General features: G+C 74.7%; 55 protein-coding genes (2 of these 55 cut by a window edge). 28 read left to right on the top strand and 27 right to left on the bottom strand.

Annotation, left to right across the window (positions count from 1 at the left end; genetic code table 11):
- Positions 1-281 carry the 3' end of an O-acetylhomoserine aminocarboxypropyltransferase/cysteine synthase family protein gene (locus ACQPY0_RS29270; RefSeq protein ID WP_432994876.1) on the top strand. It extends 1,018 nt beyond the left edge of the window, so the window shows 281 of its 1,299 coding nt (coding positions 1,019-1,299); the start codon falls outside the window, past its left edge; its stop codon occupies positions 279-281.
- Positions 278-760, top strand: coding sequence for a CoA-binding protein (locus ACQPY0_RS29265; protein ID WP_432994874.1), 483 nt, complete (start codon positions 278-280; stop codon positions 758-760). The genes ACQPY0_RS29270 and ACQPY0_RS29265 overlap by 4 nt, the downstream gene beginning before the upstream one ends.
- A gap of 84 nt (positions 761-844) precedes the next feature.
- Here ACQPY0_RS29265 and ACQPY0_RS29260 read toward each other — a convergent pair whose 3' ends face one another.
- Positions 845-1,579 (bottom strand): AAA family ATPase, encoded by a 735-nt coding sequence (locus ACQPY0_RS29260; protein ID WP_432994872.1) that lies wholly within the window; start codon positions 1,577-1,579, stop codon positions 845-847.
- Positions 1,580-1,622: 43 nt separating this feature from the next.
- Complete coding sequence (locus ACQPY0_RS29255; RefSeq protein WP_432994870.1) at positions 1,623-2,066, bottom strand: hypothetical protein; 444 nt, start codon at positions 2,064-2,066, stop codon at positions 1,623-1,625.
- Between the two features lie 9 nt (positions 2,067-2,075).
- Here ACQPY0_RS29255 and ACQPY0_RS29250 point away from each other — a divergent pair, with 9 nt between their 5' ends.
- Together ACQPY0_RS29250 and ACQPY0_RS29245 are read left to right on the top strand one after the other, a co-directional pair.
- Positions 2,076-2,603: a hypothetical protein gene (locus ACQPY0_RS29250; RefSeq protein ID WP_432994868.1), complete on the top strand. Its 528-nt coding sequence runs from the start codon at positions 2,076-2,078 to the stop codon at positions 2,601-2,603.
- A 103-nt stretch (positions 2,604-2,706) separates the two neighbouring features.
- Positions 2,707-4,026 carry a DNA polymerase IV gene (locus ACQPY0_RS29245; protein WP_432994866.1) on the top strand — a complete coding sequence of 440 codons (1,320 nt, stop codon included), beginning with the start codon at positions 2,707-2,709 and terminating at the stop codon, positions 4,024-4,026.
- Between the two features lie 95 nt (positions 4,027-4,121).
- Here the strand turns inward: ACQPY0_RS29245 and ACQPY0_RS29240 are convergent, their stop codons facing one another.
- The 10 genes from ACQPY0_RS29240 to ACQPY0_RS29195 form a co-directional block, all read right to left on the bottom strand.
- On the bottom strand, positions 4,122-6,443 hold the full coding sequence (locus ACQPY0_RS29240; RefSeq protein ID WP_432994864.1) for a WD40 repeat domain-containing protein: 2,322 nt from the start codon (positions 6,441-6,443) through the stop codon (positions 4,122-4,124).
- Positions 6,444-6,522: 79 nt separating this feature from the next.
- Positions 6,523-7,377 (bottom strand): alpha/beta fold hydrolase, encoded by an 855-nt coding sequence (locus ACQPY0_RS29235; protein WP_432994862.1) that lies wholly within the window; start codon positions 7,375-7,377, stop codon positions 6,523-6,525.
- Between the two features lie 77 nt (positions 7,378-7,454).
- Entirely contained in the window at positions 7,455-8,402 is a 948-nt protein-coding gene (locus ACQPY0_RS29230; RefSeq protein ID WP_432994860.1) for a zinc-binding dehydrogenase, read from the bottom strand.
- 66 nt (positions 8,403-8,468) lie between these two features.
- Entirely contained in the window at positions 8,469-9,557 is a 1,089-nt protein-coding gene (locus ACQPY0_RS29225) for a sulfite oxidase (RefSeq protein WP_432994858.1), read from the bottom strand.
- Between the two features lie 53 nt (positions 9,558-9,610).
- Positions 9,611-11,026 carry an MBL fold metallo-hydrolase gene (locus ACQPY0_RS29220; protein WP_432994856.1) on the bottom strand — a complete coding sequence of 472 codons (1,416 nt, stop codon included), beginning with the start codon at positions 11,024-11,026 and terminating at the stop codon, positions 9,611-9,613.
- Entirely contained in the window at positions 11,026-12,849 is a 1,824-nt protein-coding gene (locus tag ACQPY0_RS29215) for an anthranilate synthase family protein (RefSeq protein WP_432994854.1), read from the bottom strand. The genes ACQPY0_RS29220 and ACQPY0_RS29215 overlap by 1 nt, the downstream gene beginning before the upstream one ends.
- Positions 12,849-13,472, bottom strand: a complete 624-nt coding sequence (locus tag ACQPY0_RS29210) for an isochorismatase family protein (protein WP_432994852.1) — start codon at positions 13,470-13,472, stop codon at positions 12,849-12,851. The genes ACQPY0_RS29215 and ACQPY0_RS29210 overlap by 1 nt, the downstream gene beginning before the upstream one ends.
- A 12-nt stretch (positions 13,473-13,484) precedes the next feature.
- Positions 13,485-14,255, bottom strand: a complete 771-nt coding sequence (locus ACQPY0_RS29205) for a 2,3-dihydro-2,3-dihydroxybenzoate dehydrogenase (protein WP_432994850.1) — start codon at positions 14,253-14,255, stop codon at positions 13,485-13,487.
- A 10-nt stretch (positions 14,256-14,265) separates the two neighbouring features.
- The gene (locus ACQPY0_RS29200) at positions 14,266-15,399 is read right to left on the bottom strand and encodes a 3-deoxy-7-phosphoheptulonate synthase (protein WP_432994848.1); all 1,134 of its coding nucleotides are present in this window, start codon (positions 15,397-15,399) and stop codon (positions 14,266-14,268) included.
- On the bottom strand, positions 15,392-15,997 hold the full coding sequence (locus ACQPY0_RS29195; RefSeq protein ID WP_432994846.1) for an NAD(P)H-dependent oxidoreductase: 606 nt from the start codon (positions 15,995-15,997) through the stop codon (positions 15,392-15,394). The genes ACQPY0_RS29200 and ACQPY0_RS29195 overlap by 8 nt, the downstream gene beginning before the upstream one ends.
- 157 nt (positions 15,998-16,154) lie before the next feature.
- Between ACQPY0_RS29195 and ACQPY0_RS29190 the strand changes: the two genes are divergently transcribed.
- From ACQPY0_RS29190 to ACQPY0_RS29170, 5 genes are read left to right on the top strand one after another with little or no spacing between them, the layout of a single operon-like run.
- Positions 16,155-17,096: an IS701 family transposase gene (locus ACQPY0_RS29190; RefSeq protein WP_432994844.1), complete on the top strand. Its 942-nt coding sequence runs from the start codon at positions 16,155-16,157 to the stop codon at positions 17,094-17,096.
- Positions 17,080-18,087 (top strand): 3-oxoacyl-ACP synthase III family protein, encoded by a 1,008-nt coding sequence (locus ACQPY0_RS29185; protein WP_432994842.1) that lies wholly within the window; start codon positions 17,080-17,082, stop codon positions 18,085-18,087. Before ACQPY0_RS29190 ends, ACQPY0_RS29185 begins: the two co-directional genes overlap by 17 nt.
- The gene (locus tag ACQPY0_RS29180) at positions 18,074-18,853 is read left to right on the top strand and encodes an arylamine N-acetyltransferase family protein (protein WP_432994840.1); all 780 of its coding nucleotides are present in this window, start codon (positions 18,074-18,076) and stop codon (positions 18,851-18,853) included. The genes ACQPY0_RS29185 and ACQPY0_RS29180 overlap by 14 nt, the downstream gene beginning before the upstream one ends.
- Positions 18,850-19,905, top strand: a complete 1,056-nt coding sequence (locus ACQPY0_RS29175) for a hypothetical protein (protein ID WP_432994838.1) — start codon at positions 18,850-18,852, stop codon at positions 19,903-19,905. The genes ACQPY0_RS29180 and ACQPY0_RS29175 overlap by 4 nt, the downstream gene beginning before the upstream one ends.
- Positions 19,905-21,263 carry an aldehyde dehydrogenase family protein gene (locus ACQPY0_RS29170; protein ID WP_432994836.1) on the top strand — a complete coding sequence of 453 codons (1,359 nt, stop codon included), beginning with the start codon at positions 19,905-19,907 and terminating at the stop codon, positions 21,261-21,263. Before ACQPY0_RS29175 ends, ACQPY0_RS29170 begins: the two co-directional genes overlap by 1 nt.
- Here ACQPY0_RS29170 and ACQPY0_RS29165 read toward each other — a convergent pair.
- Genes ACQPY0_RS29165 through ACQPY0_RS29150 form a run of 4 tightly spaced genes read right to left on the bottom strand, consistent with a single transcriptional unit; the run spans position 21,253 to position 24,967 of the window.
- Positions 21,253-22,665 carry an MFS transporter gene (locus tag ACQPY0_RS29165; protein ID WP_432994834.1) on the bottom strand — a complete coding sequence of 471 codons (1,413 nt, stop codon included), beginning with the start codon at positions 22,663-22,665 and terminating at the stop codon, positions 21,253-21,255. The genes ACQPY0_RS29170 and ACQPY0_RS29165 overlap by 11 nt on opposite strands.
- Complete coding sequence (locus ACQPY0_RS29160; protein ID WP_432994832.1) at positions 22,662-23,405, bottom strand: DUF4440 domain-containing protein; 744 nt, start codon at positions 23,403-23,405, stop codon at positions 22,662-22,664. Before ACQPY0_RS29160 ends, ACQPY0_RS29165 begins: the two co-directional genes overlap by 4 nt.
- An 8-nt stretch (positions 23,406-23,413) precedes the next feature.
- Positions 23,414-24,064 carry a hemerythrin domain-containing protein gene (locus tag ACQPY0_RS29155; RefSeq protein WP_432994830.1) on the bottom strand — a complete coding sequence of 217 codons (651 nt, stop codon included), beginning with the start codon at positions 24,062-24,064 and terminating at the stop codon, positions 23,414-23,416.
- Between the two features lie 12 nt (positions 24,065-24,076).
- Positions 24,077-24,967: an NADP-dependent oxidoreductase gene (locus ACQPY0_RS29150; protein ID WP_432994828.1), complete on the bottom strand. Its 891-nt coding sequence runs from the start codon at positions 24,965-24,967 to the stop codon at positions 24,077-24,079.
- 171 nt (positions 24,968-25,138) lie between these two features.
- On the opposite strand from ACQPY0_RS29150, the gene ACQPY0_RS29145 reads away from it, so the two are divergent.
- Entirely contained in the window at positions 25,139-26,095 is a 957-nt protein-coding gene (locus ACQPY0_RS29145; protein ID WP_432994826.1) for an NADPH:quinone reductase, read from the top strand.
- A 1-nt stretch (position 26,096) separates the two neighbouring features.
- On the opposite strand, the gene ACQPY0_RS29140 is transcribed toward ACQPY0_RS29145, so the two are convergent.
- Positions 26,097-27,809 (bottom strand): helix-turn-helix domain-containing protein, encoded by a 1,713-nt coding sequence (locus tag ACQPY0_RS29140; protein ID WP_432994824.1) that lies wholly within the window; start codon positions 27,807-27,809, stop codon positions 26,097-26,099.
- Between the two features lie 130 nt (positions 27,810-27,939).
- Here ACQPY0_RS29140 and ACQPY0_RS29135 point away from each other — a divergent pair, with 130 nt between their 5' ends.
- The 13 genes from ACQPY0_RS29135 to ACQPY0_RS29075 all read left to right on the top strand — a co-directional run bounded on the left by ACQPY0_RS29135 (position 27,940) and on the right by ACQPY0_RS29075 (position 41,982).
- Positions 27,940-28,782: a helix-turn-helix transcriptional regulator gene (locus tag ACQPY0_RS29135; RefSeq protein WP_432994822.1), complete on the top strand. Its 843-nt coding sequence runs from the start codon at positions 27,940-27,942 to the stop codon at positions 28,780-28,782.
- Positions 28,783-28,872: 90 nt separating this feature from the next.
- Positions 28,873-29,832, top strand: a complete 960-nt coding sequence (locus ACQPY0_RS29130) for an isopenicillin N synthase family dioxygenase (protein WP_432994820.1) — start codon at positions 28,873-28,875, stop codon at positions 29,830-29,832.
- An 11-nt stretch (positions 29,833-29,843) separates the two neighbouring features.
- Positions 29,844-30,893, top strand: coding sequence for an LLM class flavin-dependent oxidoreductase (locus ACQPY0_RS29125; protein ID WP_432994818.1), 1,050 nt, complete (start codon positions 29,844-29,846; stop codon positions 30,891-30,893).
- 20 nt (positions 30,894-30,913) lie between these two features.
- Positions 30,914-31,411 (top strand): LLM class flavin-dependent oxidoreductase, encoded by a 498-nt coding sequence (locus tag ACQPY0_RS29120; protein ID WP_432994816.1) that lies wholly within the window; start codon positions 30,914-30,916, stop codon positions 31,409-31,411.
- Entirely contained in the window at positions 31,408-32,556 is a 1,149-nt protein-coding gene (locus ACQPY0_RS29115) for an acyltransferase family protein (RefSeq protein WP_432994814.1), read from the top strand. The genes ACQPY0_RS29120 and ACQPY0_RS29115 overlap by 4 nt, the downstream gene beginning before the upstream one ends.
- A gap of 11 nt (positions 32,557-32,567) precedes the next feature.
- Positions 32,568-33,437: an NAD(P)H-binding protein gene (locus tag ACQPY0_RS29110; protein ID WP_432994812.1), complete on the top strand. Its 870-nt coding sequence runs from the start codon at positions 32,568-32,570 to the stop codon at positions 33,435-33,437.
- Between the two features lie 55 nt (positions 33,438-33,492).
- Positions 33,493-34,035, top strand: a complete 543-nt coding sequence (locus ACQPY0_RS29105) for an SRPBCC family protein (RefSeq protein ID WP_432994810.1) — start codon at positions 33,493-33,495, stop codon at positions 34,033-34,035.
- A gap of 9 nt (positions 34,036-34,044) precedes the next feature.
- Complete coding sequence (locus ACQPY0_RS29100) at positions 34,045-35,607, top strand: class I adenylate-forming enzyme family protein (RefSeq protein ID WP_432994808.1); 1,563 nt, start codon at positions 34,045-34,047, stop codon at positions 35,605-35,607.
- Entirely contained in the window at positions 35,604-36,770 is a 1,167-nt protein-coding gene (locus ACQPY0_RS29095; RefSeq protein WP_432994805.1) for an FAD-dependent monooxygenase, read from the top strand. The genes ACQPY0_RS29100 and ACQPY0_RS29095 overlap by 4 nt, the downstream gene beginning before the upstream one ends.
- The gene (locus ACQPY0_RS29090) at positions 36,767-38,689 is read left to right on the top strand and encodes an FAD/NAD(P)-binding protein (protein ID WP_432994803.1); all 1,923 of its coding nucleotides are present in this window, start codon (positions 36,767-36,769) and stop codon (positions 38,687-38,689) included. The genes ACQPY0_RS29095 and ACQPY0_RS29090 overlap by 4 nt, the downstream gene beginning before the upstream one ends.
- Entirely contained in the window at positions 38,686-40,008 is a 1,323-nt protein-coding gene (pcaB, locus tag ACQPY0_RS29085; protein WP_432994801.1) for a 3-carboxy-cis,cis-muconate cycloisomerase, read from the top strand. Before ACQPY0_RS29090 ends, pcaB begins: the two co-directional genes overlap by 4 nt.
- Positions 40,009-40,117: 109 nt before the next feature.
- A complete protein-coding gene (locus ACQPY0_RS29080; RefSeq protein WP_432994799.1) occupies positions 40,118-41,614 on the top strand; it encodes an MFS transporter in 1,497 nt (498 codons plus the stop codon).
- Entirely contained in the window at positions 41,506-41,982 is a 477-nt protein-coding gene (locus tag ACQPY0_RS29075; RefSeq protein ID WP_432995425.1) for a YcxB family protein, read from the top strand. Before ACQPY0_RS29080 ends, ACQPY0_RS29075 begins: the two co-directional genes overlap by 109 nt.
- Here ACQPY0_RS29075 and ACQPY0_RS29070 read toward each other — a convergent pair.
- The 3 genes from ACQPY0_RS29070 to ACQPY0_RS29060 form a co-directional block, all read right to left on the bottom strand.
- Positions 41,951-42,151 (bottom strand): hypothetical protein, encoded by a 201-nt coding sequence (locus ACQPY0_RS29070; protein ID WP_432995423.1) that lies wholly within the window; start codon positions 42,149-42,151, stop codon positions 41,951-41,953. The genes ACQPY0_RS29075 and ACQPY0_RS29070 overlap by 32 nt on opposite strands.
- A 156-nt stretch (positions 42,152-42,307) precedes the next feature.
- A complete protein-coding gene (locus ACQPY0_RS29065; protein WP_432994797.1) occupies positions 42,308-43,789 on the bottom strand; it encodes an alpha/beta hydrolase in 1,482 nt (493 codons plus the stop codon).
- A 60-nt stretch (positions 43,790-43,849) separates the two neighbouring features.
- The gene (locus ACQPY0_RS29060; protein WP_432994795.1) at positions 43,850-44,182 is read right to left on the bottom strand and encodes a hypothetical protein; all 333 of its coding nucleotides are present in this window, start codon (positions 44,180-44,182) and stop codon (positions 43,850-43,852) included.
- A 133-nt stretch (positions 44,183-44,315) separates the two neighbouring features.
- Between ACQPY0_RS29060 and ACQPY0_RS29055 the strand changes: the two genes are divergently transcribed.
- The 4 genes from ACQPY0_RS29055 to ACQPY0_RS29040 all read left to right on the top strand — a co-directional run bounded on the left by ACQPY0_RS29055 (position 44,316) and on the right by ACQPY0_RS29040 (position 48,798).
- On the top strand, positions 44,316-44,948 hold the full coding sequence (locus tag ACQPY0_RS29055; RefSeq protein ID WP_432994793.1) for a response regulator: 633 nt from the start codon (positions 44,316-44,318) through the stop codon (positions 44,946-44,948).
- Positions 44,945-46,015, top strand: a complete 1,071-nt coding sequence (locus tag ACQPY0_RS29050) for a sensor histidine kinase (protein WP_432994791.1) — start codon at positions 44,945-44,947, stop codon at positions 46,013-46,015. The genes ACQPY0_RS29055 and ACQPY0_RS29050 overlap by 4 nt, the downstream gene beginning before the upstream one ends.
- Positions 46,016-46,108: 93 nt before the next feature.
- A complete protein-coding gene (locus tag ACQPY0_RS29045; RefSeq protein WP_432994789.1) occupies positions 46,109-47,059 on the top strand; it encodes an NAD(+)/NADH kinase in 951 nt (316 codons plus the stop codon).
- Positions 47,060-47,310: 251 nt separating this feature from the next.
- The gene (locus ACQPY0_RS29040) at positions 47,311-48,798 is read left to right on the top strand and encodes a DUF7402 domain-containing protein (protein WP_432994788.1); all 1,488 of its coding nucleotides are present in this window, start codon (positions 47,311-47,313) and stop codon (positions 48,796-48,798) included.
- Between the two features lie 307 nt (positions 48,799-49,105).
- On the opposite strand, the gene ACQPY0_RS29035 is transcribed toward ACQPY0_RS29040, so the two are convergent.
- Genes ACQPY0_RS29035 through ACQPY0_RS29015 form a run of 5 tightly spaced genes read right to left on the bottom strand, consistent with a single transcriptional unit; the run spans position 49,106 to position 54,305 of the window.
- Positions 49,106-49,288 carry a hypothetical protein gene (locus ACQPY0_RS29035; protein WP_432994786.1) on the bottom strand — a complete coding sequence of 61 codons (183 nt, stop codon included), beginning with the start codon at positions 49,286-49,288 and terminating at the stop codon, positions 49,106-49,108.
- Between the two features lie 16 nt (positions 49,289-49,304).
- The gene (locus ACQPY0_RS29030; RefSeq protein WP_432994784.1) at positions 49,305-51,290 is read right to left on the bottom strand and encodes a DUF4118 domain-containing protein; all 1,986 of its coding nucleotides are present in this window, start codon (positions 51,288-51,290) and stop codon (positions 49,305-49,307) included.
- Positions 51,291-51,302: 12 nt separating this feature from the next.
- Positions 51,303-51,608: a hypothetical protein gene (locus ACQPY0_RS29025; protein ID WP_432994782.1), complete on the bottom strand. Its 306-nt coding sequence runs from the start codon at positions 51,606-51,608 to the stop codon at positions 51,303-51,305.
- A gap of 32 nt (positions 51,609-51,640) precedes the next feature.
- Positions 51,641-53,791, bottom strand: a complete 2,151-nt coding sequence (locus ACQPY0_RS29020) for an Hsp70 family protein (protein WP_432994780.1) — start codon at positions 53,789-53,791, stop codon at positions 51,641-51,643.
- A gap of 7 nt (positions 53,792-53,798) precedes the next feature.
- Positions 53,799-54,305, bottom strand: coding sequence for a hypothetical protein (locus ACQPY0_RS29015; RefSeq protein ID WP_432994778.1), 507 nt, complete (start codon positions 54,303-54,305; stop codon positions 53,799-53,801).
- Positions 54,306-54,390: 85 nt separating this feature from the next.
- On the opposite strand from ACQPY0_RS29015, the gene ACQPY0_RS29010 reads away from it, so the two are divergent.
- A complete protein-coding gene (locus tag ACQPY0_RS29010) occupies positions 54,391-54,750 on the top strand; it encodes a response regulator (protein ID WP_432994776.1) in 360 nt (119 codons plus the stop codon).
- Here the strand turns inward: ACQPY0_RS29010 and ACQPY0_RS29005 are convergent.
- Complete coding sequence (locus tag ACQPY0_RS29005; RefSeq protein WP_432994774.1) at positions 54,731-55,405, bottom strand: response regulator transcription factor; 675 nt, start codon at positions 55,403-55,405, stop codon at positions 54,731-54,733. The genes ACQPY0_RS29010 and ACQPY0_RS29005 overlap by 20 nt on opposite strands.
- Positions 55,392-55,902, bottom strand: partial view of a histidine kinase gene (locus ACQPY0_RS29000; protein ID WP_432994772.1) — the end only. It continues 1,277 nt past the right edge of the window; only the last 511 of its 1,788 coding nucleotides appear in the window; its start codon lies beyond the right edge, outside the window; it ends in the stop codon at positions 55,392-55,394. Before ACQPY0_RS29000 ends, ACQPY0_RS29005 begins: the two co-directional genes overlap by 14 nt.

Here is a 55,902-nt window from a genome sequence, read left to right as displayed (position 1 = left end):
GCGCCGGGGCGGTATTCTCGTTCGACTGCGCCGGCGGGCGCGAGGGCGGCCAGAACCTCATCCGCGGCGTGTCGCTGTGGTCCCACCTGGCCAACGTCGGCGACGCGAAGAGCCTGATCATCCACCCCGCGAGCACGACCCACCGTCAGCTCAGCGACGCCGAGCTCGCGGCCTCGGGCGTCGGCCCCGGCACCGTGCGCCTGTCGGTCGGCACCGAATCGGTCGAGGACCTGATCTGGGACCTCGAGCAGGCCTTCAACTACGTCAGCAAGGCGGCATGATGGATCTGCAGCGGTACCAGAACCCGTCCACGATCCAGCGGGTCCTGCACAGCGCGGGCACGATCGCGATCGTGGGCCTGTCCGGCAACGAGCTGCGGGCCAGCAACTTCGTCGGCTACTACCTGAAGCGCCACGGCTACCGGGTGGTCCCCGTCAACCCGCGCGAGTCGCGGATCCTGGGCGAGACGTCGTATCCGAGCCTGCGCGAGGTGCCCGTGCCGGTCGACGTCGTCAACGTGTTCCGGGCGCCGGACGCGCTGCCCGGGATCGCCCGCGAGACGGTGGAGATCGGCGCGTCGACGCTGTGGTGCCAGTTCGGCGTCATCAACGAGGAGGGCACGCGGATCGCCGAGGAGGCGGGTGTCACGGTGGTGATCGACCGCTGCCTGAAGATCGAGCATGCGCGTTACGTGGGCCGCATGCACTGGCTCGGCTTCAACACCCACCAGATCACCGCGGTCCGCGGCGGCCTGCAGTAGATCCGCTGTACGTTGTCGAGCTGACGCCGGGCGAACCCGTTCAGATATCGACGGACGCCACCTGCTCCACGACGTTCGTCCCCGTCAGCCGAGCAGGTGGCGCAGGTATCGGTCGGGCTGGTCGAGGAACGCCCGGAAGTGCTCGACGACGGCGAGTTCGGACCACGCCGTCGCTCGGATGCCATGCTCGCCGAGTTCCAGCACGGTGGCCGCCGGGAGCGCGGTGAGGACCGGAGAGTGGGTGGCCACCACGATCTGGGCCCCGGCTTCGGCCAGGTCGGCCAGGCGGGACAGGAGGCTGAGGGTGGAGGTGAACGACAGGGCCGCCTCCGGCTCGTCGAGCAGGTAGAAGCCCGGCCGGACGAACTTTCGCTCCAGCAGGGCCAGGAATCCCTCACCGTGGCTACGCTCGTGCAGGTCCGCGTCGGGCGAGTCGTGCAGCGTCTCCAGGTACGTGTAGAGGCCGTGCGTGGTCTCGGTGCGCAGGAAGTACGCATCGCCGCGCCCTCCCGTGGCCCGCACCAGCCGCAGCACCGCGCCCAGCGGGGACTCGGTGGGCCGGCTGCGGTGCATCGCGCCCCGCGAGCCGCCCTCCGGATTCAGCCCGTACGCCTGCGCCAGCGCCTCGATCAGCGTGGACTTCCCCGACCCGTTCTCGCCGACGAGGAACGTCACGCCGGCCGGAAGGTCAAGCCCGCTGTCCAGCACGGTGCGCACGGCGGGAATCTGGGCCCACCACGCGTCCGCGTCCCACTCGGCACCCGGATCGCGCTCGACCCGCCGGACCGGCCGGGCGAGCCCCCTGTCGCGCGCCTGCATACCACGGACACTACCGGCCCTCCGGCGCAGGCGACGCCGGTCATCACGGCATGCCCTGCCCACGGCGTGGCGCACCGCCCGCCAGCACCCTGACACTCACACGGCGACACGACCTGCGGCGTGTCGACCAGGAAGCAGGCGCATCCGAGGATCTCGGAAGCGCGGCCCGCACCTGCTCCAGCGTGTCATCGTCCACGTCGAGGCGCAGCCGGAGCAGACGCGGGGCGCCGAGGATCACGGCGGCTCCTCCGTCGAATTCGAGGGACAGGTCCGGGCCGACCAGGGTCCATGCGTTGACCGCCCACGTGGCGACCGCGCCGGCACTGTTGATCACCTCGTCGACCCAGCCGGCGTAGCGGAGCCGGATCAGCAGAACGTGCACGCCCGCAGCGGCCAGGATCAGCGTGTGCTCGTCGCCGGTCTGCCGGATGTCGGCCCGCTCGACGCACAGCAAGGTGCTGCTGGAGGCCTTGCTCGGGATCGTCACACTTCAATCATGAACCTTCTCGCGGCGCTGGCCGGCCCGATCAGTGCATTGTTGGGCGTGTGGCTCGGGACGAGAATGAGCACCCGGGCGCAGCAGCAGGCCTGGGAGCAGGAGCGAGTCCGGCATGCCTCGGAGTCCAGAAGGGCGGCGTTCTCCAGACACCTGATCGCGATCCGCGCGTACATCACGTATGCCACCTCCCATCCGCAGGAGATCTCGGTAGTCCGCAACCCGGACGGCACCGCGCCCAGGCCGGCGTTCAACGACAGCGGCGAAGCCTTCCGCGAGGCCATCGAGACGACGTACACCGAGCTTCAACTTGTCGCGCTGGGCCAGGAGACGGTGAACCAGGCGCACGCGGTGTCCCGAGCCGCCCGAAGAATCGCGATCGCCGCCGCCGAGCACGATCCTGAGCTCAGGGCGAAGTTGCTGGTCTTCTGGGAACTGGAACGCAAGCTCGTGAACCAACTACGGCACGAACTGGGCGAGGAAATGCAACTCGCTTCGGCGTACGACCCCGAAGCCGTCCTGCCGTAGCGCCCCCTCGAACGGATCCGGTTCCTCCTCGGGAGGGCGAGGCGGTTGCTGACTACGTCGCGTTGCGTGCTGGCGAGCCGCGCTGCGGTAGCACAATGGCGGGGTGAGGCGCGAGGCGAGCATCATGCACCTGGACCTCGACGCCGCGTTCGCGAGCATCGAGCAGCGGGACAAGCCGTCGCTGCGCGGGAAGCCGGTCGTTGTCGGGGGCATTGCCGGGCGTGGGGTGGTCGCCACGGCGTCGTACGAGGCGCGAGCCTACGGTGTCCGCTCGGCCATGCCGATGGCGGAGGCGCGGCGGCGCCTGCCCGCCGGCGCAGCCTACCTGTCGCCGCGCTTCGAGGCGTACCGGCGCACGAGCACGGTCGTCATGGACCTGCTGCGGGAGGTCTCCCCCGTCGTCGAGCAGGTCTCCATCGACGAGGCGTTCGTCGACCTGTCCGCCGGCGACTGCGCCGTTTCCGCCGTCACCGCCCTGGCCCGTGACATCAAGGCCCGCATCGCCGCCGCGACCGGCGGCGTCACCGGGTCGGTCGGCATCGGCACCTCGAAGCTCGTCGCGAAGATCGCCTCCGACCTGCACAAGCCCGACGGCCTGACGGTCGTCGGGCCCGGCGAGGAGCTGGCGACCCTGCACCCGCTGCCGGTCACCAAGCTCTGGGGCGTCGGCCCGGCCACCGCGGAGCGCCTGCGCCAGGCCGGCGTGCGCACCATCGGCGAGCTGGCCACCCGCGACCTCGACGACCTGCTGGCGTGGTTCGGCCAGGCGCACGGCACGGCGCTGCACCGCCTGGCGCGGGCCGACGACGACCGCCCGCTGACCCCGGAGCGCGACACCAAGTCCATCTCGGCCGAGGAGACGTTCGGCACCGACGTCGCCGATCGGGGCCGCCTGCAGCACGAGCTCGACCTGCTCGCCGCCCGGGTCGCCCAGCGCCTGCGCGCCGCCGGCCTGTCCGGCCGCACGGTCACGGTGAAGGCGCGCTACTTCGACTTCACGACGATCACCCGCGCCACGACCCGGACCCAGCCGACCGACGAGCCGGGGCCCATCACCGAGGCGGCACGCCGCCTGCTGGCCGACATCGACGTGTCGGCGGGCCTGCGCCTGCTGGGCGTCGGCGTCTCGGCATTGTCGGAGTTCGCCCAGGACAGCCTCTTTCCCGTCAGTACCGCAGAAGCCTCCCCGACCCCCGAAGCCCCCGCCGAGCCGGACACCCCGCCACCGCCACCGCCCGACACCGAGTGGCGCACCGGCCAGGACGTCCGCCACGACGTGCACGGCCCCGGCTGGGTATGGGGCGCCGGCCTGAACCGCGTGACGGTCCGCTTCGAGGGCCCCAGGACGCCCCCGGGCCCGGTCCACACCTTCCGATCCGACGACCCGGCCCTGCACCGGAGCGACCCACCCGACTGGCGCTGACGAACGATGCCGCTGCCGCCGCGACGGCTCATGGCCGTCTCCGCGGCACTGCGCGCCATCCTCTGGTCCTCACCGCGCCGCGCCGGCCTACCGGCTCACCGGTGCCTGACCCGCCACCGCATGACGGCGACCTGGTTGCCGTAGCCGACAGCGAAGTGGCCGCCCGGTAGCGCAGCCAACGCACGCACCGCTGCCGGCAGCTCAGTGCGGCCCACCAGCTCCCCGGTGGCCGGGTCCCAGAACCGTACCGTCTTGTCGGTGCTGCCGGAGGCCACCAGCATCCGGCCGTCGGGCAGCGGGAGTGCCACCACGTTCCGTACCGCGTCGGTGTGGCCGGTCAGCGGCGCACCCACCGGCTCCCCGGTGCTCGGGTCCCACAACCGCACCGTCCTGTCATCCCCGGCGGAGGCCAGCAGCGTGCGGCCGTCCGGCAGCGGGACCGCCGCCAGCGCCCGGACCCAGTGGGTATGGCCGGTCAACGGCGCCCCTACGGTTGCACGGGTGGCCGGGTCCCACAAGCGCACCGTCCTGTCATCGCTGCCGGAAGCCAGCAGCGTGCGACCGTCCGGCAGCGACACCGCCACCACCGTCTGCACCACGTTGGTATGGCCGGTCAGCGGCGCACCCACCGGCGCGCCCGTGATCGGATCCCACAACCGCACCGTCTCGTCATCGCCCGACGCCAGCAGCGTACGGCCGTCCGGCAGCGGCACCGCCGCCACCGCGAGCACCATGTTGGTATGGCCGGTCAACGGCGTACCCACCGGCGCGCCCGTGGCCGGATCCCACAACCGCACCGTCTGGTCACCGCCCGACGCCAGCAGCGTGCGGCCGTCCGGCAACGGCACCACCGCCACCGCGAGCACCCAGTCGGTGTGACCGGTCAGCGGCGCACCCACCGGCGCGCCGGTAGCCGGATCCCACAACCGCACCGTCTGGTCACCGCCCGACGCCAGCAGCGTACGACCGTCCGGCAACGGCACCACCGCCACCGCGAGCACCCAGTCGCTGTGCCCGGTCAGCGGCGCGCCGGTCGTCCGGTCCCACAACCGCACCGTGCAGTCGCCGCTGCCGGAAGCCAGCAGCGTGCGACCGTCCGGCAGCGACACCGCCACCACCGTCTGGACCGCGTTGCTGTGGCCGCTCAGCGGTCCGCCCACGGGCGCGCCGGTGCTCGGATCCCACAACCGGACCGTCCTGTCGTCCCCGGCGGAGGCCAGCAGCGTGCGGCCGTCCGGCAACGGCACCGCCGCCACCGCCCGTACCGCGTCGGTGTGGCCCGTCAACGGAACTCCAACCGATGCGCCGGTGCTCGGATCCCACAACCGCACCGTCCTGTCGTCGCTGCCGGAGGCCAGCAACACGCGCCCGTCCCGCAACGGCACCGCCGAGAGCGCCTGGACCCAGTCGGTATGGCCGGTCAGCGGCGCACCGGCGGGTGCGCCGGTGGTGGGGTCCCACAACCGGATCGTCTCGTCGTCGCCGGCCGAGGCCAGCAGCGTGCGCCCGTCCGCCAGCGGCACCGCCGCCAGCGCCTGCACGACGTCGGTGTGACCGGTCAACGCGACGCCGACCGGTGCGCCGGTGCTCGGGTCCCACAACCGGATCGTGCAGTCGCCGCTTCCGGAGGCCAGCAGCGTGCGACCGTCCGGCAGCGGCACGGCGGCCAGCGTCCGGATCCAGTCGGTGTGGCCGGTCAGTGGTGCGCCCACGGGTGCGCCGGTCGCCGGGTCCCACAACCGCACCGTGCCGTCGGAGCCGGCGGAGGCCAGCAGTGTACGACCATCCGGCAGCGGCACCGCCGCCACCGTGTGGACCAGGTCGATGTGGCCGGTCAGCGGCGCACCCACCGGCTCCCCGGTGTTCGGGTCCCACAACCGCACCGTCGTGTCGCCGGCGGAGGCCAGCAACGTACGCCCGTCCGGCAGCGACACCGCCGCCACCGTCTTCGCCGTGTCCGTGTGGCCGGTCAGCGCGACACTCAGCGCCGTCGGTGCCGTGCTCCATACGGGATCCACCAGCGACCTGCCGCCCCAGCCGGCCACCCGGGCACGCACCGCGGCATCGAGACCCGCGAAGCCCGACGCCGCCACTCGCAACCGCTCACCCTGCCCCGCCATCGACGACCCCGCCGCCGGCAACCCCGCCGCCGACACCACCGCGGCCCACGCCCGGCCCCGCTCACCAGCGGCACGCAACGCCAGCACCAACCCGGCCGGATTCACCTCGGACAGGACTCCTGCGGCCGCCAGCAGATCACCCAGCCGGTCCGACGCCGCGCCCAGCGCCACCAATCGCCGCAAGTCGTCAACCTGTACCGCCGACCACCCCGACAACGCCGCAAACGCCAACTCATGCTGAAATATCACAACAACCTGTTCCTCGCGGGTTTCGGGTTCCAGTGCGGACCCCCACATTCCCCCGAAGCGCGGGATACCGGAGGATGCGGGCGGGGCCAGCTGGGCTGCGAGGCTCGCGTGGCGAGGCCGCAACCGATTACGGACACCTCCCCGGCGCGACCCGAGGCACGCATGCGGACCTGATCAGGCCGCGGAGCAGGCGCTGCAGCTGGGCGGGGCGCTCCCGCCAGGGCTGATGGCCGGCCCCGGCGATGGTGTGCATCCGCGCGTCCGGGACCACCGCGGCGAGAGCGGCGACGGTCCGGCTCGGGCGCGGATCCTCGCGTCCGTGGATGAACCGGCACGGCATGTCCAGTGACCGCGCCCTCGCCAGCACGTCGGCATCGGACCACCGGGCTGCCTCGGCGCCGAGCATGGCGTTGGCCGCGTAGTTGATCTGCTTCTCGGTTCGCGCGTCGGTCAGTGCCCACCGCCACCCGGCGACCGGATCGGCGTGGTCGGTGAACCAGGCCAGGGTCCGGAATTCGGTCTCCTGCGCGCGGGAGCGGTCCGGCGTCGCCTCCAACTCGGCCAGCCGGCGCCGCCGCTGGCCGGTCATGCGCCGGTCGCGCTCCCGACCGTACGGGCCGCGCCAGTCGCCGACCCCGACGCCGCTGAGGTAGCCGAGGCCGGCGGTCCGCTCAGGATGGGCGAAGCCGTAGGCGAGAGCCAGGCTCGCCCCGAACGAGTGCCCGACGACGATCCAGCGCTCATGGCCCCAATGGCGACGCAGCGCCTCCAGATCCGCCACGGACCGGGCGATCGAGTGCGAGTGCTGCGGCGACGGGTCCGAGCCGCCGCAGCCGCGCTGGTCGAAGCGGTGGACGCGGGTTAGCGGATCGAGCATCCGGGCCACCGGGCGCAGGTAGTCCCACAGGCCCGGGCCGCCGTGCAGGAGGACGACCGGCGGGCGGCCCGACGGGGTTCCGCTCGTCCATGTCCGCAGCCTCACCGGGCAACTGTATGCGAGACGACGCACAGGCAAGGCGCGAGGCGATGCACCCCGCGCTGGTCGCCGGGTGCCGCAGGTCAGCGCAGCACGATGCGGCCGAAGACCTCGCCGGCGTCCATCATCCGGTGGGCCAGGGCGGCCTGGTCCAGGGGCAGGACCTCGTGGACCACCGCTCGCAGGTCGCCGCGCGCCGCGGCGGCGAAGTGCTCGCAGCGCACGGCCTGGCGGGCGGGTGGTGGTACCGTCGCCGCGCTGAACGTCGCGAACGTCAGCGATCGCTGGAACGCCGCCATCAACGCGGTGCCGAGGTCCGCCGGGGGCTGGCCGCCCACCGCGCCGACCGCGACCAGGCGGCCGTTGGGGTTCAGCCGGGCGAGGAACGACGGCAGGTCCGGGCCGGCGACGACGTCGACGATGACGTCGTACGCGCCGGGGGCGCCCTGCCCCGAGCGGTCCAGCACGTGCGTCGCGCCCAGGCGGCGCAGGCGTTCGCCGCGCTCCGGGGACGACGTCGTGACCGCCACCGCCGCGGCGCCGCCGCGGGCCGCGAGCTGGACCGTCAGGATGCCGAGGCTGCCCGCCGCGCCGCGCACCAGGACCGACTCGCCCGCGGCGAAGCGGGCGTGGGCCAGGCCGAAGTGGGCTACCACGCCGGCGCTGCCCAGCGTGACCGCGTCGACGGCGGACAGGCCGGGCGGCAACGGGACCAGCTCGCCGGCCGGGGCGACCGCCTGCTCGGCGTAGCCGCCGGTGCCGGTGAAGGCCCACACGCGGCGGCCGATCCACGCGGGGTCGACGCCGTCGCCGGCCGCGGTGACGGTGCCGGCCACCTCGCCGCCCGGGATGTGGCCCTCCTTGAAGCCGTACGCGGCCAGGGCGCCGCGGCGGATCAGCGCGTCGACGCCGCCGACGCCGATCGCCTCCACGGCGATGAGGGCCTGGCCGGCCGCCGGGGCCGGGGACGGGAGGTCGATGACGGCCAGGCCCTCGGGGCCGCCGAAGGAACGGATCGCGACTGCCTTCATCGCCGCGACGCTAGCCGAGCCCGGACGCCGGAGCGGCGAAGTGAGAGCCGCGGGCGGTCATCTGCCTCATCCGGCGACGACGTCGACACGGCTCCAGGCGGTGTTGAGGTAGCCCAGCGGGTTCCACAGGGCGTCCGGGTGCTCGGGCTGGGTCGCGGCGCTGTCGTCCCAGGCGCGGGCAACGATCTCGGCCGGGCCGGGCGGCAGGTGGATGAGGGCGTGCCACAGGGTCCAGGCCCACGGGCCGGCCGGCGGGTCGAGGACGGCCTGCCGCCAGGTGGTGCCGCCGTCGGTGGAGACGTCGACGCGGGTGACCGCGCGATGCTCGCCGGCCAGCGCGTAGCCGTGCACGGTGTGGGTCCCGGGGGTGAGCGGTGCGCCGGGGGCCGGGGTGAGGACGGCGGCGTTGAGGGCGGCGACGCCGAGGGCCAGGCCCGCGCCGGGCGGGGTCGCCGCGGGGTCGGCGTCAGCCGGCAGGAGCCGGTAGTCGAGCGCCTGGAAATGGTTGGCGGACGGCTCGCGCCGCGCGGTGACTCGCTGGAGCCATTTGACGCTGCGGGCACCGATGTAGCCGGGCACGATCACGCGGACGGGGCCGCCGTGGACGGCGGGGAGCGGCTCGTCGTTCATCCGCCAGGCGAGCAGGACCTCGGCGGCGGTGGCCTTGGCGGCGGGGATGGAACCGCCGAACGGCTGGGGCGGGTCGAGGCTCGTGGCGTGGTCGGCGCCGGTGAACGCGACGTGGCGGGCGTCGTGGTGCGGTCCGGCGGCGGCCAGGACGTCGCGGAGGCGGGCGCCGCTCCAGCGGGCGGTGGAGACGGCGGCCGACCGCCACGGGGTCTGGCCGGGGATGTCGCGGACGGCCATGAGCTCGGCGCGGCGGTTGCCGGCGCAGCACAGGGTCGCGGTGACGGTGTGCGGCTCGAACTTCTCGCGCAGGTCGGCGAGGGACAGCTCCAGCGGCCGTGCGACGAGCCCGTCGACGGTGAGGCGCCAGGTGGCGGGATCCAGGGTGGGGACGTGGCCGTGGTTGCGGCTGTAGAAGGTGTCGACCGGGGTGATGGGCTGCCCGGCCAGCGCGTCCGGCGAGGGTTCGGCGTTGTACGGGTCGAGGCTGTGCACGAGCATGTCGTCGCGCTTGTTCCAGGTGCCCACCATCGCAGCGTATTCGGCCCGGGAGGGTGGCCGGCGGGATTCGCCGCAGCGGGTCAGCCGGTGGCGAGGCCGGCCGCGACGGCGGCGTCGTAGTCCTCGTCGATGAGCACGACGTCGCGCCCGGCCCGGTCGAGCAGGCTCGCGGCGATCGAGGCGCGGAAGCCACTGGCGCAGTGGACCCACACCGGCCCGGCCGGCACGCCGTCGAGCCGGTCCAGCAGCGTGTGCAGCGGGATGTGCACGGAGCCGGGGATCGCACCGTGCACGCGTTCGTCGTCGCGGCGCACGTCGAGCACCGTGCGCGGCTCGCGGGCCCGGGCGGCGGCGACGTCGGCGAAGGGGGCCCGCGCGGCGGCGGGGCCGGCGAAGGGAGGCCGCGCGGCGGCGAGGTCGGCGAAGGTGGCCCGCGGGTAGCCGCGGGTGGGGTGGCCGCCGGCGAGCCGGTCGAGGGCACCCGCGGCGGCGCCGTCGGGCCGGTCGATGCCGATGCGCACGAGCTGGCGCTGGGCGTCGGTGATCTGCCGCGGGGTGTCGCCGATCAGGGTCAGCGGCGTGCCCCACGGGATGAGCCAGCCGAGGTAGGTGGCGAACTGCGGGCCCAGGGCGATGCCGATGGTGCCGGCCAGGTGCTCGGCGGCGAACGCGGTGCGGTCGCGCAGGTCGACCACCCACGCCCCGGCGGCGATCCGCTCGCGCAGGCCGGCGGGGCTGACCCGCACGGGCGGGGACAGGTCGATCGGGCCCGCGCCCTCGCGGTTGCGGGCGCCCATGTGGGCGTAGTACGCCGGGTAGGCGGTGAGGCCGGCGACGAGCCGGGCGACGAAATCATCCTCGCCGCCGGCGGTGAACGCGTCGTTGCGCAGCCGCTCGCGGCCCAGCGTGCTGTCCGCGCCGCCGGCGGCCGATCCGGAGGTGCAGAAGCTGCCGAATCCGTGCGTCGGGAAGATGCGGGCGTCGTCGTCGAGCAGGTCGGCCAGCCGGTGGGCGGAGCGGTACTGCGCCCGGGTGAGCTCGTCGGTGCGCGCCGGGTCGACCAGGTCGGTGCGCCCGACGCTGCCGTAGAGCAGCGAGCCGCCGGTGAACACCGCCGCCGGCCCGTCCCCGCCGGTGACCGCGTAGGCCAGGTGGCTGTCGGTGTGTCCGGGCGTGGCGATCACCCGGACCCGTAACCCTCCGGCGGTCAGCTCCTCCCCGTCGCCGACGGCCCGGCGCTGGAAGGCGACCGGGTCGGCGGCGTTGAGCGCGTAGGGCGCGCCGTGGCGGCGGGCGAGCTGCAGGCCGCCGGAGACGTAGTCGTTGTGCAGGTGCGTCTCCACCACCAGGCCGGCCCGCAGGCCGCGGGCGTCGAGCTCGGCCTCGAAGCGGTCGAGGTCGCGTTGCGGGTCCACGACGATCGCGGTGTGCCCGTCGTGGGCGAGATAGCTGCGATCACCGAGCTCGCCGGTCTCCACGACCACCACGTGCACCATCAGTGCGACGTTATGCGGATTCGAGGGGAGGCGACAACCTTCGCGAGGGAGGAGCGGACCGCCGGTTGCAGCAGCGGCTCCGTGAGGGTGGCCAGGATACCGGGGCCGTGCCGGGTCAGGACCGACTCCGGGTGGAACTGCACCGAGGCGAAGGCCGGGCCGCGCAGCGCGTGGACCTCGCCCGAGGCCGGGTCGCGGGTGACCTCGACGCGGGCGCCGGACGGCAGCAGCAGCTCGTCGTCGCGGGCGTAGGCGGCGAAGGTGTTGTAGAAGCCGACCGGGCCGAACGGGTCGACCGGGCGCTGGACGCCCTGGTTCGGCGTCGGGCGGCGGGCGAGGCCGAGACCGAGGGCACCGCTGAGGATCTGGTGGCTCAGGCACACCGCCAGAAACGGTCGGCCGGACTCGAGGAGGTCGTCGAGGAGGGCACGCAGGCGGGCGATCTTCGGGTGGGTCAGCTCGCGCGGGTCGCCGGGGCCCGGGCCGAGCACCACCAGGTCGTGGCCGGCCGGCGCCGCGTCGTCGTATCGGACGACGTCGGTGGCGATGCCCAGGGCGCGCAGTTGCAGTGCCAGCATCGCGGTGAAGGTGTCCTCGGCGTCGACCACCAGGGCCCGGTGGCCCGCCAGCGCCGCATCGGGGCGCTCGGGCGTGAGCCAGAATCGCGCCAGGTGTTCGTTGCGGCCGGCCAGCGCCGACGCGATGGCCGGGTCCGCGGCGAGGTCCGGGGCTCGCGGCGCGGGCGCGACCGGGCCGCGCAGGGCGTCCAGCAGCGCGGCCGCCTTGGCCTCGGTCTCGGCGGTCTCCACGCGCGGGTCCGAGTGACGCACCAGCGTGGCGCCGACGTCGATCGTCACGCGGCCGGACGCGGAGATGTCCGCGGTGCGGATCAGGATCGCCGAGTCCAGCTCGTCCGGGGTGATGAGGGCGGCCACGCCGCTGTAGTAGCCGCGGCCACGGCGCTCGTGGCGGGCGATGACCCGGCAGGCGTTCTCCAGCGGGCTGCCGGTGACGGTGGGCGCGAAGAGGGTCTCGTGGAGGATCCGCCGCGGGTCGAGGGTGGTGCGGCCCCGGATGAAGTACTCCGTGTGCGCCAGCCTCGCCATCGGCCGCAGGTAGGGCCCGTCGACGCGGCCGCCGTCCGGGCAGATGCGGGCCATCATCTTCAGCTCCTCGTCGAGGACCATGGCCAGTTCGTCGGTCTCCTTGGCGTCGGCGAGGAACTCCAGCACGTCCGGCACCGTCGGGCCGCCGGCACCGTAGCGCAGCGTGCCGCTGATCGGGTTCATCACCGCCTCGCCGCCGTGGACGCTGACGTGCCGCTCCGGGGTGGCGCCGACCAGCGTGCGGTCGCCGGTGTGGATGAGGAACGTCCAGTAGGCGCCGGACTCGCGCAGCAGCAGCCGGCGGAAGCACGACAGGGCGTGGGCGAGGCGGTAGTCGTCGATCGCGGCGCTGAAGGTGCGGCGGATGACGAAGTTCGCGCCCTCGCCGGTGCCGATCTCCTCGTCGATCACCCGCCGGACCGCCTCGTCGTAGCGGTTGCCGGTGAAGGCGCCGCCGGACAGCGGTACCGCGACATCGGGCAGCAGCTCGGCGGCGAGGGGCAGCGGCAGCACGGATCGCGCGGCGATGTGCAGCGCGACCAGCTCGGCGTCGTCGTCGACGAACTCGAAGCCGCGCTCGCGGATCTGCCGGAACGGGACCAGGGCCAGGGCCGGCGAGGGCAGTTCGGCCAGCGTGTCCACCGTGGACAAGTGGCCGGTCAGCAGCTCGACGCCGTCGGCGGCGTTCGGGCGGTGCAGCAGCGCGAACGGGTCCATCAGAGCACCGCCGGGGCCAGCAGCCGGGCCGTCGTGGTGACCACGGCGCAGCGGGCGGCCGCGTACTCGAGGGCCTGGCGGTGGTCCTCGGCGGTGAGGTCGCCGACGGCGTCGGCGACGAGGAACGGCTGGATGTCGTGGCTGAACGCCTCGACCAGGGTGGTGAGCACGCCGATGCGGGCATAGACGCCGCAGACGACGAGCTGGTCGCGGCCCGCCTCGCGCATCCGGGCGAGCAGGTCGGAGCCGAAGAAGGCGCTGTACCGCCACTTCGTGAACACCCAGTCGTCCGCTTCGGGCGTGAGCGGCTCGGCCACCTCGCGGTCCTCGGGGGTCATCCGCATGCCGGGGCCCCAGAAGTCGGCCAGGAGGCCGCGCTCGGCGCTCGTCATGCCGCCGGGCTGCACGGTGTACGCCACCGGACCGCCCGCCCCGCGGCGCAGCTCGGCCACGTTCGCCACGAGCCGTTCGCGGAACGCGGGGTCGAAGGGCCTCAGGAAGTACCGCTGCATGTCGTGAATCAGCAGGACCGCCCGGGCCGGGTCCGGGCGCCAGCGCGCCACGTTGGCGGGGAGGTCCTCGGCGGTGGGCAGCGGGTAGGGCGGGATCGGGGCCATGGCCATGTCGGGGTTCTCCTACACGCCGAGGGTGGCGCCGCCGTCGACGGTCAGCGCGTGCATGGTGATGTGGCCGGCCCGGTCGGAGAGCAGGAACACGACGGCGTCGGCGACGTCGGCCGGGCTGGCGATCTTGCGCAGCGGGATGCCGACGCGGTAGGCGTCGAGGCGGCCGTCGATGGTGGCCCGGCGGCCGGTGTCGTCCTGCCACATGCCGCGCAGCATGGGCGTGTCGGTGGAGCCGGGCGCCACGAGGTTGCAGCGGATGCCGTGCGCGGCGACCTCCAGGCCGAGGCACTTGGTGAACATGGTGGCCGCGGCCTTCGACGCGGCGTAGGCGGCCATGCCCTGCCGGGGGGTGTCGGCGGCGTTGGACGCGACGGTGACGATCGCGCCGCGCCCGCGCGGCACCATCCGGTTGACGACGGCCCGGCTGACGACGAAGACGCCGGTGGCGTTGACGGCGAAGGTGGCGTGCCAGTCCTCGTCGCTGAGTCCGGCCGCCCCGGACAGGCGCAGCACACCGGCGGCGTTGACGAGGTAGTCGATGGGTCCGTTGCGCGCCTCGATGGTGGCGACGGCCGTCTCGACCTCGGCCGGACGCGTGACGTCGGCGGGCACGTCGAGCACCCGCAGCCCCTCGGCGACGAGGCCCTTCGTGGCGTCGCGGAGCTTGGCGGCATCGCGGTCCAGGGCGGCGACGAGCGCGCCCTGCTTCGCCAGCGCCTCGACGACGGCGGCGCCGATGCCGCCCGCGGCGCCGGTCACCAGCGCGATCCTGTCGTGCACGGTTGCCTCCTCAGCCGTTCCAGGCCGCGATGACGGCCATGGCCTGCGATGGGTTGAGCCGCGGGTCGCACAGGGTGGTGTACTTGTCGCCGACCCGCTCGGCGTGCGACGCGTCGGCGGCGCACTCGGTGACGTCGTCCGGGGTGGTCTCCAGGTGCAGCCCGCCGGCGACCCCGCCCCCGCCGCGGACCGCGCACTGGAAGGCCCGGACCTCCTCGATGACGGTCTCCAGGTAGCGGGTCTTGAGGCCCTGGGCGGTGGTGACGGTGTTGCCGTGCATGGGGTCGACGAGCCAGATCACCGGGTGGCCGGCGGCGTGGACGGCCGCGACGAGCTGCGGCACCCGGTCGACGAACGCCGCGCCGAGGCGGGCGATGAGGGTCAGCCGGCCGGGTTCGCGGTCGGGGTCGAGGCGGGCGCAGAGCGCGACCAGGTCCTCGGGGCTCATCGACGGGCCGACCTTGCACGCGACCGGGTTCAGCACCCCGGCGAGCAGGGCGACGTGGGCGCCGTCGAGCCGGCGGGTGCGCTCGCCGATCCACGGCCAGTGGGTGGAGGCCAGCAGCCGCCGCCCGGACGCGGTACGCCGCAGCTGCGGCACCTCGTAGTCCAGCAGGAGGGCCTCGTGGCTCGCCCAGATGTACGGCGCCGCCCGGGCCAGGTGAGCGAGGACCTCGCGGGACGTGTGGTAGCCGGCGACGAGGCGGGCCGGGTCGGGGCGGCGCCGGTGCGGGTCGGGCTCGGGGGCGTTGACGAGGTGCCCCCGGTACACCGGAAGCTCCCGGCCGCCGACGACCTCGGTGGGGCGGGTGCGGGGCTTGGCGAGCTGCCCGGCGAGGCGCCCGGCGCGCACGACGGGCTTGCGGGTGGCCTGCTGCAGGGCGCCGGCGAGCATGTCGATGAGGCCGGCCTTGCGCACGACGTCGCCGTAGCCGCACTCGTCCGGGTCCTCGGCGCAGTCCCCGGCCTGCACCACGGTCGCCTCGCCGGCGGCGACGAGCGCGAGGCGGCGGCGCAGGGCGAGGACGTCGGCGGCGCGGACCAGCGGCGGCAGGTGCGAGAGCTCCCCGGTGGCGGCGGCGAGGCCGGCCGGGTCGCCCCAGTCCGGCTGCTGCGCGGCGGGCAGCGCCCGGAGGTCAGCCATTGCCCAGCCCCGCGGCGATCGCGATGGTGCGGCGGGTCTGGTACTCCACCGCGGCGAGGTTGTCGTCGGTGACGTTGCCGGGCTGGTTGCGTGAGACGTTGCTGGCGCCGTACGGGTTGCCGTTGCTCGGGCGGAAGTGCACCGCGTCGGTGGAGCCGGTGGGCACGATGACCGCGCCCCAGTGGCAGAACGTGTTGTGCAGGGCCAGGATCGCGCTGACCTGCCCGCCGTGCGGGGCGGAGCCGGACGCGAAGGCGCCGACCGCCTTGTCGGTGAGGCGCCCGGCGATCGACGGCTCCGCGGCGGTGTCGAGGAAGTGCAGCAGCTGCGGCGCGGGCAGGCCGAAGCGGACCGGGGTGCCGAGCAGGATCGCGCCGGCCCACTCGAGGTCGTCGAGGGTGGCGACCGGCACGTCCTTCGTGGCCTCGGCGTTGCGCCGCCAGGCGTCCCGGTCGGTGGTCGCCGGCTCGTCGACCAGCTCCGGCACCCGGCGCAGCCGGACCTCGGCCCCGGCCTTGACCGCGGCGTCGGCGGCGGCCTCCGCGAGCCGGAACACGTTGCCGGTCGAGGAGTAGTAGATGACAGCGACGTTGGTCATGCGGCCCATCGTCGGCGGCGCCGAAACCGGTCGCAATTCCTACCAGTTCAGTATGTCAAGTAGGCAGGCGAACGCAGCCAGGACCACCATTTCGACGCGAAGCGTGGTGGCCGCAGCACCTAGGCACGGCTCCGCCCGGCCCGGCACGGTGAACCGCATGGCCGACGCTCTATCGCTCCTGTGCGCCGAACTGTTCGCCGCGCTGCCGCGCAAGGACCAGCGCCGCCGCGGTACCGAATACGTGGAGGGCCTGCTGCGCACCCCCGGACGCAAGTCGATCCGCAACATCGGCGGCCGGGCCGGCGAGCAGCGGCTGCACCACTTCGTCAGCGACTCCACCTGGGACTGGGCGCCGGTGCGCCGGGCCCTGCGCCGGCACCTGCTGCTCGCCGCGCCGCCGCAGGCGTGGGTGCTGCGCTCGATGATCATCCCGAAGGCGGGCGCGCACTCGGTCGGCGTGGCGCGGCGGTTCTGCACCACCCGCGGCGCTTCCCTCAACGCCCAGCACGCCGTCGGCGTGTGGGCGGCCACCATCGGGCGGGCCGTGCCGGTCGGGTGGCGGCTGCACCTGGACGCGCCGACGGATCCGCGGGCGCTGGGCGAGTGCCTGGCCGAGGCGTACCTGGAGCACGCCGACGGCGACCACGCGCTGCCCGTCGTCGTGGACGCCCGGGGCGCCGACGCGGCCGGGCTGATCGGACGGCTGCGGGCCGCCGGGGCGCCGGTCCTCGCCCGCGTCGACCCCGGCACTGCACTGTGGAGCGCGACGCCGCTGCCCGGCTACGGTCACGGCCCGCTGCCCGCGGCCCGGCTCATCCGCATCGACCCGCACCGCCGGCGGCGCGCGGTGCGCCTGGACGGGCACGATCTGACCCTCCTCGACGAGGGCTGGCTCACCGACGTCGCCGGCCGGACCCCGGACCCCGCCGCGCTGCTCGACCGCGTCGACGCGGACCTCGAGACGCTCGGCGAGCGGGCCGGGCTGCGCGACTTCACCGGACGCTCGTTCGCCGGCTGGCATCGCCACATCACCCTCGCCTCCGCCGCGCACGCCCTGCTCGCCCTGAACGGAGTGACGTACCGTGCTGACGCTGCCTGATACCGCCGTCGCGGTGCTGGGGACCGGGGTGTGCCTGCCGGACCAGGTCGTCGGCAACGACACGGTCGCGGGTCCGGCGGGAGTCACCGCCGAGTGGGTGGCCCGCAAGACCGGCATCCGGACCCGCCGCTGGGCCAAGCCCGATCAAGCCACCTCCGACCTCGCCGTCGCCGCCGGGCGCGCCGCCCTCGAAGACGCCGGGGTCCGCGCCGGCGAGCTGTCGCTGGTGCTGGTCGCGACCTCGACACCGGACTCGCCGCAGCCGCCGACCGCATCCCTGGTCGCCGACGAGCTCGGCGTTCGCCCCGGAACGGTCGCCTTCGACCTCAACGCGGTCTGCAGCGGCTTCGTCTTCGCCCTGGCGACGGCGGCGCGGCTGCTGCGCGGGCCCGCGCTGGTGATCGGCGCGGACGTGTACTCCCGCATCCTCGACCCGACGGAGCGGCGCACCGCGGTGCTGTTCGGCGACGGCGCGGGCGCCATGGTCCTGGGGCCGGGCGAGCCGAGCCTGCTCGCCGCGCGACTGGCGACGTTCCCGGAGGCCCATCCGCTGATCCGCGTGCCGGCCGGCGGCAGCCGCATCCCGGCCTCGGCCGACTCGATCGACGCCGGCCTGCACTACTTCGCCATGGAGGGCCGGGCCGTGCGCGACTTCGTGCTCGACACGGTCGCCCCGGGCATCCGCGACTTCCTGCGCGACGCCGGGGTCCGGGCCGAGGGTCTCGCCGCGTTCGTACCGCACCAGGCCAACCCGAACCTCGTGGCCGACCTCGCCGCAGCCGTCGGCGTGAGCGCCGGGCGCACCGCCGTGAGCGGCGCCGAGGTCGGCAACACCGGGGCCGCCTCGGTGCCGATCGCCCTGCACCACGCCCGGGCCGGGCTGCGCCCCGGCGATCTGGTCCTGCTGGCCGGCTTCGGCGGCGGCATGTCGGCCGGGTTCGCGCTGCTGCGCTGGCCCGGCCCAGGAAGGAGTACCAATGCAAGTCGATGAGTATCTGCACCGCATCGGCGCGGTCCGCCCGGCCCGCCCCGACCTCGAAGGCCTGCGGCACCTGCAGGAACGGCACGTGCTGACGGTTCCGTTCGAGAACCTCGGCTACCACCTGGACGAGGAGATCCACCTCGGCGGCCGGGTCGTGGACAAGATCGTGCGGCAGCGCCGCGGCGGCGGCTGCTACGAGACCAACCCGGCCTTCGGGATGCTGCTCACCGCGCTCGGCTACGACGTGGAGATCCTGCCGGGGCGGGTGTTCCGGCCCGACGGGCTCGGCCCGCCGTACTGCCACCTGGCGCTGCGGGTGAGCGTCGGCGGGGTGCCGTGGCTCGTCGACACCGGGTTCGGCCGCAACAGCCGCCGCCCGCTGCGCCTGGACGATCCCGGCCCGCAGCCGGACCCGCACGGCGTCTTCCACGTCCGCGACGGGGAGGTGACGTGCGACGGGCGGCCACTGTACCGCGTCGAGGACCGCCCGGCCCGGCTCGACGACTTCCGCCCGACGCTGTGGTGGTGGCGTACCTGTCCCGACTCCCCGTTCCTGCAGGACGTGTTCTGCTCGCTGCCCACCGACGGCGGCCGGGCCACCCTGCGCGGCCGGCGGCTCACCGTCGACGGGGTCGCCACCGAGCTGACCGACGACGCGGCCGTCTTCGCCGCCTACCGCAAGTACTTCGGCATCGACCTCGACCGGCTGCCCCGCGACCCCGTCGCCAGGGCCGCCGGCGTCATCCTCGACGACGCGCCTGGGAGCAGACCGTGACGAACCCCGACGAGTATCTCCGCGAGACGCTGCGCTGGCACTTCTCCCCCGCGACCGGGTCGCCGTTCTGGCTGCAGCGGGCCGGCACCCTCGGCTTCGACCCGATCGCCGACATCGCCACGTTCGACGACCTGGCCCGGTTCCCGAACGTGGCCGGCGAGCTGCGCTCCACCCGGGTCGAGGACCTCATCCCGCGCGGGTACGGCCCGCGCCCGGACGTCTTCGGCGTCTTCGACAGCGGCGGCACCACCGGCGCGCCGAAGCGGATCGTGCTGCTCAGCGACTGGCTCGAGCAGTTGCTGGCCTGGAGCAGCGAGCAGCTGGACCGCCACGGCGTGCCGCACGGCGTCAACTGGCTGTCGGTGGTGCCGTCCGGCCCGCACATGGTCGGGCCGGTCATCGCCCGGCAGGCGGCGCTGCGCGGCGGGCTCACGTTCACCGTCGACCTCGACCCGCGCTGGGTGAAGCGGCTCCTCGCCGCCGGCGACGGCGCGCAGGCGGCGGCCTACGGCGAGCACCTCGTCGAGCAGGTCGCCCACATCCTGCACAGCCAGGACGTCGGCGTGCTCATGATCACCCCGCCGGTGCTGGAGCGGCTGGCCCGCCGCGACGAGCTGGTGAAGCTCGTCAACGCCAAGGTGCGCGCGATCAACTGGGTCGGCACGCAGATGGACCCCGACACCCGGCACCTGTACCGCACCGAGGTGTTCCCGGACATCGTGCTGTACAGCGGCTTCGGCTCCACGATGATCCTCGGCAACGCCAGCGAGCGGCCGGGCCTGACCGACGACGACCCGTGCGTCTACGACCCGTTCTCCCCGCACATGAGCTTCCGGGTCATCGACCCCGGCACCGGCGACACCGTCGAATACGGCGAGCGCGGCCAGGTCGTCATGAACCACGTCAGCCGCAGCCTGTTCCTGCCCAACAACCTCGAACGGGACTACGCGACCCGCGTCCGCGGCGTCGACGGGCAGGTCGGTGACTCGGTCGCCGACGTCGCCCCGGTCGCCACGTTCGACGACGAGGCCGTCATCGAGGGGGTTTACTGATGGGCATCACGCTGGACGCGATCGGGCCGCAGGGTTCCTACCGCGCCCGCCGCCGCCAGAGCGTCCCCGACGTCACCGGCGCCCCCGCCGCCGAGCTGTCCCTCGTGCCGCGGCTCTACGTCAGCCGTACCCTCGCCGCCCTGCGCGCCGCCCGCCCGCTGCCCTCCGCGCAGCGCATCGCCGCGCTCGCGGCCGCCGCCCGCCACTTCGTCGAGGACGAGGTCGCGGGGCTGTCGTTCGCCGAGTACGAGCACACGGTGGCCCGGGTGTCCGGCGTGCCGCTCGCCGTCGTGCGGGCCGCGACCGCGTCCATCGCCGAGACCGCGCGGCTGGCCGGGCAGACCACGGGCCTGCCCCGCCCGACCGGCGCTGTCGAGGACTGGCGGGACCCGGCCACCGAGCGCGGCAGCGCGGTGTGGACGCGGCGCGGCGAGGTGTTCGCCGTCCACGCGGCCGGCAACCATCCGGGCCCGCACGGGCTGTGGCTGGAGGCGCTGGCCCTGGGCTACCGGGTCGCGGTTCGCCCGTCGCGGCGCGAGCCGCTCACCCCGCACCGCCTCGTCACCGCCCTGCACCGGGCCGGCCTGGCTGCCCAGGTGGCACTGCTGCCGACCGACCACGACGCCGCCGGCGAGCTGCTGTCCGGCGCCGACCTGGGCCTCGTCTACGGCGGCGACGACGTGGTCGCGAAGTACGCCGGCAGCACGGTCCTGCCGCAGGGCCCCGGACGCGCGAAGATCCTGCTCACGGCCGGCACCGACTGGCGCCGGCACCTGGACACCATCGTCGACTCGGTCGCCGGGCAGGGTGGCGTGGCGTGCATCAACGCCACCGCCGTCCTCGTCGACGGCGACCCGGCACCGCTGGCCCGCGCGATCGCGGAGCGGCTCTCCGCCCTGCCGAGCCTGCCGCCCGAGGACCCGAAGGCGGTCCTGCCCGTGCAGAACCTGGCCGGCGCCCGGGCCATGGAGTCGTTCGTGCTCGCCCAGGCCCGCGGTACCCGCCCGTGGCTCGGCGGCGACGGCATCGCCGACGACCTCGGCGACGGCAGCGCGGCCCTGCGCCCCGCCGTCTTCCAGGTCGACCGGGCCGACGCGCGGCAGCTGCGCGTGGAGGTGCCCTTCCCGTGCGTGTGGGTGGCGCCGTGGTCGCCGGCGAACGGCCCGGCCCCGCTGCGCGACTCGCTGGTGCTGACCGTGTTCACCGAGGACCCCGGCCTCGTCGAGGACCTGCTCGACGAGCCGACCATCAGCAACGTCTACGTCGGCGACCACCCGACCCACTGGCTGCGCCCCGGCGTGCCGCACGACGCCTACCTGGGCGAGTTCCTCATGCGCACGAAGACGGTCATCCGCTGACCTTCGATACCCGCGTGACGAGTTCTCCCTCTCCCTCGGTGGCCGGGGCGGCCGCGCGGCGGAAGTTCAGGGCCACCAGCACGGTCAGGAAGATGCCGGCCGCCGCGGCCAGGGTGGCATCCCGCAGCCCGGCCGAGCCGCCGCCCGCGTTGGCCACGGCGACCAGCGCGGCCAGGCCCACCGCCGAGCCGACCTGCTGGCCGGTGGAGACGATGCCGGAGGCGATGCCCTGGTCGAACAGGGCGGTGCCGGTCGTCGCGGCGGCGAACATCGTGGTGAAGATGACGCCCTGGGCGACGTTGAGCACCACCATCGCGGGCAGCAGCGCGAGGTACGAGTGGGCGGCGCCGATGCCCAGGCCGAGCCCGACCGCGGCGGCCCCGCCGACGAGCAGGCTGGTCACGAGGGTCGCGCGGTTGCCGTGGCGGTAGGCGAGGCGCCCGCCGAGCAGGGAGCCGACCGCGCCCGCGGCCATCGGCACCACGTACGCCAGGCCGGTCTGCAGCGCCGAGTAGCCCAGCACGTGCTGGAAGTGCACGGTCAGGAAGTACAGCAGCGTCCCGAACGTCGCCATGAACAGCAGGGTGAGCGGGACGCCGGTGCTGAGGTTGCGGTTGCGGTACAGCCGCAGCGGCATCAGCGGCGAGGACGTCCTGGCCTCGATCGTCACGAACGCGGCGAGCAGCACGATCCCGCCCGCCGCGGTGGCCAGCAGTGCCGGTGACGTCCAGCCCCGCACCGGGCCCTGCACGAGGGTGAACACGACGAGGGTCACGCCGGCGGTGGCGGTGAGCGCACCGGCGACGTCGAACCGGCCGGTGGCACGGGGGCCGTCGGCGGGCAGCAGCAGCGCGGCCCCGGCGATGGCGACGGCGGCGAGCGGGACGTTGACGTAGAACACCGCGGCCCAGCCGAACGCCTCGGTGAGCACGCCGCCGAGCAGAGAGCCGAGCACCATGCCGCCGGCGCCGGCGGCCGCCCACACGGAGAAGGCCCGGTTGCGCTCGCGGCCCTCCTCGAACGAGGTCACCACGAGCGAGAGGGTGGCCGGGAACAGCAGCGCGCCGCTGAGGCCCTGCACCGCGCGGGCGGCCACCAGCAGCCCCTGGGTGCCGGCCAGGCCGCCGGCGAACGAGGCGAGCGCGTAGAGGGCGAGCCCGGCGACGAAGACGCGCCGCCGTCCGACCAGGTCCGCGGCGCGCCCGCCGAGCAGCAGGAACCCGCCGAAGGCCACCGCGTAGGCGCTGACCACCCACTGCAGGTTCTGGGCGGAGAAGCCGAGGTCGGCGCCGATGCGGGGCAGGGCGACGTAGACGATGTTGTAGTCGATCGAGGTGATGAGCTGGGCGAGGCCGAGCAGGGCGAGCAGCAGCCCGCCCCGGCGACGCGGTTCTGCGGTCATGACGACCCTCCGGGGTTGTCGATCAGGTAGCGCCACCGGCCGTCCGGGCCGCGGCGGGCCACGTCGGTGGCGGTGCCGGTCACCTCGACCGGGCCGCCGTCGGGGCCGTCGAGCTCGGTGACGTGGTCGGTGAGGATGAGGGCGATCCCGTCGGCCTCGTAGATGTGCCGGACGCGGATGTCGATGCGGCGTACCCCGCCGAGAAATCCCGCGATCGCCTCGCGCAGGCCGGTGCCGGTGACGGTCTCGCCGGGCCGGGTGGCCAGCCGCGCGCCCGGCTCGAACAGGCGCAGGGCCGTCTCGGCGTCGCCGTGGGCGTAGGCGCTGGCGACGAGCGCGGCCAGCTCCTGCGGTGAGGCGGCGCCACCGGCGGCCGGGAGGGTGAGGACCTCGAGGCTGTGGCCGTCGAGGCTGTCGAAGTAGAAGCCGCGCCCGCCGCCCCAGCGGTTGACGACGCCCGGGCCGTGGTGCAGCGGGCCGGCCCAGAAGGGCCGGCCCGTCGCCCGCAGCCGGGCCAGGATCGCGTCGAACTCGGCGGCGGTGACCTCGAAGGCGTAGTGCAGGCCGCGCACGTCACCGTCGGCCGGGGCGAACTCGAGCAGGAGGCCGTCGGCGAGGCGCACCGCGGGAAACGGCCCCGAGCGCTCCGGCTCGCCCAGGCCGAGAGCCTCGGCGAGGTCGAGCGCGCAGCGCCACGGGTCGCGGGCGGGGACGAACGTGTGGTTGAGCCGGACCGTCATGGCTTCGGTCAGGCCGCGCCGAGGAGGGTGGTGCGCCACGTGTCGTACTGCTGACGCCCTTCGCCCTCCCAGAACTGCAGCACCTCGGGCGGCAGGCCGCCGGTGAACTGGGCCCGCTCGTGGTCGGTGGCGTCCTGCAGGCCGATGCCGAGGAAGACGAGTGCCTTCTCCTGCGGGATGGAGGCGTGGCCGCGCAGCTCGAACGCGAGCCACTCCTCGGCGGTGATGTGCTCGCGGATGAGCGGCAGGACGTGCTCCTCCTCGTCAGCGAGGTGCTCGTTGGTCACCGCCGAGACGCGGGCCACCACGTCGGCGAGGCGGTCCCGGTCGGCCGCGGACGCCGTGTCCACCCACGCCGGGGTGAGCTTGGCGACGTCCTGCAGCAGTCCGTGCAGCTCGTCGTGCTGGCGCTCCATGCGGTGCACCAGGTCGGCCTGCGGCTGGGCACGCCGCAGCAGCGGCGGCCACAGCAGCTCGTCCTCGCCGACGTGGTGCTCGTGCAGCGAGTCGGTGATGTCCTTGAGGTGGTCGGCGACGATCGCGGCCCGGGCCCGGTCGCCGTCGGCGGCGCCGGCCACGAGGTCGGCGAGCAGGGCCAGTTCGCGGCGGTACACCTGGTGGACCCAGGCCATCCCCCACGGGTCGAGTGGCTGTGGCACGGTGATGCTCCTTTACAGTGTGACGACGATCTTGCCGAGGGTGTGGCGGCGCTCCAGCAGCTCGTAGGCCTCGGCGATGCGCTCCAGCGGGAACGCCTGCACCGGCACCTCGAGGCGCCCGCCGGCGACCAGCGCGGCGAGCTCGGCGAGGACCTCGGGGCGGGAGGCGTCGTTGCTGCCCTGGGCCTTGACGCCGTGCTGGGCGGCCGCGGCGAAGTTGATGAGGGTGTTGACCCGGTCCGGCTGGACGCCGAGGCGCAGGGCGAGGTCGACGTAGTCGGCGCCGAACGCGTCGACGAACGCGTCGACCTTCTCGCCGGCGGCGGCGCGGACGCGCTCCTCGACGCCGTCGCCGTAGGCGACCGGGATCACGCCGTGGGCGCGCAGCCAGTCGTGGTGGTCCACGCCGGCCAGGCCGATGACCGTGGCGCCGGCGTGCCGGGCGAGCTGCACCGCGATGGTGCCGACCCCGCCGGCCGCGCCCGCGACGACGACGGTGTCACCCTCGCCGGCGCTGATCGCGCGCACGGCGGCGTAGGCGGCGGCGCCGGCGGTGTACAGCGCGCCGGCGACCTCCCACGGCACCCCGGCCGGGCGCGGGGTGAGGTTGGCGGTGGGGACGGCGACGAGCTCGGCGTGGGTGCCGCGCTCGCCGGTCCAGCCGATCACCTCCTCGCCGGTCGCCTCGACGACGCCGGCGAGGTCACGGCCCTGCTTGGAGGGGAACGTGGTCGGGTACACCTTGTCGAGGAACCCGCCGCGGATGCCGGACTCGACCGGGTTGAGCCCGGCGGCACGGACGCGGACGAGCACCTCGCCGTCGCCGGGGACGGGGGCCGGCTCGTCGACGACCTTGAGGACGCCGGGGCCGCCGAACTGTTCGAAACGCACGACACGGGCCATGGTCAACTCCCTGTTCAGAAATTCGGACAAGACGACCGTGGCACCGGCGAGCCCGGGTTTGAATCGGATGGTTCTGCCTAGGATTGCCAGCCCTAGGCTGCGCGAGTGAACCTGACGAAAAGGGACTGATCCGGTTGGCTCCACCGGGCCGGCAGCGAAGAATCGGGGCTTATGCGCGCCGCTTACCTGCAGGAGCTGGGAACACCGGACGTCATCCGCTTCGGCGAGTTCCCCGATCCCGTGCCGGGCCCGACCGACGTGCTGGTCGAGGTGCACGCGACGACGGTGAACCCGGTCGACACGTTCGTGCGCTCGGGACAGTTCCGCACGCCGCTGCCGATGCCGTTCGTGGTCGGCCGGGACCTCGTCGGCGTGGTGCGCACAGCCGGGACGAGCGGGTTCACGCCGGGCGAGCCCGTGTGGTGCAACAGCCTGGGGCATGCGGGCCGGCAGGGCGCCGCCGCGCAGCTGGCCGTGGTGGCGATGGATCGGTTGTACCGCCTGCCGCCCGCCGTCGCCCCCGCGACCGCGGTCACGATGGTCCACCCGGCCGGCACCGCCTACCTGGGGCTGTTCACCCACGGGCGGCTGCGGGCGGGTGAGACGCTCGTCGTGGCGGGCGCGGCCGGCAACGTCGGCGCCGCGCTGGTGAGCATGGCGGTGGAGGCGGGCGCCCGGGTGGTCGCGACCGCCTCGGCGGCCGACGCCGAGTACTGCCGGGACCTCGGCGCGGCGGAGGTGCTCGACTACCGCGACGCGGACCTGGCCAAGGCGTGCCCGGACGGCATCGACCTGTACCTGGACACCTCCGGCCGCAACGATCTGGAGACGGTCGTCGACCTGCTCGCCTTCCGCGGCCGGATCGTCCTGCTGGCGGGCGCCGCGTCCCGCCCGGTGCTGCCCGCCGGCGCCCTGTACATGCACGACCGCACGGTCACCGGCTTCGTCATCTCGCACGCCACCACGGCCGAGCTGGCGGAGGCGGCGGTGGCGATCAACCGCCTCCTGGCCGCGGGCCGGCTGCGGCCACGCGTGACGGTCGACCTGCCGTTGTCGGCGACGGCGGAGGCGCACCGGATGATCGAGCGCGGCGAGCTGCACGGACGGCGGGTCGTCCTGCGCGCCTGAGTCATGCCCCGGGCTCCCCGGACAGCGTGTGCCGGAGCCGGAACAGCCGCAGCGCCAGCTGCACGTCGAGTGCCTTCATCGGCCGCTGCCAGTCGGGTCCGAGCAGCTCCTTCACCCGCTCCAGGCGCCGCGCGACCGTGTTGGGGTGCACGTGCAGGCGTTCGGCGGCGTTGGTGGGGCTGCCGTTGGCCGCGAAGTACGCGTCGAGGGTCCGGGTCAGGTCCGTGAGCCGCCGCCGGTCGTGGTCGAGGACCGGGCCGAGCACCGTGTCGACGAACGTGTCGACGCCCTGCCGGCCCGACAGCAGCACGCCGAGGAACCCCAGCTCCCGCCCGGACGCCCCGCGCCCGGTGAGGTCCAGCGCGATGAGCGCCTCGAGGCAGCGCCACGCCTCACGGTGCCCGCCCGCGACGGCGGCGACACCGCGGACCGGCCCGGCCGCCCCGACGGTCACCGGCGCCCCGAGCACCGCCGACAGCTCCTCGGTCGCGGCCCGCGCCGCGGGGCCGGGGTCGGCCCCGGGGGCCACGACGATCAGGTGCCCGTCGCGGACGGCGCCGATCCCGCCGCTGCGCCGTACGAACGGCGCCGCCCAACCGGCCGCCGGCGCTGCGCCGGCCGCGCCGGGCTCGGGGCGGGCGACGATCACGACGTGGGGCCGGTCGAGGTCGAGGCGGAGCCGGTGGGCGGCGCGCTGCAGCCGGCGCCGGGGCCGCGGCGGGGTGACGAGCAGGTCGTCGAGGAGGTCGTCGCGGGCGTGCTCCTCGGCCAGGATGCCGGCGTGCTGGCGCAGCACGACCGCGGCGGCCTGGGCGATCAGCGGCAGCAGCTGCCGCTCGCCGCCGTCGAGCACCCGCGCGGCCCGGATGAGCAGCGTGCCCAGCGGCCGGCCGCCGGCGGCGACGGGCACGAGCCAGGTCCCGTCGTCGAGCGCGACCGGCGCGTCGCCGCCGTCCGGCGGGGCCGCCGGCCACGCCGCCTCGGCTCCGGAGGGGTCGCGGCTGGTCGCGAGCGTCCGGCCGTCGACGTCGTGCAGGCGGACCGCGCCGTCGAGGTGGCGGGCGGCCTCGTCGACGAGGTCCTGCGGGTCGCCGGCGGCGACGGCGAGGTCGACGAGGGCGTGATGGGTGTCGTGCAGGCGGCGGACCTGGCCGAGCCGGGCGGCGGTCCGCGCGGTCGTGTTCTCCAGCCCCGACAGCCGCGCGGCGGTGCGCTCCAGCAGCCGGGCCTTCTCGATCGCGGCCCCGGCCAGCTCCGCGAGCGAGCCGAGCAGCGCGCACTCGCCGGGAGTGAAGGCGCGGGCGCGGCGGTCGGCGGCGTAGAGCACGCCGAAGGGCCGCTGCCCGAACCGGCCGCCCTGCCCGAGCCGCACCGCGACGACGGCCTGCAGCCCCTCCGCCGGCGGAAGCCCGTCGGTCGGCCCCGCGCTGTTCCAGTGCGGCCCCGGCCCGCACAGCGCCGCGGCGGCGAGGCCCGTGTCGCGTGGCAGGCGGTGCCCGGGGGCGAGACCGGAGGCGAGGCCGTCGACGGAGCGCACGACGAGCTCGGCGCGCTCGTCGTCCAGGACGGCGACGAAGGCCAGCGGGCAGCCGAGCAGGCGGCGGGTCTGGCGGGCGAGGACCGGTAAGAGGTACTCCAGGTCGGTCCCGGCGGCGAGGTCGTGCGCGGCGTCGACGAGCGTGGCGAGGCCGTGGTGAGCGTTGTCGGGATTCACGTGCTTCACTACACACCCGTCCCCGTAGCCACTCAAGTACGCAGCGTGTTACATCTCTTCGTAACCGACCGGATGAGTAGGACCAACGATCCTTGGCTATCGGGGTGAAGGGGAGGCCATGATGACTGACATGAACCGTCGCGAGCTCGCCGACTTCCTGCGCCGTTCCCGGGAGCGCCTGCAGCCGCAGGACGTGGGGCTCTCCCCCGGCGCGCGGCGGCGCACGCCCGGGCTGCGCCGCGAGGAGGTCGCCCAGCTCGCGGGCATGTCGGCGGACTACTACATGCGGCTGGAGCAGGCGCGCAGCCCGCAGCCGTCGACGCAGCTGCTGGCCCCGCTGGCCCGGGCGCTGCGCCTGAGCGACGACGAGCGCGACCACCTCTACCTGCTGGCCGGGCACCGGCCGCCGATCGGGCGGCACGCCGGCGACCACGTGCGCCCGGGCCTGCTGTTCCTGCTCGACCGGCTCACCGACGCGCCGGCCCAGATCCTCAACGACATCGGCGACCTGCTGGCCCAGAACACCCTCGCGGAGTCCCTGTTCGGCGGGGTGTGCTCGACCCAGCCGCCGCTGCAGCGCAACATCGTGTGGCGCTGGTTCACCGACCCCGTCGTGCGGGCCGCCTACCCGCAGGAGGACCGGGAGCACTACAGCCGCCTGCATACCGCGGACCTGCGCGCGGCACTGGCCCGCCGCAGCGGCGACCAGGCGGCACTCGGGCTGGTGCGGCGCCTGCGCGCGGCCAGCCAGGAGTTCGCCGAGCTCTGGGAGCGCCACGAGGTCGGGGCCCGCCGCACCGGCAACATCCGGGTCGCGCACCCCACGATCGGGCTGATCGACCTCAACTGCGAGCAACTGCTCTCCCCCGCCGAGGACCAGCACCTGCTGCTGTTCACGCCCACGCCGGGCAGCCAGAGCGCCGAGCAGTTGCAGTTGCTGCGCGTGGTGGGCCGGGAGCTGTTCGCCGGCTGATCCGGCGCACGACCGCGGCACGGGGGCCACTCTGTGGTCTTAATCATAGTTCCCCGATAGGAGTAACAGAAAATTCAAGAAGGGAGCACGATGAGCAGCATCCCCCTGGTGGACCTGCGGCCGTGGTTCACCGGATCGCCGGCCGACCGCGCCGCGGTCGCCGCCGAGATCGACCAGGCTTTGCAGGTGTCCGGGTTCCTGCTGATCACCGGGCACGGCGTCCCGCAGGAGCTGCGCGAGCGCACCCGGGCCGCGGCCCGCCGGTTCTTCGCGCTGCCGGAGGCGAGCAAGCGGCCCTACTCGGTGCCGGTCGGCGGGCGCGGCTGGATCGCCCCCGGGGCCGAGGCCAACGGATACCTCGAAGGTGTCGAGTCGCCGCCGGACCTCAAGGAGTCGTACTCGGTCGGCTCCTCGGTCGAGGCCGCCGACCCGGACCCGGACCTCGGCTGGCACCCGGCGAACGTGTGGCCGGCGGAGGTGCCGGAACTGGCGGCGAGCGCGCGGGAGTACATGGACCGCGTCCGCGCCCTCTCCGACGAGCTGCTGACCATCTTCGCCGCCGCGCTGGACCTGCCGGCCGATCACTTCACGCGGCACACACGCTTCCCGAAGTACACGCTCAACATCAACCGCTACCCCCCGCTGGCGGAGGTCGGCGCGCCCGGCGAGGGGCAGTTCCGCATCGGCCCGCACACCGACTTCGGCACGGTCACCGTGCTCGACCGCGAGCCCGGCGTCGGCGGGCTGCAGGTCTTCACGCCCGAGGGCGAGTGGGAGGACGCGCCGTACGACCCGGCCGCGTTCACGGTCAACATCGGCGACCTGATGGCCCGCTGGACCGGCGACCGGTGGCGCTCGACCCGGCACCGGGTCCTGCCGCCGCAGGCCTCCGCCCCGGACGAGGACCTGGTGTCGCTGGTCTTCTTCTACGTCAGCGACCGCGACGCCCGCATCAACTCGCTCGAGCCGCCGATCGGCCGGGCGGCGTACCCGGAGATCTCGGCGTCGCGGTACCTCTTCGAAAAGCTGCAGGCGATCAGCGTCTCCTGAGAGGAGTTCTTGTGCCAACGCCGCCGTACCTGGCCGTCGCGCTCGACGGCACCGGCTGGCACCCGGCCGCATGGCGGGAGCCGGACGCCCGGCCGCGGGAGCTGCTGCACCCCGGCTACTGGGTGGACCTGATCCGCCGGGCCGAGGCCGGGGGCCTGGACTACGTCACGATCGAGGACTCGCTCGGGCTGCAGACGTCGCGGTACGACGGGCCGGACGGGCGCACCGACCAGGTCCGCGGCCGCCTCGACGCGGCGCAGGTCGCGGCGGTGGCGACGCCGGCGACGACCCGGATCGGCCTGGTGCCGACCGTGACCGTCACGCACACCCAGCCGGCCCGCGTCGCCCGGGCGGTCGCCACCCTCGACCACCTCAGCGGCGGCCGGGCCGGGTGGCGGCCGCAGGCGTCGAACCGCGCCGACGAGGCCGGGCACTTCGGCCGCCGGACCCTGCCCCGTTTCGACCTCGCCGACATCGGCCGCCCCGACATCGCGCCGGTGTTCGCGGCGCTGTTCGACGAGGCCGGCGATGTGGTGGAGCACGTCCGGCGGCACTGGGACGCCGGCCCGCCGCCGCAGGGGCACCCGCCGGTGATGGTGCTCGCCCACGCGACGGTCCCGTACCGGCTCGCGGCCCGCGCCGCCGACGTGGTGTGGGTGACCGCGTTCGACGCGGCCCGGGTCGCCGCGATCGTCGCCGAGGTCCGCGAGTATCAGGCGGCGGCCGGGCGCGCGGACGAGACCCTGCACGTCTTCGGCGACCTGGTGGTCTTCCTGGACGAGGACGCCGCGGCGGCGAAGGCCCGCAAGGACCGCCTGGACGAGTGGGCCGGGGCGGTCTTCGCCACCGACACGCTCGTCTTCGCCGGCTCCCCCGCGGAGCTGGCCGACCTCATGGCCGAGTGGCAGGCGTCCGGCGTCACCGGCTTCCGGCTGCGCCCCGGTGCGCTGCCGCACGACCTGGACGCCATCACCGCCCTGCTCACCGCGGAACTGGCCCGCCGCGGGGCACTGCGCCAGCCCGCCGGCGGAACCCTCCGGGAACGGCTGGGTCTTCGATGAGCGGTACGGAGCGAAGCGGAGTGGCCGCTCATCAGATAGCACAGGGTGGAGCTCAGGCCGACGCCGGAGCCTGCGGAGGTGTCGGCCTGAGCGGCGGTGACTTTCTGCTCGCCGGCGACGACCCTGCCGGCCCGGACCCGTTCGTGCTGCTCGCCGCGGCCGCCACCGTCACCCGCGGGACCCGGCTCGTGGCCGTGGTGGACACCGGCACCAGCGAGCCGTACGAGGTCGCCCGCAAGCTCGCCACCCTCGACCACCTCAGCGGCGGCCGGGCCGGCTGGCGGCCGACCGGCGACCCGGCCCGCACCGCGGCGTTCGTCGCCGCGGTCCACGCGCTGCTGGGCTCCTGGCGCGACGACGACCTCGTCATCGCCGGCGCCACGTTCGTGGCCCGGCCGGACGTGGGCTCGTTCCGCCACCGCGACGCGTACTTCGACATCGCCGGCCTGTTCAACGTCCCGCCCGGCCCGCAGGGCCATCCTCTCATCCTCGAACCCCCTCCGGACGGACCCCGATGACCTCGACCCCGACCGGCGACCGGCCCGCCCGGCTGCCGTCCCTGACCGGCCTGCGGTTCCCGGCCGCGTTACTCGTCTTCGTCTACCACGCCTCGCTGCAGCTGCCCTCCACCACCCTGTTCACCGACCAGACGTTCGCCGCGCACTACGCGAGCGCCGCGTCACAGCTCGGCGCGCTCGGCGTCACCTTCTTCTTCGTGCTCAGCGGCTTCGTGCTCACCTGGTCGGCCCGCGAGCGCGACACCCCGGCGGCGTTCTGGCGCCGGCGGCTGGTGAAGATCTACCCCAACTACGTGGTCGCCTGGGTCCTCGCGATGGTGGTCTTCGCCGCCGCGTACACCCCGGCCGGCCAGGCGACCCTGAACCTGTTCATGCTGCAGGTCTGGGTGCCGGACTTCTTCACCAACCTCAGCGTCAACCCGCCGAGCTGGTCGCTGGGCACGGAGGCGTTCTTCTACGCGGCGTTCCCGGTGCTGCCGCCGCTGGTCAACCGGATTCGCGCCGACCGGCTCAAGTACTGGATCGCCGCGACCGTCGCCGGCGTCGTCGCCACCCCGGCGCTCGCCTACGCACTGCTGCCGGACACCCCCGGCGTACCCGGCGGATGGGAGGCGTCGGAGTCGCAGTACTGGTTCGCGTACTTCCTGCCCCCGGTGCGCCTGCTCGACTTCGCGCTGGGCATCCTCGTCGCCCGCGCGGTGCTGCTGGGCCGGTGGAAGAACATCGGGCTGGGCTGGTCGGCGCTGCTGCTGGCCGTCGCGGTGCCGCTGGCATCATTCGTGCCGTACCTGTACGGCCAGCGCGCCGTGACGATCGTGCCCATCACGCTGCTCGTCGCCGCGGCCGCGACAGCGGACGCCGCCGGCCGCCCGACCTGGTTCGCGAGCCGCCCGGCGCGCTGGCTCGGCGAGATCTCGTTCGCGTTCTACCTGCTGCACTTCATCGTCATCACCGGCGGCCGGACCGTGCTGGGCCGCACGTTCGCCACCCCGGCGGCGCTCGGCCTGATCCTGGCCGAGCTCGCGGTGGCCACGCTCGCCGCGGCCGCGCTCTACACCTGGTTCGAGCGCCCGCTGACCCGCCACTTCTCCGCCCCGCGCGGCAAGCCCGCCGAGGTCGCCCCCGCACCGCAGCCGGTCCACTGAGGAGGCTCACGTTGTCCACTCCGGTCCTCGTGTTCGGCGGGGGCGGCCAGGTCGGCCGCGCCGTCGTCGACGAACTGCTCGCCGCCGGCGCCACGGTCCGGGCGACCGGCCGCGACCCCGGCCGGCTGCGCCTGCCGTCCACTGTGGAGAAGGTCCGCGCCGACCTCACCGATCCGGACACGCTGCCGGCCGCGCTGGCGGGCGTGCGGAAGGTGTTCCTCTATGCCGTACCGCACGGCGTCGACAACTTCGTCGCCGCGGCGCGCGACGCCGGCGTCGAGCACGTGGTGCTGCTGTCCTCGGACACGGTGCTGGAGCGCATCCCGGCCCGCAAGGCGATCGCGGACATGCACAAGGTCGTCGAGGCGGCCCTGGACGCCTCGGGCCTGGCCACCACCTACCTGCGGCCGGACAACTTCGCCGGCAACGTGCTGCTGTGGGGCTGGGCGGAGTCGATCCGCGCCGAGGGCGTGGTGCGCTTCGCCTACCCCGAGTCGCACAGCGACGCGATCCACGAGCGCGACATCGCCGCCGTCGCCGCCGTGGCGCTCACCCGCCCCGGGCACGAGGGCGGCCGCTACCTCATCACCGGGCCCGAGTCGGTGACCCAGCGCCGGCAGGCGGAGCTGATCGCCGCGGCGATCGGCCGGCCGGTCCGCGTCGAGGAGCTCACGCCGGAGCAGGCGCGTCAGGTGTACGCCACGATCGTGCCCGAGTGGGTGCTGGACGCGACCCTGGGCTACTGGGCCGCGACCGACGGGGTGCCGTACGAGGTGAACGACCTCGTGCGGCGGCTGACCGGGCGATCGGCGCGCACCTTCGCGCAGTGGGCCCGTGACCACGCCGACGACTTCCGCCCGAGCCGGCCAAATCCAACCTGACAGATATGACTTCACGGCTTTGACCAGCGCCGATGCCACTGGAGACCATGGTTTCATGGCCGAATCCAACAAGACATCGCCGTTGTTCTCCGCCCGCGCGCAGGTCCGCGTGGCCGCGGGCCCCGACCAGGTCTACGCCGTCGTCAGCGATCTGCCGCGCAGCGGCGAATGGAGCACCGAGTGCCTCGGCGGCCGATGGGTCGCCGGGGCACCGGGGACCGTCGGCGCGGTCTTCCAGGGCGAGAACCGCCGCTCCGAGGACGTGGTCGCCTGGGCACCGGTGGTGCGCGGCGACTGGACCACCGAGTCCGAGGTCGTCGCGGCCGAGCCGGGCCGGGCGTTCCGCTGGGCGATGCGCGACAGCGCCGGCAACGCCCAGGACAGCGTCTGGGCCTTCGAGCTTTCACCCGACGGCGACGGCACGACCCTCGTGCACCACTTCCGGATGGGCCGGGCGACCGAGGGCATCCGCAAGATCGTCTCGGACCTCGACGACCCGGCGAAGCAACGGTTCTTCGCCGAGTGGGGCGAGAAGGTCGCCGGCGACCTCGCCGACACCCTGCAGCGGCTGCGGATCGTCATCGAGAAGGACGCGTAGGGGGCGGGCATGCTGCTGCAACGCATCGGCAACCGCGGCATCCGGCTCGGCACGCTGCTGCAGCGGGCCGCAGCCCGCCATCCGCACAACATCGTCGTGCTCGACCACGACCTGGCCATCGCCCCCGAGCTGGGCCGGCGCACCACCGTCGCGGCCCTGGCCGGCCTCGTCGCCGACACCGCGTCGCGGCTGTGGGCGGCCGGGGTGCGCACCGGCGACCGGGTCGTGGTGCACAAGGGCGACGGCTTCGACATCACGCTGCTCGCCCTCGCGATCGCCCGGATCGGGGCCGTGCCGGTCCTGCTGTCGGCGAAGCTCGACGGTGCCACCGTCGCCGAGCTGCTGCGCCGGGTCGACCGGCCCTACCTGCTCACCGACGCGGGCAAGCTGCGCGACGAGCTGCCCCCGGAGGTCTTCGACCTCGCCGAGCGGGTCCTGCTGGCCGACGGCGAGTTCCCGGGCGCGACGGCCCTGGCCGCGCTCGGCGACGTGCCGCGGATCGAACCGGTCGCGGCCGGCCCGGAGCATCCGACGCTCGTCACGCACACGTCCGGCACCACCGGCATCCCGAAGCTGGCCGTCCACACCGGACGGACGCTGCAGGCCCGGTACCGCCCGCAGGCCTCCGTCGCCGCGCTCGTGCGCCGCCGCCGGCCGGTCGCCATCCACGTGTCGTTCGTCCACTCGCGACTGTTCACGGCCCTGGCCATCACGCTGCTGCGCGGGTTCCCGCTCGTGGTCCTCGCCGACGACGACCCGGCCCGGGCCGCCGAGCTCTTCGCCGAGATCCGCCCCGGCGTGCTGGAGGCGCACCCGAACACCTTCATGCGCTGGGAGGAACTGGCCGCGCACCCGGGCCGGCCGCTGGCCTCCGTGCGGTACTTCAGCAGCACCTTCGACGCCATCCATCCCCGCACCGTGCACCGCATGCTCGGCGCCTCGGCCCACCGCTTCCCCGTCTTCGGCCAGCTCTACGGCCAGAGCGAGGTCGGCCCGGTCGTCGCGCGGGCGTTCACCCGGCGCCGGGCCCTGGACGCCGACGGCCGCTGCGTCGGGTTCCCGTTTCCGGGCATGACCGACGTACGCGTGGTCAGCCGGGACGGGCGCCGGGTCACCGAGTCCTCGCCGGGCTTCATCGAGGTGCGCACCGACGGGCGGGTGCTGACCTACCTCGGCGAGGACCAGCGCTACGAGCGGCAGCGGACCGGCTCGTGGTGGCGGATGGGCGACCTCGGGTACCGCACCCGCTGGGGTTGCCTGCACCTGCTGGACCGCGAGGTCGACGAGATCCCCGGCTTCGGCAGCACCCTCGCCGCCGAGGACCAGCTCTTCGCCCGCCTCGACGAGCTCGCCGAGGTCATCATCGTGCCCGGTGGCGACGGCGACCGGCCGGTGCCGGTGGTGTGCACGAAGCAGGACCGGCCGCTGGACCCCGCCGCCTGGGCGGCCGCGGTCGCCGGGCTGCCGCCGCTGGCCGAGCCGGTTCACTGGCGGCTGTCGGACCTGCCGCAGACCGCCACCACGAAGATCAAGCGGCTGGAGCTGGCCCGGCGGCTGGGGGCCGGGTCGTGACCACCGACATCGTCGTCGCCGGGGGCGGGATCGGCGGACTCGCCCTCGCCCTCGGCGCCGCCGCGCACGGCCACCGGGTCACGGTGCTGGAGCGCAACGCCGAGTTCGCCGAGCTGGGAGCCGGCATCCAGCTGGCCCCGAACGGCATCCACGCGCTGGACCGGCTCGGGCTCGGCGCCGCGACCCGCGCGATCGCCACGCCGATCGAGGCGCTGCGGTTCATGGACGGCGTCACCGGCGAGCACGTGACGAGCATGCCGCTCGGCGAGGCCTACCGGGAGCGCTTCGGCAACCCCTACGTCGTGGTGCATCGCGGCGAGCTGTACCGGCTGCTGCTGGACGCCTGCCGCGACACCCCCGGGATCACGCTGCGCGCGGGAAGCCCGGTCACCGGCTATCACCAGGACGCGTCCGGCGTCACCGCCCTGCTCGCCGGCGGCGGTCGCGTCGGCGGGGCGCTGCTGGTCGGGGCGGACGGCATCCACTCCGCCGTACGGGCGCAGGTCGTCGCCGACGGCGCGCCGCGCAACTCGGGCATCACCGTGTACCGCGCGATCATCCCCATGCGACAGGTGCCGCCGCCGCTGCGGTCCTGGGCGGTCACCTGGTGGTGCGGACCGGGGTGCCACTTCGTGCACTACCCGATCGCCGGCGGCCGCTACCTCAACCTCGCCGCCAGCCGCGACGACGGCGCCGCGGTCCCGTTCGCCGGCCGCCCGGTGAGCGTCGAGCACGTGCGGGCCGAACTGGCACCGCTGAGCGGCGCCCGGCACCTGCTGGAGCTGGGGCAGGACTGGCGCGCGTGGGTGCTCGTCGACCGCGAGCCGGTGCCGGAGTGGACGGACGGGCGGGTGACCCTGCTCGGCGACGCCGCCCACCCGATGCTGCACTACGCGGCCCAGGGCGCCTGCCAGGCCCTCGAGGACGCGGTGCTGCTGGCCGGGCTGCTCGGGGACGGGCCGGCGGGGCTGGTGCGGTATCAGGCGCGGCGGCGGGAACGCACCGCGGCCGTGCAGCGGATCTCCCGCGAGAGCATCCGGCTGTGGCACCCGGCCGGGGCCGCGGCCGCCGCCCGCAACGCGGCGCTCGCGGCGATGTCGGCGACCGAGCTGCACGACGCCGTCGCGTGGATGCACGCCGAGCGGATCGGAGTTCATCAGTGAACGGTGAGCATCTGGAGGTCTGCATCGTCGGGGCGGGGCCGCGCGGGCTGTGCGTGCTGGAGCGGCTCTGCGCGCAGGAGCGGCACGACCCCTCGTACGCCTCGGTCACCGTACACCTGGTCGACCCGGGCGAACCCGGGCCGGGCGCGGTGTGGCGGACCGGGCAGTCACGGCTGCTGCTGACGAACACGGTGGCGGCGCAGATCACGGTGTACACCGATGACAGCGTGGTCATCGACGGCCCCGTCGAGCCCGGCCCGAGCCTCTACGACTGGGCCCACGGGCTGGCGCTGCTCGGCCCCCTCGCCGCCGCCGACCCGGACACGGTCGCCGAGGCGCAGCGGCTCGGCCCCGACGACTACCCGAGCCGGGCGCTGTACGGGCAGTACCTCGCGGCGAGCTTCGAGCGCATCGCCGCGGCGGCACCGGAGCACATGACGATCCGGGTGCACCGGTCCCGGGCGGTCGCCATCGCCGACACCAGCGGCGTGCCGGGCGGGCCGCAGGGTGTACGCCTGGCCAATGGCACCCGCCTGCATCGCCTCGACGCGGTGGTGCTCGCCCAGGGCCACGTCCCGGCCCAGCTGCCGCCGGCCCAGGCCCGCACCGCCAGCCTGGCCCGCGTCCACCGGCTCACCTACCTGCCGCAGGCCAACCCGGCCGACGTCGACCTGTCGGTGCTGCCGGCCGGCGCGCCGGTGCTCCTGCGCGGCCTCGGCCTGAACTTCTTCGACTATCTGGCGCTGCTGACCGCGGGCCGCGGCGGCCGGTTCGAGCGCCGCGGCGACCGGCTGCACTACCTGCCCAGCGGCGACGAGCCGCTGATGTTCGCCACGTCCCGGCGCGGGGTGCCCGCGCACGCCCGCGGCGAGAACCAGAAGGGCGCCTCGGGCCGGCACCGGCCGCGGGTGCTCACCGCCGCGGCGGTCGAACAGCTGCGGCAGCGCCGCGGGTCGCTGCGGTTCGGCCGGGACCTGTGGCCGCTCATCGCCGCCGAGGTCGAGACGGTGTACTACACCACGCTGCTGGGCATCCCCGACCCGGACGCGTTCGTCGCCCGGTACCTCGCCGACCCGCGCGGGGCGCTGGACGAGCTCGGCGTCGACGCCGCCGACCGGTGGGACTGGGAGCGGCTGGCCCGCCCCGCGGGGCGGCGCCGGTTCGCCGGCCGGGCCGAGTTCACGGCGTGGGTGCTGCAGCACCTGGCCCAGGACGTCGCGCAGGCCCGGCAGGGCAACGTCGGCGGGCCGCTGAAGGCCGCCCTGGACGTGCTGCGGGACCTGCGCAACGAGATCCGGCTCGTCGTCGACCACGGCGGCCTGGACGGCGCCTCGTACCGCGACGAGCTCACCGCCTGGTACACGCCGTTCAACGCGTTCCTGTCGATCGGCCCGCCGGCGTCGCGGATCGAGGAGCTGATCGCGCTGATCAACAGCGGTGTGGTGACGCTGAGCGGCCCGGGCACGCAGATCCTCATCGACTCCGCCGATCCGGCGTTCGTCGCGGTCTCCTCCGCGGTCCCCGGGCCGCCGGTGCGGGCCGCGGCGCTGATCGAGGCCCGGCTGCACGACGTCGACCTGCGCCGCACCGGCGACCCGCTGCTGCGGCACATGCTCGACACGGAGCAGTGCGCGCCGTACCGCATCCCGTGCGCCGGCGGCGGGCACTACGAGACCGGCGGGCTCGCGGTGACCGAGCGGCCCTACCGCGTGGTCGACGGGCACGGGCAGCCGCATCCGCGCCGCTTCGCCTACGGGGTGCCGACCGAGTCCGTCCACTGGGTGACGGCGGCGGGCATCCGGCCCGGCGTGGACTCGGTGACGGTCGGCGACGCCGACGCGATCGCCGGCGCCGTCCGCGCGCTGCGGCCCGCGCCGCGGCCCCGTCCCGCGCCTTCCTTCTCGGGGGTGGTCGTATGAGCGGGTTGCTGAGTCCCGTCAGCGCCGGAACGCCGGTCGAGGCCCTCGTCTCGGACGAGGCGTGGCTGCAGGCGATGCTCGACGCGGAGGCGGCCCTCGCCCGGGCGCAGGCGCGGCTGGGCACCGTGCCGGAGCAGGCCGCGGCCGTCATCACCCGCTGCGCGCAGGCGGCCCTGTTCGACGTGCGCGCGCTGGCGCTGGCCGCACGGCGCACCGCGAACCCGGTCGTCGGCCTGGTCGCGGCGCTCACCGCCCGGGTCGCCGAGCTGGACCCGGCCTCGGCGGAGTACGTGCATCGCGGCTCCACCAGCCAGGACATCCTCGACACCGGCGCGATGCTGGTCGCCCGGCGGGCCGTCGAGGCGATCCGGGCCGACCTGGACCGGGCCGCGGCGGGGCTCGCCGGGCACGCGGCCGCGCACCGCGACACCCCGGTCGCCGGGCGAACATTGGCGCTGCAGGCGGTACCGACGACGTTCGGGCTGAAGGCGGCCGGGTGGCGCAGTCTCGTGCTCGACGCCGACACGCGCCTGGCCCGGCTCGCCGGCGGCCTGCCGGTCTCGCTGGGCGGGGCGGCCGGCACCCTCGCCGGATACCTCGCCCACGCCGAGCGCGGCGCGTCCTACGCCGACGACCTGGCCACGGCGTTCGCCGCCGAGACCGGCCTGGCCCGCCAGGCCCTGCCGTGGCACGCGCTGCGGACCCCGGTCGCGGACCTGGGCTCGGCGCTCGCGTTCACGACCGGGGCGCTGGGCAAGTTCGCCGTCGACGTGCTGACCCTGGCCCGCACCGAGGTCGGCGAGGTCGTCGAGCCGGACGGGGGTGCCTCCTCGGCGATGCCGCACAAGCGCAACCCGGTCCTGGCGACCCTGGTGCGCACGGCGGCGCTGCAGGTGCCGGCGCTGGCAACCGGGCTGACGCAGTCGCTGCTGAGCGAGGACGAGCGCTCGGGCGGCGCCTGGCACGCCGAGTGGCTGCTGCTGCGGGAGGCGCTGCGGCTGACCGGCGGGGCCGCGCACACCGCCGCGCAGCTGGCCGAGGGGCTTGTGCCGCAGCCGGAGCGGATGCGGCAGAACCTGGAGCGCACCGGCGGCCAGGTGGTCTCGGAGCGGCTGGCGGCGGTCCTGACCCCGCGGCTCGGCCGGGCGGCCGCGCGCGAGGCGCTCGACGAGGCGACCGCGACCGGCCGGCCCCTGGCCGAGCATCCGCTGCTGCGCGAGCATCTGGCGGCGGAGGAGCTGGAGGCGCTGTGCGACCCGGCTGGGTACCTCGGGGCCGCCGGGCATCTCGTGGACCGCGCCCTCCGTCACACTTCCTAGTTTTCCGATCTGGTTGATAGCCTTTCGCCATGAACATCGTCGTCGTGGCCGCCGACCTCGCCGGGCCCGGCCGCCTGGCACCGCGCCGCTTCGCGCCGGCCCGGTAGCGATGGACCGCGACCACCGCGCCGTCCTGCTCGTCTGCCTCGGCGCCGGGTTCACCACCCTGCTCGACCAGTCCGTGCTCAACATCGTCGTGCCGGCGCTGCGCGACTCCCTGCACGCCGGGCCGGCGGCGGTGCAGTGGATCGTCGCCGGGTACTCGCTGTCGTTCGGCCTCGCCCTCGTCCCCGCCGGCCGCGTCGGCGACATCGCCGGCCGGCGCCGGCTGTTCGCCGGCGGGCTGGCGCTGTTCGCCCTCGGCGCCGTCGTCGCCGGCACCGCCGGGAACGCCTGGGTCGTCGCGGCGGCGCGGCTGGTCCAGGGCCTCGGCGCCGGCACCGTCAACCCGCAGATCATCGGCCTGTTCCAGGACACGTTCGCCGGGCGCGACCGGACGCGGGCGCTCGCCGCCTACGCGGCCGTGGGCGGGCTCGCCGCCGCGCTCGGCCCGCCCGTCGGCGGCCTGGTGCTGCAGCTGACCGGCCCGGATCTCGGGTGGCGGCTGGTACTGCTGCTCAACCTGCCCTTCGCGCTCGTCATGGTGCCGCTCGCGGCCCGCCGGCTGCCCAGCACGCGGCATCCGGGCCGGCGACCCGACCTCGACCTCGCCGGTCTGCTCCTGCTCGGCGCCGCCCTCGTCGGTGTCGTCCTGCCCCTCACCGGCACCGCCGGCGGCTGGCGGTGGGCGGCCGCCGCGGGCGCGTTCGTCGCGGTGTTCGTACTGTGGGAGCGGCGCTACACCGCCCGCGGCCGGACCGCGGTGCTCATGCCGGCGCTGACCCGCAGCCCCGGCTACGTCCTCGGCACGCTCGTGGCGATGTGCTACTTCGGCGCCACGCTCGCGCTCACCCTGGCCCTGACGCTGTTCCTGCAGAACGGCCTCGGCTACACCCCGCTCGCGACGGCCGCGCTCACCCTGCCGGGCGCGATCGGGTTCGCGCTCGCCTCCAGCGCCAGCACCGCGATGGTCACCCGGTTCGGCCGCCCGGGGGTCAGCGTCGCCCTGGGCGTGGCCGCGGCCGGCATCGCGGCGGAGGCGGCCGCCGTGTGGCTGCTCCCGGTCGGCGCGGTCGTCGCCGCGCTCGCCGCCGCCCAGTTCGTCACCGGGGCGGCCGGCGGCCTGATCAACGCGCCGAACCAGGCGCTTACGCTCGGGCACGCCCCGCCGGGCGCCCACGGGCTGAGCGCCGGGGTGCTGCAGCTGTCCCAGCGCCTCGCCGCGGCCCTGTCGGTCGCCGCGGTCTCCGGCGTCGCGCTCACCGCCCCGCCCGGCCTCGCCGGCCAGCGCACCGCCCTGCTGCACGGGACGCTGATCTGCCTGGCGCTCGTGGTGCTGGCGGCGATATTCGCGTTCGCGGATGGCGCTATCGTTCGTGGATGCACATCCGATTCGACGTGCCGGCCGATCCCGCCTACCCGGGCCGGGTCGCCGCAGTCCTCAGCGGCGAGCGGCTTCGCCGGTACGGCCGCATCGGCGCCACGCTCGCCGGAATCGGCGTCGTAGGGCTGACCCTGGCCCGGGCGGCCGGCTGGGGCGGGCAGCTCTCGCCGCTGTACTACGCGATGATCGTCGGCGGCGTGCTGTCCATGCTCTACGCGCCGTGGGTGCGCTTCAACGCCCGCCGCCGCTCCGGCCGCTACGCCGTCGAGGGCGACTACGACATCGACGACGATAACATCATGATGCGCAGCGGCTCCGAGTCCGGCGGCATCGCCTGGGACGGCGTCACCCGGGTCGCGGACGCCGAGGGCTTCTGGATCGTGTACGTCGGGCGCATGCCCGCCACCGTGATCCCCCGCGAGTACATGACGGCCGAGGACACCGAGGCCCTGCGCGCCTTCATGGCCGGCCGGGACCTGCTCGGCACCTGATCAGCGGCCGGTCACATGTTGGCGATGTCGTCGTAGCCCAGGTTGCCGAAGCCGCGGATGAACCTTCATGGTACTGCCGCGAGTCGCGGACGCAGGCGACGAACTCGGCGTCGTCGACCGGGCCGGTCTCGGCCCGTTCCAGCAGGGCGGTCGGGACGTTCAGGGACATGGGCTCCTCCTCGAGCGGCGGCCTTCTCCCCTTTTTGGTATCGGTTTTCATTTCCAGAGTCAAGCACCGCCGGGGTTTCCAGTTCTTCTTCGGCGGCAGCGTCACACCGTGCGCAGGGCGGGATACCCGCCGGTGAGCACCCGCGCGACCAGCGCGTCAAGCCGGCCCCGGAAGGCCCATCTGCGCGGCCAGCCCGGGCAGGACCTCGCGCAGGGCCGCCGACGCGAACTGCCAGTTGTGCCCGCCCGCCCCGACGAACTGATGGGTCGGGATGCCGTCGTGGGTCGCCAGGGCGGCGAGCCGCCGGGAGACGGCGGCGCAGCGCGGGTCGCCATGCCCTGCGCCGAACCAGAGGGTGACGCCGGGGTAGGCGCGGCCGGCGAGGAGTACTTCCGGGTCGTGGGCCCGCTCGGCCGCCGCGTCGCCGCCGTAGAGCGCGGCGAGGGTCTGCGGCGGGCTGCCCAGATTCGGCCGGGCGTCGCCGGCGAGGTCGACGGCGTGGCGGTAGACGTCCGGGTGGCCGAGGACGAGGTCGAGCGCGCAGGTGCCGCCCTCGGAGAACCCGATGATGCCCCAGCGGGCCGGATCGCGGCGCAGGTGCAGGGTGCCGGTGATGAACGCCGGCACGTCGACGGTGAGGTAGGTCTCGGCGTTGCCGTACGGCCCGTCGACGCACTCGGTGTCGCCGGTCGCGGACCCGTTCTGGTCGGCCACGACGAGGACCGGGGCGACGCCGTGGTGCGCTGCGGCGTAGGCGTCGTCGGCGGCCCGGCCGCCGCCGGCCCGGAGCCAGTTGATCGGGGTGCCGGGCGCGCCGACGAGCATGACGAGGACGGGCAGGCCTTCACCCTGTGGGCCGAAGTACGCCGGGGGCAGGTACACGGCCCCGGGGCGGTGTGCGAAGTGCGACACGGTGGCGGGCGCGTCGAGCATCATCAGCATCCCGTCCGCCGCGGACCCGCCCGGCGCGCCGCCGTCCAGGGCGCGCCGGGCGTCGGCTCCACGCAGCGTCCCGTCGTGGCCGATGACGTCGCCGACGGTGGGCCAGACGCCGTACTCCTGGTCGATGAGCATCAGGGCACCGGCCGCGGTGAGGGGTACCGCCGCCAGGGCCGTCGCCCGCCGCCAGGCCGCGGGACGCTCGCCCGGCCACATCAGGGCGAGCGGACACCCCGCGATCGCGGCCAACACGGCACCGACCCAGATCGCGAAGGCCGGGGGATAGGCGTCGTTGACGGTCCCGGCCGAGCGCAGCAGCACCGCCAGCCCGGCGACGGCGACCGCGACGCCGGCCGCGAGCAGCAGCCCGGTCCGCCGGGTTCGCCGGTCCCGCGGTCGTACCCACACCAGCGCCAGGCAGAGCAGCCCGGCCGCCTCGGTGGCGGCGGCGGCCGGCCGGTCGAGCAGCGGTATCCGGTCCAGCCCGCCGCCGGCGGTGAACGCCCCCGCACCGGCGGCGACGGCCACGAGGGCGGCCACGGCGACTCCCACCGCCGGCATCCGGGCCCGGACCGGTCCGCCGGCCACGTCGTGCGGGGTGATGCTGTGCGGCTGCGAGCGTTTGGACGACGACAGCACCGTGCGAACACCGACCTTCCGATCCCCGGGGATGGTGGTGCCACTACTGCGGATGAGCATTACCCCTGCGGTCGCGCGGCGACCTCCCGCTCGCGGGTGGTGATGGCGGCATGCCCGCTCTCAGCCGTCGGCGGTGATCTGGCGGGCCCAGTGCGAGCGGCTGCCGATGACCATCCGGACGTGGTCGCCGGGCCGCAGCGACGAGAGCGGGCGATGCCCCGGCTCGACGGCGAGCCGGCCGACCGGCAGGCGGATGGCCGCGTCCTGGCCCCGCAGCGTGTCCGTGGCGCCGGTGTCGTGCAGGAGCAGGGTGTGCGCGGCGACGTCGACCCGGATCACGTCCCCCTCGGCGGTGGTGGTGCCCTCCGGCGTCGAGCCGAGCAGCGGGATGCCGATCGCGAGGCCCACGCCGGCCGCGATCGACAACCACGCCACCCGTCGTGGGACGTTCATGCATCGCTCCTGGAACCGGCCGGCGCAACCGCACCCATCGTGACCGTCCGCCCGGGCCGCCTGAATCGGGGACGACCCGTACCGCGGCTGCGGCAAACCCGCAGCCCGCCACACTGCGGCCTACTCTTGCGTCATGGTGACGACGCCCGCTTGGCGCATCCTGCTCGCCGACGATCACACCGTGGTCCGGGCCGGCCTGCGTGCCCTGCTCACCGCCGATCCGCGCTGCCGCGTGGTCGGCGAGGCCGCCAGCCTCGGCGAGCTGCGCGCGCTGGCCAACACCCTGCGCCCCGATCTGATCGTGCTCGACCTCAGCTTCGGCGCGGACCACGCGCTGACGGTCGTGCCCGCGCTGCTGGACGGCAACGGGCCGCCGCGCGTCGTCGTGCTCACCATGCACGACGACGTGGCCTTCGCCCGCCAGGCCCTCACGGCCGGCGTCCACGGCTACCTGATCAAGGAGTCGGCCGCCGACGAGCTGCTGCGGGCGGTGGAGACGGTGATGTCCGGCTCCACCTATCTGCATCCGGAGCTCGGCGTGCGTATGCTGCGCCAGCCCGAACCGGCCCCCGACGGGCTCAGCCCGCGCGAGCGCGAGGTCCTCGCCCTGGTGGCCCGCGGGCACACCAACGCCGAGATCGCCGAGCAGCTCGTGGTGAGCCTGCGGACCGTGGAGACGCATCGGGCCAGCCTGCGCACCCGCCTGGACATTCACAGCCGGGCCGGGCTCGTGGACGCCGCCCGCCGCCTCGGTCTGCTGCCGTGACCGCGAACACGCGGCCGGCGCCGGCCCGACCGGCGCGCGAGGCGGCGGACCGGGCGACGGCGCCCGCCACGCCGGTGGCATCACCGCTCGTCGCCAGAGCCCTCGCCGCGCTCGGGATCGCATCGCTGGCGACCAGCACGGTCATCGAGCTCGGCGACCTGCACCAGGTCGCCGAGATGGCCACCGGGGCCACCGCCGGCGCGGCATTCCTGCTCGCCATGGCGTTCAGCCGCGGCGTCGAGTCGCGCGTCCTGCAGTGGCGCGGCCGGCTGCTCATCGGGGCGGGCATGTCCGCGCTGCTGGTCGTCGCCGCGCTGTGGCAGCTCACCGAGCACGCCGCGCCCCGCGTGCTCTTCCTGCTCGTTCCGGTCGCGCTGCTGTTCGCCACGGCCGGTCTGGCCGTGCGCGAAGCCGGTGTGCAGCGCCGCCAGGCGCATTTGCGGGAGCTGCGGGCCCGGCTCGACGGCCAGGAGGCCGAGCGCCGCCGGTGGGTCCGCGAGCTGCACGACGACACGCTGCAGGAGCTCGCGGCCGTGATGGTCGTGCTCGGGTCGGCCGCGGGCAACGGACCCGCCGCCCAGCAGCAGGGCATCGCCGAGGCCCGGGAGCTGGTCGGGCGGCAGATCCAGACACTGCGGCGGCTGATCGCCCAGATGCGGCCGCTGGCGCTGGACAGCCTCGGCCTCAACGCGGCGATCGAGGATCTCGGCCGGCACGCCCGCGATGCCACCCAGCTCGACATCGCCGTCGTCGCCGAACCGCTGCCGCGGCTGCCGGCCGAGACGGAGATCGCGCTGTACCGCGTCGTGCAGGAGGCGCTCACCAACGCCATGCGCCACTCCGGCGCCTCCAGCATCACGATCCGCACCGCCGTGCACCCCGACGCGCTGGAGGTCAGCGTCACCGACGACGGTCAGGGCATGCCCGCGCCCGGCTTCACTGCCGGGCACGGCCTCACCGGCATGCGCGAGCGCGCCGGCGTGGTCGGCGCCCGCCTCGACATCGCCGCGGCGGCGGGCGGCGGCACCGAGGTACGCCTGCGCCTGCCGCCTCCCGTCACCGCGTGACCCGTCGAGGACCGCGGAGCCGGCCCGGCGCACGTCCGGCGCGCCGGCACAGTACTGCCACGCGGCGGGAGCAGCAGCGGGAATGATGGGCGCATGAGCGCTGAGGCGAAGATGGGCACGGTCGGGCTGGTCTTGCATCCCCGCAAGCTGGTACAGGACTCGGTCGAGGCGATCCTTGCCGCTGTACGGGATCGTCCGGTTCGCGTGCTCGCCCGCGACAGCGACCGCGCCCGGCTGCCGGAGGCGGTCGCCACCGTGCCGGACGCGGTGTTCGCGGCGCAGGTCGACGGGCTCATCGCGCTCGGCGGGGACGGCACGATGCTGGGCGCGATGCGGCTCATGGCCGACCGGCCCGTGCCGATCCTCGGCGTCAACCACGGCAACCTGGGCTTCCTCGCCGAGGTGGCGCCGCCGCAGCTGCCGGCGGCCCTGGCGCGCCTGGCCGCCGGGGACTTCACCATCGAGCGGCACGCCGGGATCGAGGCCCACGCCGACGGGGCGCAGCTGGCCACCGGGTTCGGCTTCAACGACGTGGTCCTGGCCCGGGCGGCCCGCACCGGCGCCGTCTCCGTCGACCTGTGGGTCAACGACGTGCGATACGGCTACTACCGCGCCGACGCCGTGGTCGTGGCGACGCCGACCGGCTCGACGGCGTACAACTACGCGGCCGGCGGCCCGATCCTCTCCCCGTCCTCGGACGCGGTGGTGATCACCCCGGTGGCGCCGATGTCCGGGATCGGCCGGGCGGTGGTGCTCGGCGCGGGGGACCAGGTGACCCTGGCGGTGGCCGCGGACAGCGCCCCGATCGCGCTGGACATCGACGGTACCGCCAGTGCCTCCCTCACCCCCGGCGACCGCCTGACCACCATGCTGCGCCGCGACGCCGCCCAGGTCGTGCGGTTGTCGGCGACCGAGCACGCCAGCCGCAGCCGGATCAAGCTGAGCCTGCTGGACCTGCCGGTGCGCCCCGACCAGCTGGTCGAGCTGATCCCGCCGGAGCTACGCCAGCGCGCCCACGACGCCATCGGCCGCCGCGAGGCCTGACGGTTCGGCAGCCGCAACCGCAGCCCGGTGCGACTCGCCGGCCTTGCGGCGGCGGCGCGGCCACCAGGGTGCCGGATGCCAGCGTGTATGTTTCACGGCCCGGCTGTCGAAAACATTTCGGATCCGTACTCTTCCTTTGCTGCCCATTAAATGTTGGCACAAGTCGTCACAAGCATTGACTCCCGACGATCGGCTCGGTCAGGGTTCCGAAAAGGATTTCGCCGACGCTTCGTCGAAGGGAGTCAATCCTCATGCCCAGATCCACCCGGGTCGCCCTCGCGGCGCTCGCCGCGCTCGGCCTCGTCGGGGCCGGCATCTTCGCCGGCACCGCGTTCGCCGGGGACCAGGCGAGCGGCAAGGCCGACCTGGCCGCCGTACCCGCCAGCGACTTCGCCAGGGGAATGTCGTACGAGGGCCTGCAGCGCAAGTCCGGCGGCCCGTGCGGCGCCGGACTCTTCGAGGTCAAGGGCACCAGCCCCGTCATGTGCACGCACGGCCCCGACTCGGCCCCCGCCGGCCTGTCGGTCAAGCAGAGCGTGCCCGCCCTGGCCGCCGCCGCGTCGTCCGCCCAGGCCCTCGCGGTCTGCGAGGGCGACGGCACCAGCGGCCGCCGCGTCGAGGTGCTCTACATCCACGGCTCGAGCAGCCGCTATTCGCAGTACCTGGAGACGTTCCGCAGCCTCGCCGAGGGTGTGGACACGATCTTCAACGAGAGCGCCAAGGAGACCGGCGGCGAGCGGCACGTCCGGTACGTCACCGAGACCGTCAACGGCGCCTGCCGCCCGGTCGTGCGTGACGTGCAGATCGCCGACTCCGCCCTCAACGCCAACGACTGGGCGCCGCTGCTCAACGCCGTCAAGGCGGCCGGGTACACCCGCACCGACCGCAAGTACCTGCAGTTCGTCGACGCCAACGTGTACTGCGGCATCGGCGGGCTGGCCGGCGACACCAAGAAGAGCGACTCCAACCGGTCCAACACCGGCCCGGAGTACGCGCGCGCGGACAACGGCTGCTGGACCGCCGGCGTCGCCGCGCACGAACTCGGCCACACCCTGGGCGCGGTGAACAACAACGCGCCCAACGCATCCGGCTTCGGCCACTGCACCGACGAGTGGGACGTCATGTGTTACAAGGACGACCCCAGCGTCACGGTCCGCACGGTGTGCACCGCCCGCTCGCACGACGAGCGGCTGGACTGCAACCACGACGACTACTACAACACCAACCCGGCGGCCGGCTCGTACCTGTCGCAGTACTACAACGTCGCCGACAACCTATTCCTCATCAAGGGCGGCACCACCCAGCCGGATCCCAATCTGGCCCGGTCGGCCACGGCGTCGGCATCGTACACATCATCGTGGGAGTCGGTGAACGCCATCAACGACGGCATCGACCCGCCGTCGTCGAACGACACCGTCAACCCGCGCTGGGGCACCTGGCCCAACAGCGGCCAGCAGTGGGCCGAGCTGCAGTGGTCGGGCAACCAGACGCTGAAGCGGGCCCAGGTGTACCTGTTCGACGACAACCAGGGCATCGACCTGCCGTCGAGCTGGAAGCTGCAGTACTGGACCGGCAGCGCCTACGCCGACGTGCCGGGCGCCAGCGGCTACCCGGTCACGGCGAACGCGTACATTACCGTCACCTTCACCCAGGTCAGCACGAGCCGGTTGCGGGTCGTGCTGCAGTCCAACGGCACCAACTCCGTCGGCCTGCTCGAGGTCAAGGCCTACGCGAGCTGATCCGCCCGCGGCGCGTGTATCCGGCGCCGCGGCCCGATCTTCTCCTACGTCGACGCCCGGTGATCGCCGGGCGTCGACGTAGGAGGTTTGGGTGCGGACACGACGGATGGCCACCCCGGCCGCCGCGCGTAAAGGAGTCGGGGCCGCCGGTCGCTGGGCCTCGCGGTCCGCCGGGCAGCCGCGGGCCAGGACGGGATGGTCACCGCCGGGCACTGCCGGGTCCTCGGCGCCCCGGACGTCTAGGCACACGACGTGCCGTTGGGGTCCTGGGGCGGGGCACGTTCCCGGGCTCGGACGTGGCCTGGATTCAGAACTTCCGCCTCCTCGCGGCGGTCGACAGCCTCGCCTTCGTCCGGGGATCGCAGTAGGCGAGCATCGGCGCCGCCGTCTGCCGGACCGGCGTGCGCTGCGGCACGATCCTGCGGAAGAACGTGACCGTGAACGCCGGCCTGCCCGGCGGCACCGCCCAGATCACCGGGCCTACCGCCACCGCCGCCTGCTCGAGGTCACCGTGTCGAGGCGGCGTCGACGCGCTGTGGGGCCGAACGCGAGCCGGACCCGGCGGCCGGGTGTACGTCGCCGACCGGGATCTCGGCGGTCACGGTCGTGCCCTCGCCCAGCGGGCTCCGCACGCTCAGCCGGCCACCCAGCGCCTCGACCCGGTCGCGCAGGCCGATGATCCCGGTGCCGGTACCGCAGCGGGCGCCGCCGACGCCATCGTCGCGGACCGACAGCATGACGCGCTCGTCCTGCGCCGCCACGATCACGCTGGCGAGCGTCGCCCGCGCGTGCTTGACCACGTTGGTCAGCGATTCGGACACCACGTAGTAGACCGCCACCTCCACCCGCTCGGGCAGCCGGCTCTTGACCCGCACGTCCAGCTCCACCGGGACGGGGCTGCGCCGGGCCAGTGCGCGCAGCACCGGGCAGATGCCGCCCTGGGTCAGCAGTGCCGGATGGATGCCCCGGGCGAGCTCGGACAGATCCTGGTGGATCTCCGTCAGGCTCTGCACGGTGCTGGACAACAGACGCCTCGCGGCCGGCTGATCGGCCAGCTCGGTACCCTCGGCCATGCGAAGCCCCAGCGCCAGCGAGACGATGCGTTGCTGTGCGCCGTCGTGCAGGTCGCGTTCGATGCGACGCCTCGCCTCGTCGGCCGCAGTGACCAGGCGCCTCCGGGACGCGATGAGCTCGCCCCGGTTCTCGGCGTTCGCGATGGCGGTGGCGACCAGCCCGGTGAAGGCCTGCAGGCGTACCTCGGCGTCGGAGGGCAGGGAGTCCGGCCGGGTGGACATGATGAGGGCCACTCCCCAGAGCTCTCCCTCGACCACGATCGGAACACCGGCGCCGCAGCGGAAGCCGCGCGCCCGGGCCCGCTCGGCGATCGGCCCGGTGGCGGTGGCGTAGTCGACCCGTGCCGCGCCGCCGGTGCGCTCGATGGTGCTGACGATGTTCTCCCCGGCGACCGGCAGGCCCGGGCCCACCGGACGCAGGTGCCCGTGCTCGTCGCGCTCGGAGACGAACGCGGCGGCGGTGCGGTCCGGCTGGTAGCGGACCAGGGCCGTGCTGAACCCCCGGAACAGGTGGTGCAGCTCCGCGGTGACCGCGGCGAACACCTCCGCCGGCGGCCCCCCGGCGGCGACCATCGTGGCCACCCGCCGCAGTGCGCCCTGCTGGGCGAGCAGTGCTCCGGTCCGCCGCTGGCTGGCCCGCAGCGTGCGGATGAGGTCTTGGCGGTCGAGGGCAGTACGCAGAATCGCCACCAGCGGCGGGCCGAGACGGTCTCGGAGCCGGTCCCGTACCGCGGGCGGGGTGCTGTACGGCAGCCTCAGCCGGGCCAGCCGGTGCTGTCCTTCGGTGAGGTCGAGGACGAGCCCTCCCGCGGCATCGCCCGGCGGGTGCCCGTCGTCGAGCTCGATCCTCGTCCAGGGCAGGCCGAACCGGGCCGCGAGGTACCGTGAGCCGGCCCCCAGCGCCGGCTGCGGATCGTCATGGCCGAGGATGATGCGAGCCAGCCCGGCGGCCACGTCCGCCTCTTCCGCCCGCTGCTGCGCCTCCACGGCGTGCGATCGGGCAACGCTCGCCAGCGCGCTGCCGCCCAGCGCGACCACGAGGAAGATCACGAGTCGCTCCAGATCCTGATGCAGCGTCAGGTGCAGACCGGCCGGCGGGATCTCGAAGTAGTTGAACACGACTGTGCTGGCCAGCGCGGTGACGACGCCGATCCGTGCGCCCCACACGATGGTCAGCGCCAGCACGCCGAGCAGGTAGAGCTCCACATGCGGCGGGCTCGCCGGGTGCAGGGTGTGCAGCACCTCCACGCCCGCGGTCTCCAGCGCGACGACCGCCGCCGCGACGACGAGCCCGAGTCCCAGCGGCGGCGATTTCGCCGGCAACAGCCACGACTCCAGCCGGCCACGCACCGCCCCGGGGCGCCGGGGTTCGGTGCTGCCCGACGCCGGGTGAGCAGTGCTGCTGTTCCCGAGCGGCATGGCTGTGGCCCGCTACGGCGGATCAGGCGTACTCGAAATGGCCTCGCGCCGATCGGTCATGCGTCCTCCGCTTCGCTCCGGCCGCATGCCATCCGAACTGAGCCCATGATGACCGGCCTCCTCCGCCCAGTCTGGCTCGATGAGGCTTTCGCGGTGATCGACCCAGACCAGGCGCCGCCCAGTCTGGCTCGATGAGGCTTCGCGGTGATCGACCCAGACCAGGCGCCGCTTCGCTCCGGAACCGATCATGCCGCCGCCTCCCCAGCCGAAGATGCGATGCGTGGACGGAAGCGTTGCCACTTCGTCCGGGACGCGCATGCCCAACGTTCGCCCGGCGACGGGCGCCGCCATCACCCGCGGCGGGTGAGCCGTCCGGCGTGCCGGACGAGCGACGGCACGGCGATCGCGAGCGTCGGGGCGACGGCCAGCACGAGCCAGAACCACGCGAGGCCGGAGCGCTCGTCGAGGCGGACGAACGTGGACCAGTACCACCGGTGGATCATCGACACGAGCGGCCCCGGGGTCCGTTCCCACGCCGCGTTGAGCAGCAGTGCCAGGGCGGAGCCGACGAGCAGCACGGCGCCGACCCGGCCCGCGGCGCGGTGCACCTCGGCGTCGCGCACGATCGCGGGTCGCAGGGCCGCGGCGAGCGACAGGGCCGCCGCGAGCATCACGGTCAGGCCGAGCAGATACGCGCCCCACCAGCTCAGCTCGCCGCCGGTGCTCATGACGCCGCTGAGGGGCTGCACATCGGTGACGGTGTCGCCGTCGAACGCCGGGAAGGGCAGGCGCACGGGGCCGGCGCCGGCGAGCACCAGCAGGGCCCCGGCGCCGGCCCATCGCCAGGGCCGGGCGAGCGGGTCGGGCGAGACCGGGCGGGCGATGCGGTACACCCCGATGAGCAGCATCGCGATGGACGCTGCGGCGACGATCCACGGGGCGGCCTCGCTGAACGCGTGGGCGTCGCCGGAGTACCACCTGCCGGACAGCGACAACGCGCGGTCGAAGTCGTGGGTCAGGGCGAGGGCGAACAGGCCGAGCACCCCGCCACCGGCGGCGACCACGGCCGGGCCCAGCGCCCGGTAGGCGGGCGCCGGCGGGTCCCCGGGCGAGCCGCCGACCACCAGGCCGGTGACCATGGCCAGCAGGACGGCCACCGAGGCGGGCAGCAGCGGGGTGAGCAGCCCGGCGAGCAACGGCGGGGCCACCCGGTCGTACCCGTCGCGCAGCAGCAGCGACGTGACGCCGAGCCCGGCGATCACGGCGAGGGCGGCCGGCGGCCAGAGCACGGGCCGGCGCCGCGGCGCTCGCGGAGCGGGCGGAGGGAGCGGAGGGAGCGCAGCGGGCGGAGGGGCCGCGGGCGGCGGGTCCGGCACCGCGGGCGGAGGGGCCGGCACCGCGGGCGGAGGGGCCGGCACCGCGGCCGGCGGTGCGGCCGGGGCGGGGGTGAGCAGGCTGCCGTGGGCGACCACGAGCTCCGGCTGCTCCAGGATGACCGGCGCGATGCCGAGGGCCTGGTGCAGCAGCGTCGCCACGAGCGGCACCCGGCTGCCGCCGCCGACCAGGAACACGCCCGAGAGCCGGCCCACGGTCCCGTCGCCGGCCGACAGTGTCGCCGTGGTCAGCGCGATCGTCCGGTCCAGCCACGGACGGGCCAGCGCCTCGAACTCGGGGCGGGTCAGGTACAGGTCGACGTCCAGCAGCGGCACTGCCAGGCCCGCGCTGGTCGCGCGGCTGAGCAGTTCCTTCGTCGACCGGGCGTCCTCCCACAGGGCCCGCCGGTGCCGGCGGTCGGTGACGGTCGCCGGCCGCTCGAGCCGCTGCCAGACCTCGGGTGCGCGCCCGGCGACGGCGGTGCGGACCCGCTCGACGATCGCGGCGTCGAGGTCGATGCCGCCGACGTCGTCGAGGCCGGCGGCGGCCACCACGTGCCAGCCGGCGCCGGCCCGGCGCACGACGCTGACGTCGAACGTGCCGCCGCCGAAGTCGTACACCACGACGGCGTGGCCGTCGGGCACCCGGTGGCCGAGGACGCCGGTGAAGTACATGGCCGCGGCGACCGGCTCGGCGACCAGGGTGACGCCGGGCAGGCCGGCGGCCTCGGCGGCGGCCGTCAGCAGCGACCGGCGGGTCGCGCCCCAGCCGGCCGGGTGGGTGAGTACGGTGCTGCCCGGCGGCCCGCCGAGGGTGCGGTACGCCTCCTCGGCGACGCGGCGCAGGATCGCCTCGACGAGCACCGGCACCGGCACCTCCCGCCCGTCGAGCAGGACCTTCCCGTCGTCGATGCGCCGCTTGGGGTGCGGCTCGTACGCGCCGGGCTCGATCCGGGCGCTGCGCTCGGCGTCACGACCGACGAGCAGGCCGTCGCCGCCGAGGTACACCGCCGAGGGCAGCAGCGGCGAGGCCTCGAACAGCAGGGCGTCGGCCCGCCCACCCGGCCGCGCGAGCACTGCGACGGTGTGCGAGGTGCCGAAGTCGATCCCGAGCCGTGTGGTCGTCATGGCCGGCTCAGCAGCTGACGTCGAGGACGGCGGAGGGCGAGCCGGCGTTGGTCTCGTACTCGAACAGGACCCAGAACCGCTGCTTGCTCGCCGGGTAGGTGCCGCGGATCCGGGCCACGACGCTCGCACCGTCGGCGAGGGTCCCCGAGGACGGGCTCACGCTCACGGAGCTGACCGGGTTGCCGACGCTGGTGCTCGTCCACCGGTCGACGACCCGGGCGGTCCACGCCACCGGGCCGTTCGACGCGACGAGCCGGATCTCGGTCTGGATGTCCGAGCAGGAGACGCGGTCGCGGGTGCCGGCGGTGGTGCGGGTGGACAGCGTTCCGGACCTGACCGCGTTGGTCGTCCGGGCCGGCGCCGGGGGCGCGGCGCTCGTCGTGGCGGGTGCGGGCGCCGGGTTCTGCGGCCCGGGGCGGGACTGCGGCTGCGGGCTGCGGGTGAACCCGCACGCGATGAGCAGCGCCGCCGCGGCCACGGTGGCGGCGGCACGAACGGTTCGGCGGACCTTCATACCGAGCAGGGTGGCCGCCGCCGCGGCGGAAGTCGTCAGGGCTGGCACGGATGACAGCGGGTACGGGTGCGGCAACGGTGACGAGATGAGGCCCCGGGTGCTGATCGTCGACGACCACGCCGGGTTCCGCGCCCTGGCCCGCACGTCGCTGGAGTCGGAGGGCCTCGCGGTCGCCGGCGAGGCCGCCACCGGCCGGGAGGCGCTCGCGCTGGTCGCGGCGCTGCGGCCGGACGCGGTACTGCTGGACGTCCGCCTGCCCGACACCGACGGCTACGCCGTGTGCCGCCGTATCCGCGCGGGCTGGCCGGGCGTGCGGGTCGTGCTGTGCTCGGTGCACCCGATCAGCGACCACGGCCCGAGCTACGCCGCCAGCGGCGCCCACGGCTTCGTGGCGAAGCACGAGTTCTCCGGCCGGCCGGTCGCGCTCATGCTCGGCCCTGCTTAGCCCGCCAGTACATCAGCACCGCCAGCACCCGCTGGTGGGTGTCGCGCTCGTCCTCGATGCCCAGCGCCCGGTAGACGGCGCGGGTGTGGGTCTCGACGGTACGGTCGTTGATCCGCAGCCGGGCCGCGATGGCACTGTTGCTCAGGCCGTCGGCCATGAGCTCCAGCACGTCGGCCTGGCGGTCGGTGAGCCCGCCGAGCCCGAGCTGGGGCCGGCCGGCGAGCAGCTGCGCGGAGATCTGCGGGTCGACCACGCAGCCGCCGGCGGCGATGCGGCGGACCGCGTTCACGAAGTCCTCGGTGCCGCCGACGCGCTCCTTGAGCAGGTACCCGACCTTGCGCATGCCGCCGGCGACGAGCGTGGTGAAGTACTGCACCTCGACGTACTGCGACAACAACAGCACCCCGACGCCGGGGTCGCGGCGGCGGATCTCGACGGCGGCGTGCAGGCCCGCCGGGCCCGGCCCGGGCGGCAGCCGGATGTCGATGACGGCCACGTCGGGCCGGGCCGCCCGCACGGCCTGGCGCAGCGCCACCGCGTCGGCGGTCTCGGCGACGACGTCGACGTCCTGGTGGCGCAGGTGCTCCACGAGCAGCTCGCGATAGAGGGCGTGGTCCTCGGCGACCACGGCGCGAACCGGCCTACTCGCCGGCATCGAAGGCTCCTTCCGCGTCCGGCACCGGCCGGGCCGGCAGCGTCGCCGCGAGCGTGGTGCCCTCCCCCGGCGCACTGGTCACGCTGAACCGGCCGCCGACCGCGTGCACCCGGTCCTGCAGTCCCAGCAGACCGCGCCCGCGCTCGGGGGTCGCTGCGCCCTGGCCGTCGTCGGTCACGTACACCCGCAGAAGCGTTCCCGTGTGCTCGAGCCGCACCGAGGCGCGGGTGGCTCGCCCGTGCTTGAGGGTGTTCGCGAAGGCCTCCTTGACCAGCAGGTAGACGGTGTACTCGACGGTTGGCTCCAGCCGCGGCACCACCGTGGCGGTGATCGTGACGGGGATGGGCATCGCGTCGGCGAGCGCGCGCACGGCCGGGTCGACGCCGAGGTCGGTGAGGGCGGCCGGGCGCAGGCCGTGGGCGATCTCGCGCAGCTCCCGGGTCACGTCCTGCAGCGCCTGGTCGCTGCGGCGCAGCGCCTCGAGGGCGGTCTCGTCG

The organism is Dactylosporangium sp. CA-233914 (assembly GCF_050942935.1).
Taxonomy (GTDB): Bacteria; Actinomycetota; Actinomycetes; order Mycobacteriales; family Micromonosporaceae; genus Dactylosporangium.
Note: the sequence above shows the minus strand (reverse complement) of the source record. Positions and strands in the feature narration are given on the sequence as shown.

Coding starts and splice junctions, on each gene's coding strand:
- ACQPY0_RS29250 (WP_432994868.1), top strand. CDS start 2,076: ATGAACCTTCTCGCGGCGCTGGCCGGCCCGATCAGTGCATTGTTGGGC.
- ACQPY0_RS29105 (WP_432994810.1), top strand. CDS start 33,493: ATGGCCGAATCCAACAAGACATCGCCGTTGTTCTCCGCCCGCGCGCAG.
- ACQPY0_RS29060 (WP_432994795.1), bottom strand. CDS start 44,182: ATGAACGTCCCACGACGGGTGGCGTGGTTGTCGATCGCGGCCGGCGTG.
- ACQPY0_RS29135 (WP_432994822.1), top strand. CDS start 27,940: ATGAACCGTCGCGAGCTCGCCGACTTCCTGCGCCGTTCCCGGGAGCGC.
- ACQPY0_RS29045 (WP_432994789.1), top strand. CDS start 46,109: ATGAGCGCTGAGGCGAAGATGGGCACGGTCGGGCTGGTCTTGCATCCC.
- ACQPY0_RS29165 (WP_432994834.1), bottom strand. CDS start 22,665: ATGACCGCAGAACCGCGTCGCCGGGGCGGGCTGCTGCTCGCCCTGCTC.
- ACQPY0_RS29150 (WP_432994828.1), bottom strand. CDS start 24,967: ATGGCCCGTGTCGTGCGTTTCGAACAGTTCGGCGGCCCCGGCGTCCTC.
- ACQPY0_RS29220 (WP_432994856.1), bottom strand. CDS start 11,026: ATGGTGCACGTGGTGGTCGTGGAGACCGGCGAGCTCGGTGATCGCAGC.
- ACQPY0_RS29265 (WP_432994874.1), top strand. CDS start 278: ATGATGGATCTGCAGCGGTACCAGAACCCGTCCACGATCCAGCGGGTC.
- ACQPY0_RS29030 (WP_432994784.1), bottom strand. CDS start 51,290: ATGCCGCTCGGGAACAGCAGCACTGCTCACCCGGCGTCGGGCAGCACC.
- ACQPY0_RS29260 (WP_432994872.1), bottom strand. CDS start 1,579: ATGCAGGCGCGCGACAGGGGGCTCGCCCGGCCGGTCCGGCGGGTCGAG.
- ACQPY0_RS29210 (WP_432994852.1), bottom strand. CDS start 13,472: ATGGCCATGGCCCCGATCCCGCCCTACCCGCTGCCCACCGCCGAGGAC.
- ACQPY0_RS29160 (WP_432994832.1), bottom strand. CDS start 23,405: ATGACGGTCCGGCTCAACCACACGTTCGTCCCCGCCCGCGACCCGTGG.
- ACQPY0_RS29080 (WP_432994799.1), top strand. CDS start 40,118: ATGGACCGCGACCACCGCGCCGTCCTGCTCGTCTGCCTCGGCGCCGGG.
- ACQPY0_RS29145 (WP_432994826.1), top strand. CDS start 25,139: ATGCGCGCCGCTTACCTGCAGGAGCTGGGAACACCGGACGTCATCCGC.
- ACQPY0_RS29200 (WP_432994848.1), bottom strand. CDS start 15,399: ATGGCTGACCTCCGGGCGCTGCCCGCCGCGCAGCAGCCGGACTGGGGC.
- ACQPY0_RS29070 (WP_432995423.1), bottom strand. CDS start 42,151: ATGTCCCTGAACGTCCCGACCGCCCTGCTGGAACGGGCCGAGACCGGC.
- ACQPY0_RS29130 (WP_432994820.1), top strand. CDS start 28,873: ATGAGCAGCATCCCCCTGGTGGACCTGCGGCCGTGGTTCACCGGATCG.
- ACQPY0_RS29015 (WP_432994778.1), bottom strand. CDS start 54,305: ATGAAGGTCCGCCGAACCGTTCGTGCCGCCGCCACCGTGGCCGCGGCG.
- ACQPY0_RS29115 (WP_432994814.1), top strand. CDS start 31,408: ATGACCTCGACCCCGACCGGCGACCGGCCCGCCCGGCTGCCGTCCCTG.
- ACQPY0_RS29170 (WP_432994836.1), top strand. CDS start 19,905: ATGGGCATCACGCTGGACGCGATCGGGCCGCAGGGTTCCTACCGCGCC.
- ACQPY0_RS29240 (WP_432994864.1), bottom strand. CDS start 6,443: ATGTGGGGGTCCGCACTGGAACCCGAAACCCGCGAGGAACAGGTTGTT.
- ACQPY0_RS29215 (WP_432994854.1), bottom strand. CDS start 12,849: ATGGACCCGTTCGCGCTGCTGCACCGCCCGAACGCCGCCGACGGCGTC.
- ACQPY0_RS29005 (WP_432994774.1), bottom strand. CDS start 55,405: ATGCCGGCGAGTAGGCCGGTTCGCGCCGTGGTCGCCGAGGACCACGCC.
- ACQPY0_RS29040 (WP_432994788.1), top strand. CDS start 47,311: ATGCCCAGATCCACCCGGGTCGCCCTCGCGGCGCTCGCCGCGCTCGGC.
- ACQPY0_RS29180 (WP_432994840.1), top strand. CDS start 18,074: ATGCAAGTCGATGAGTATCTGCACCGCATCGGCGCGGTCCGCCCGGCC.
- ACQPY0_RS29055 (WP_432994793.1), top strand. CDS start 44,316: ATGGTGACGACGCCCGCTTGGCGCATCCTGCTCGCCGACGATCACACC.
- ACQPY0_RS29020 (WP_432994780.1), bottom strand. CDS start 53,791: ATGACGACCACACGGCTCGGGATCGACTTCGGCACCTCGCACACCGTC.
- ACQPY0_RS29195 (WP_432994846.1), bottom strand. CDS start 15,997: ATGACCAACGTCGCTGTCATCTACTACTCCTCGACCGGCAACGTGTTC.
- ACQPY0_RS29190 (WP_432994844.1), top strand. CDS start 16,155: ATGGCCGACGCTCTATCGCTCCTGTGCGCCGAACTGTTCGCCGCGCTG.
- ACQPY0_RS29100 (WP_432994808.1), top strand. CDS start 34,045: ATGCTGCTGCAACGCATCGGCAACCGCGGCATCCGGCTCGGCACGCTG.
- ACQPY0_RS29010 (WP_432994776.1), top strand. CDS start 54,391: ATGAGGCCCCGGGTGCTGATCGTCGACGACCACGCCGGGTTCCGCGCC.
- ACQPY0_RS29025 (WP_432994782.1), bottom strand. CDS start 51,608: ATGCGCGTCCCGGACGAAGTGGCAACGCTTCCGTCCACGCATCGCATC.
- ACQPY0_RS29065 (WP_432994797.1), bottom strand. CDS start 43,789: ATGCTCATCCGCAGTAGTGGCACCACCATCCCCGGGGATCGGAAGGTC.
- ACQPY0_RS29230 (WP_432994860.1), bottom strand. CDS start 8,402: ATGAAGGCAGTCGCGATCCGTTCCTTCGGCGGCCCCGAGGGCCTGGCC.
- pcaB (WP_432994801.1), top strand. CDS start 38,686: ATGAGCGGGTTGCTGAGTCCCGTCAGCGCCGGAACGCCGGTCGAGGCC.